Here is a 57,671-nt window from a genome sequence, read left to right as displayed (position 1 = left end):
GGCATCAGCTTCTCCACCGGGGCGAATAACGGCCTGATGGTGAACGCCAGCGGTTATACCCAGCGTCTGCCGCAGCTGTTCGACGCGCTGTTGCAAGGGTACTTCAGCTATCAGCCGACGGACGAGCAACTGGCGCAGGCGAAGTCCTGGTATACCCAGATGCTGGACTCCGCCGATAAAGGCAAAGCGTTCGATCAGGCGATCATGCCGGTACAGATGTTGTCGCAGGTGCCCTATTTTCAACGCGAGGAGCGCCGGGCGATTCTGCCGTCCATTACCCTCAATGATGTGCTTGCGTGGCGGGATACGCTGAAAGCGGGGGCGCGGCCGGAGTTTCTGGTGGTGGGGAATATGACCGCCGAACAGTCGACCTCGCTGGCGCGACAGGTGCAAAAACAGCTCGGCGCCAATGGTACGCAGTGGTGTCGCAATCAGAGCGTGGTGGTGGATAAAAAGCAGTCCGTCATCTTTGAGAAGGCAGGTAACACCAGCGATTCCGCGCTGGCCGCCGTATTCGCGCCGCCGAACGTGGACGAATACAGCAGTCTGGCCGCCAGCAGCCTGCTGGGGCAGATTGTTCAGCCGTGGTTCTATACTCAGTTACGTACGGAGGAGCAGCTTGGCTACGCGGTATTTGCCTTCCCGATGAGCGTGGGACGCCAGTGGGGAATGGGTTTCTTGCTGCAAAGCAGCAATAAGCAGCCGGGTTACCTTTGGGAGCGCTTTAAAGCCTTCTTCCCGACGGCCGAAGCAAAGCTGCGGGCGATGAAGCCGGAGGAGTTCGCGCAGATCCAGCAGGCGGTCATTACGCAAATGTTGCAGCCGCCGCAAACGCTCAGTGAAGAGGCCTCGCAGTTAAGCAAAGATTTCGATCGCGGTAATATGCGCTTTGATTCACGTGATAAAGTAGTGGCTCAGATTAAACTGCTGACGCCGCAAAAGCTTGCCGATTTCTTCCATCAGACGGTGGTGGAGCCGCAGGGCATGGCGATCCTCTCTCAGGTCTCCGGTAGCCAGAACGGGAAAACAGAGTATGTTCACCCGCAGGGCTGGAAGGTCTGGGAAAGCGTCAGCGCGTTGCAGCAATCCATGCCGCTGATGAGAGAGAACGAATGACCGAAACCGCCGAGACCTTAAATCCCCTGCGCTTGCCGCTAACCGGCGAGCGCCTGATTGAAGCCTCTGCGGGCACCGGAAAAACCTATACCATCGCCGCACTCTACCTGCGGCTGTTGCTGGGCCTGGGCGGCGATGCCGCCTTTCCCCGCCAGGTCAATGTCGAAGAGCTGCTGGTGGTGACCTTTACCGAAGCGGCGACCGAAGAGCTGCGCGGGCGTATTCGCAGCAATATTCATGAACTGCGGATAGCCTGCCTTCGCGACAGCACCGACAACCCGCTTTACGCCAGCCTGCTGGCGGAAATCCCCGATAAACAGCAGGCGGCGCAAACGTTGCTGCTGGCCGAACGGCTGATGGATGAAGCCGCCGTTTTTACCATCCATGGTTTTTGTCAGCGCATGCTGAGCCTTAACGCCTTTGAATCCGGTATGCTTTTTGAACAGCAACTGATTGAGGATGAATCCCGACTGCGCTTTCAGGCCTGCGCCGATTTCTGGCGTCGGCATTGCTATCCGCTGCCGCGCGATATTGCGCAGATTATTCACGCTAACTGGAAGGGACCGCAGGCGCTGCTCAGCGCTATCGATCGCTATTTGCAGGGCGAGGCTCCACAGCTTAAAACCCCTATGGCGCAGGAGACGCTGGCGTCTCGACATCAGCAGAATATGGCGCAGATTGCGGCGTTCAAACAGCAGTGGCAGGCGAGCGTCGATGACATTGTCGCCATCCTTGAAAATTCGGACATCGACCGGCGTAAGTTCAATCGCGGCAACCAGGGTAAATGGGTTGAAAAAATCAGCGAGTGGGCCGGTGATGAAAATACCGGTTATCAGTTGCCGGAGGCGCTGGAGAAGTTTTCGCAGTCGTTTTTGTATGAGCGAACCAAAGCGGGCGGCATAGCGCCCGTCCATCCACTGTTTGACGCCGTTGAGGCGCTGCTGGCGGCGCCGCCGTCGCTTAACGACCTGGTCATTTCTCAGGCGATGGTCGAAATTCGCGATGCGGTGGCGCGCGAGAAACAGCGTCGCGGCGAGCTTGGCTTTGACGATATGCTCAGCCGTCTGGATAAGGCGTTGCAGGGCGAAAATGGCGACGCGCTAGCCAGCGCCATCCGCAGCCGTTTTCCTGTGGCGATGATCGACGAATTCCAGGACACCGATCCGCAGCAGTATCGTATTTTCCACCGCATCTGGCGCCAGCAGTCGGAGACGGCGCTGCTGTTGATTGGCGATCCGAAGCAGGCCATTTACGCCTTTCGCGGCGCCGATATTTTCACCTACATGCGCGCCAGGGGCGACGTTGCCGCTCACTACACGCTGGACACCAACTGGCGTTCGGCGCCGGGCGTGGTACAGAGCGTCAATACGTTGTTCGGTCTGTCCGAAAACCCGTTTATGTTCCGTGAAATTCCGTTTTTGCCGGTCAACGCGGCCGCCAAAAACCATGATTTACGCTTTGAGTTACAGGGTGAAACCCAGCCCGCGATGAGCCTGTGGTTGATGCCGGGCAACAGCGTCGGCGTGGGCGATTATCAGCACTTTATGGCGCAGTTGTGCGCCGGGCAGATTCGCGACTGGCTCAGCGCCGGGCAGCGCAACGAGGCGCTGCTGTGGCGGGGGAACACCTCGCGGCCGGTGCAGGCGTCGGATATTACCGTGCTGGTACGAAACCGTCTTGAGGCTTCGCTGGTGCGCGATGCGCTCAACGCGCTGGCGATCCCGTCGGTCTACCTGTCTAACCGCGACAGCGTGTTTGAAACGCCGGAAGCGCAGGAGTTGCTGTGGGTGCTGCAGGCGGTGCTGGCGCCGGAGCGGGAGAGCCTGCTTCGCAGTGCGCTGGCGACCGCCATGTTCGGTCTCACCGCCCGGGATCTCGACGCGCTCAACAGTGACGAACCGGCCTGGGATGCCGTTGTTGAGGAGTTTGCCGGTTATCGCCAGCTTTGGCAGCAGCGAGGCGTAATGGCAATGCTACGCGCGCTGATGAGCGCCAGCCACATTGCTGAAAATCTGCTGGCGACCCAGGGCGGCGAGCGCCGCCTGACCGATATTCTGCACTTAAGCGAACTGCTACAGGAGGCGGCGGGGCAGCTTGAAAGTGAACATGCCCTCGTGCGCTGGCTGGTACAGCAAATCGCCGGACCGGATGATGGCGCTTCCAGCCAGCAGATGCGTCTGGAAAGCGATAAGCACCTGGTGCAAATTGTCACTATCCACAAATCCAAAGGCCTTGAGTATTCGCTGGTCTGGCTACCGTTTATTGCCCATTACCGCAAACAGGAACAGGCGTTCTACCACGACAGGGACTCTTTTGCCGCCGTGCTCGATCTGCACAACGGTAAGGAGAGCCTTGAACTCGCGGAAGCTGAGCGTCTGGCGGAGGATCTTCGCCTGCTCTATGTGGCGCTGACCCGCGCAATCTGGCACTGCAGCTTAGGGGTAGCGCCGCTCAGTTCCCGACGCAGCGATAAAGCCGCAGAGACCGATCTGCACCAGAGCGCGTTGGGCAGGCTGGTACAAAACGGCGAACCGAAAGACGCGGCCGGGCTGGAGCAGTGTCTGCGCGCGCTGTGCAACGAGCATATCGCCCTGCATATCCCGGAATTGCCGGAAGGTGAGCGCTGGCAGGCGCTGGCGGACGCGCTGCCGGAACTGCAGGCGCGCGATATGCAACGACGCATCGTCGACGATTGGCGGGTGACCAGCTATTCCGGCCTGCAGCAGCGAGGCCATAGCGTGGCGCAGGATCTGCTGCCGCGGCTGGATGTTGACGCCGCAGGCGTAGGGGAAGTCGCAGAGGAACCCGTGCTGACGCCGCATCAGTTCCCGCGCGGCGCTTCTCCGGGCACCTTTCTGCACAGCCTGTTTGAAACGCTGGACTTTACTCTGCCGATTGCCGCTGACAAGGTGCAGGAAGCGCTTGTGGGTAACGGCTTCGACGGACAGTGGACGCCGGTGCTGACGCAGTGGTTAAACGGTATCCTGCGCACGCCGCTTACTGACGCAGGCGTCTCGCTGAGCCAACTGACGAACAAAGACAAGCAGGTGGAGATGGAATTTTATCTGCCCATTGAATCGCGGCTGGAGCCGCAGCAGTTGGATGCGCTGATCCGCCGCCATGATTCGCTGTCCGCAGGCTGCCCACCGCTGGATTTCCGCCGGGTCAGCGGCATGCTGAAGGGCTTTATCGACCTGGTATTCCGCCATGACGGACGTTACTACCTGCTGGATTACAAATCCAACTGGCTGGGTGAGAGCCATGAGGCCTACACTCGCCAGGCGATGGAGCAGGCGATGCAGTCGCACCGCTACGATTTACAGTATCAGCTCTATAGCCTTGCGCTTCACCGCTATCTGCGACACCGCCTGGCGGACTATGACTATGAACGTCATTTCGGTGGCGTCATCTACCTGTTCCTGCGGGGGATGGACGGCAGTGATAGCGGGCAGGGCATTTTTACCACCCGTCCTTCGCAGGCGCTGGTCGACGGTCTCGACGCGCTGTTTGCCGGACAGACACAGGAGGAGGTGGCGTGATGGCGCTGGAAACTCTGCTGATGGAGGCGCAACAGCTTAAGCTACTGCGCCCGCTCGACGTCCAGTTTGCGTTGACAATCGCGCAAAACGACAGCCCGGCGGTGATGCTGGCCGCCGCGCTGCTCAGCCATGACGCCGGGGAAGGGCACGTGTGCCTGCCGTTGTCGCGCCTGCACCCCGAGGCCTGGGGTAACGCGAAATCGCAGGCGTTCTGGCCACAACTGTTTGCGCTGGCTGGAAATGAAGACGAGCGGCGACGCCAGCTACAGGCGTCGCCTGCGATAAGCAATGGCGACACGCCAGCCCCGATGGTGCTCAACGATGATCGCCTGTATCTCAACCGTATGTGGCATAACGAACAGGCGATCGCCCGCTTTTTCAATCAGTCCCAGCCGCTGCCGCTGGCGGATGAGGCGACAATTGCACAGGTGCTGGCGGAACTGTTTCCGGCAAGCCAGGACGTGGACTGGCAAAAAGTGGCGGCGGCGGTGGCGCTGACCCGGCGCATTTCGGTGATTTCCGGCGGCCCGGGAACGGGCAAGACCACCACCGTCGCCAGGCTGCTGGCGGCGCTGATTCGTCTTTCCGGCGATCGTCGATGCCGTATCCGCCTTGCCGCGCCAACCGGAAAAGCGGCGGCGCGTCTGACCGAGTCGCTCGGCGCGGCGCTACGCAAACTGCCGCTCAACGAACAGCAAAAAGCGCTGTTGCCGACGGAGGCAGGCACGCTGCACCGTCTGCTTGGTGCCCAGCCCGGCAGCCAGCGTATGCGCTATCACGCCGGTAACCCGCTGCACCTCGATGTGCTGGTGGTCGATGAAGCCTCGATGATTGACCTGCCGATGATGGCGCGGCTGATTGACGCGCTGCCGTCTCATGCTCGGGTTATTTTTCTCGGCGATCGCGATCAACTGGCCTCCGTCGAAGCCGGCGCGGTGCTGGGCGACGTCTGCGCCTGGGTGAGCGACGGCTATACCCGGGAACGCGCTCTGGAGCTCAGCCGTCTGACCGGAACGCCCGTGCCCGTCGGGGACGGCGAGCAGGCTGGCCTGCTTCGCGACAGCCTGTGCCTGTTGCAAAAAAGCTACCGCTTTGACGAAAGCTCCGGTATTGGCCAACTGGCGAAAGCGGTGAATAGCGGCAAGGTCGCGGCGATGCGCGCCGCGTTTCGTCACGGGTTTGCCGATATCTCCCTTAACGACCTGCACACAGCGCAGGCGTATGAGGCGATGCTTGAAGACGCGCTGGCAGGTTATGACGACTACCTGCAGCTGCTGAAAGCGAAGGCGGAGCCGGAGGCGATTCTGGCGGCGTTTGGTCGCTACCAGTTGCTGTGCGCCCTGCGTGAAGGGCCTTATGGCGTGAGCGGCCTCAATACCCAGTTTGAGCAACTGCTGGCGCGAAAACGGCATATCACCATGCTTCGGTACTCGCCGTGGTATGAGGGGCGGCCGGTGATGATCGCCCGCAACGACAGCGCGCTGGGATTATTCAATGGCGATATTGGCGTGGCGCTCGAGCGCGGTAACGGGCTGCGGGTATGGTTCCCGATGCCGGACGGCAGCATCAAGTCCGTTCAGCCGAGCCGCCTGCCGGAACATGACACCGCGTGGTCGATGACGGTGCATAAGTCCCAGGGCTCTGAATTTGAACATGCGGCGCTGATACTGCCTGCGCAGCCAACGCCGTTGGTGACGCGCGAGCTGGTATACACCGCCATCACCCGTGCAAAAGCGCGGTTGTCGATGTACGCCGATGAACAACTGCTGGCGCAGGCTATCACCGTACGTACCGAGCGCCGCAGCGGGCTGGCGGCGCTGTTTGGCCGCATGGGATGAGGATTCCCCTCGCAGCAGCCGAGGGGAACGGCGGGATATCAGGTTAAATCGGCCATCAGCACTTTGGACTTACGCTGATAGTTGTACATCTCTTTTTTACTTTCCGGCAGCAGGTCGACTTCAACTGGCGTAAAGCCCCGCTCCTGGAACCAGTGGATGCTGCGGGTGGTCAGGACAAACAGCTTGCTGAGTCCCATCTGTTTCGCCTGAACGGCGATGCGCTGTAACAGCACCTCACCGCGTGACGAACTGCGGTAGTCAGGATGTACCGCCACGCAGGCCATTTCACCGATGCTCTCTTCCGGGAAGGGATAGAGGGCGGCGCAGGCAATGGTCAGGTTATCGCGCTGGATAATGGTGAATTTGTCGATTTCCATTTCCAACTGCTCGCGGGAGCGGCGCACCAGAATGCCTTGTTGCTCCAGCGGGCGGATCAGCTCAAGAATGCCGCCGATATCGTTAATGTTGGCGCGGCGGATCTGCTCGGCGCTCTCCATGACGATTTGCGTACCGATGCCGTCACGTGAGAACAGTTCCTGCAGCAGCGCGCCGTTTTCCTGGTAGCTTATCAGGTGGCTACGGCGCACGCCGCTGCGACAGGCTTTTACCGCGCCGCGCAGGAAACGAACGGTGCCGGAATGGTAGTCGCCGCCAGCTTCAAGCGCATCCACCCGGGCCTGCGCCTCGTTGGGAAACAGTTCTGAAACGATGTCACCCTCCTCGTTGTACACCCCTTGCGACGAGCAAAAACCGATCATTTTTTCCGCTTTCAGCTTGATGGCAAGCTGCGTGGCAATTTCTTCGGAGGTCAGGTTAAAGCTCTCGCCAGTCACTGACACGGCGACGGGCCCCATCAGTACGATAGCGCCGCTGTCGAGTTGGCGGTGGATAGCCTCTTCATCGATACGGCGAATACGCCCGCTGTGGCAGTAGTCAATGCCGTCGTCAACGCCGAGCGGTTGGGCGATGATAAAGTTGCCGCTGACGACGTTAATATGCGCACCCTGCAGCGGCGTATTGTTCAGGCTCATCGACAGGCGAGCGGTGATATCGAGCTGCAGCATTCCGGCGGCCTGCTTGACCAGATCCAGCGTTTTCGCGTCGGTCACCCGGGTGTGCTTGTGGTAGACCGGTTCGTGGTGATGTTCCGCCAGATTGGCGTCAATCTGCGGACGCGCGCCGTACACCAGCACCAGACGTATGCCAAGGCTGTGCAGTAATCCGATGTCATGAACAATGCTGGAAAAGTTCTCATGCTCAATGGCCTCACCGCCCAGCATGATGACAAACGTTTTCCCGCGGTGGGCGTTGATGTAGGGAACTGAGTGACGAAATCCTTCAACCAGCTCTGTTTTACGTTCCTTCACCACGGTACGACCTCTCAGTGAATGGTTATTCGAAATTAGTGTATTTTTATTCTGTTTTTGCGGTGAGTGCAAGTCACAATTTTGCAAAGGAGGCTGCAGTTGGTTTTGCAAAAATCGTAGATCTAAGGAATGTTTACCCTTTTATAGATGACAGGTTATACGGCTTTGGTTAAAGTTTTCGGTCAAACAAGCCGTTTAAATAATCGATTAAAAATTTTTGCTCGGGAGAAGCATGTCCGGAAGTCAGTCAGGAATGAGCCGTCGGCGTTTTTTGCAGGGGGCGGGCGCAATGTGGTTATTGAGCGTCAGTCAGGTGGGGATTGCTGCCGTCAGCCAGGTAGTGGCCGTGCGCGTCTGGCCATCATCGACCTATACCCGCGTGACGGTGGAGTCCAATCAACTGCTGAAGTACCGACAGTTTGCGCTGAGCAACCCTGAACGGCTGGTGGTGGATCTCGAAGGGGTAAACCTTAACTCCGTGCTAAAAGGCATGGGGGCGCAGATCCGCAGCGACGATCCGTACATTAAATCCGCCCGCGTCGGGCAATTCGATCCGCAAACCGTGCGTATGGTGTTCGAGCTTAAACAAAATGTTAAGCCGCAGCTGTTCGCGCTGGCGCCGGTGGCCGGGTTTAAGGAACGCCTGGTGATGGATCTCTATCCATCCACTGCGACCGAGATGCAGGACCCGCTGTTGGCGCTGCTGGAAGATTACAACAAGGGCGATCTTGAGAAGCAGGTGCCGCCTGCGCAGAGCGGGCCGCAGCCGGGGAAAGCCGGGCGAGATCGTCCGATCGTCATCATGCTTGACCCAGGACACGGCGGCGAAGACCCGGGCGCTATCGGCAAATATAAGACCCGCGAGAAAGACGTGGTATTGCAGATAGCGCGCCGCCTGCGGACGTTAATCGAGAAAGAAGGCAACATGAAGGCCTATATGACGCGTAATGAAGATATTTTTATTCCGCTCAAGGTCCGGGTGGCGAAAGCGCAGAAGCAGCGCGCAGACCTGTTTGTCTCTATTCACGCCGATGCTTTTACCAGCCGCCAGCCGAGTGGTTCATCGGTATTCGCCTTATCGACCAAAGGCGCAACCAGTACGGCGGCAAAATATCTGGCGGAAACGCAGAACGCCTCCGACCTTATCGGCGGGGTCAGCAAGAGCGGAGATCGCTACGTCGACCACACGATGTTCGATATGGTGCAGTCGCTCACCATCAATGACAGCCTGAAGTTCGGCAAAGCGGTGCTGAATAAGTTGGGCCGGGTGAACAATCTGCATAAGAATAAAGTGGAGCAGGCGGGCTTTGCGGTGCTGAAAGCGCCGGATATTCCGTCTATCCTGGTTGAAACCGCGTTTATCAGTAACGTGGAAGAGGAGCGTAAGCTTAAGACCGCAACATTCCAGCAGGAGGTGGCGGAGTCGATTCTGGCGGGGATTAAAGCCTACTTCGCCGATGGGGCGACGCTGGCCCGGCGGGGATAACCCTTTATTTCCGCAAGTCAGTCAAGCTGCACCGCGGCGGCGGCTGAGTGAATCCCCGGGAGCGTACATCAGTACGTGACTGGGGTGAATGAAGGAAGCCAACAAAGGTACGGCGCAGAATGACGACGCGGAAAACAAAAAAACACCCGTAAGGGTGTCTATTGTTTTACTGAAGATTGGTTGCGGGGGCCGGATTTGAACCGACGACCTTCGGGTTATGAGCCCGACGAGCTACCAGGCTGCTCCACCCCGCGTCCGTCATTTACTCTTCCATCGAGTAATTCTTTCTTCATATTTTAATTGGTTGCGGGGGCCGGATTTGAACCGACGACCTTCGGGTTATGAGCCCGACGAGCTACCAGGCTGCTCCACCCCGCGTCCGTGGATGCGCACTATACTCTGCTAACTTTTTGATGCAACCTTTTTTTACCCCTAATCGTGAATTTTGCAAACGAGTGGATAAAAATCTACCATTCCGTCGTTTTTTTACGCAAAACTTGCTGCCTGTTGCGTTATCACATTTCAATAGCCCTGGGGGTTTGTTATCTTCATCACGCACTAATGGTCAGTAATAAGATGAGACACCATGAAAGGACGTTGGACAAAATATCTGGTAACAGGCGCTATGCTGACGATGTTGGCCGCCTGTTCCTCTAAACCGACCGATCGCGGTCAGCAGTATAAAGACGGAACGTTCAATTCGCCTTTTTCCCTTGTTAACAAGCCTGATGCCGTCGGCGCGCCGATCAACGCGGGCGATTTCGCACAGCAGGTGAGTGAGATTCGTAACGCGTCGCCGCGCCTTTATGGCAGCCAGAGCGATGTCTATAGCGCTATCCAACAATGGCTGAGCGCTGGCGGCGATACCAGCACGCTGAAACAGTACGGTCTGGATGCCTGGCAGATGCAGGGCGCGGATAACTACGGCAACGTCCAGTTTACCGGCTACTACACGCCGGTGATTGAAGCGCGCCATACACGTCAGGGCGAATTCCAGTACCCGATTTACCGCATGCCGCCAAAACGCGGCAAGCTGCCATCTCGCGCCGGTATCTATGGCGGCGCTCTGAGCGACAGCTACGTCCTGGCCTACAGCAACTCCCTGATGGATAATTTCATCATGGACGTACAGGGAAGCGGCTATATCGATTTCGGTGACGGTTCGCCGCTGAACTTCTTTAGCTATGCCGGGAAAAACGGCTGGCCTTACCGCAGTATCGGCAAAGTGCTCATCGATCGCGGCGAAGTGAAGAAAGAAGATATGTCGATGCAGGCGATTCGTCACTGGGGCGAAACCCACAGTGAATCCGAGGTGCGCGAGCTGCTGGAAGAGAATCCGTCCTTTGTCTTCTTCAAACCGCAGTCCTTTGCGCCAGTGAAAGGCGCGAGCGCGGTGCCGCTGATCGGCCGGGCCTCGGTGGCCTCCGATCGCAGCGTTATTCCGCCGGGCACCACGCTGCTTGCCGAAGTGCCGCTGCTGGATAACGACGGTAAATTCAACGGCCACTACGAGCTGCGCCTGATGGTGGCGCTGGATGTCGGCGGCGCGATTAAAGGACAGCACTTCGATATCTATCAGGGCATCGGCCCGGATGCCGGACACCGCGCGGGATGGTACAACCATTATGGTCGCGTATGGGTGTTACGCAGTGCTGCGGGCAACGGTAACGTATTTAGCGGTTAATCCAGTCGTTTGAGGTTTTATGTCAGTGGTTCTTAGCGATGCCTGGCGCCAGCGTTTTGGCGGTACGGCGCGTTTGTACGGTGAAAAAGCGCTACAGCTGTTTGCGCAGTCGCATGTGTGCGTCGTCGGTATCGGCGGCGTCGGTTCCTGGGCGGCGGAGGCGCTGGCGCGCACCGGTATCGGCGCCATTACGTTGATCGATATGGATGACGTCTGCGTGACCAACACCAACCGGCAGATCCATGCCCTGGGCGGCAACGTCGGGCTGGCGAAGGCGGAAGTGATGGCCGAACGTATCCGCCAGATTAATCCGGAGTGCCGGGTGACGGTGGTGGATGACTTCGTGACGCCAGACAACGTCGCGCAGCATCTAAACGCGGGGTTCAGCTACGTGATTGACGCTATCGACAGCGTGCGCCCGAAGGCGGCGTTGATCTCGTACTGCCGCCGCTACAAAATTCCGCTGGTTACCACTGGCGGCGCGGGCGGGCAAACCGATCCGACGCAGATCCAGGTCGCCGACCTGGCGAAAACCATTCAGGATCCGCTGGCGGCGAAGCTGCGCGAGCGGCTGAAAAGCGATTTTGGCGTCGTGAAAAACGGAAAAGGTAAGCTGGGCGTGGACTGCGTGTTCTCAACGGAAGCGCTGGTGTACCCACAGGCGGACGGCTCCGTGTGCGCGATGAAAAGCACCGCGGAAGGTCCGAAGCGGATGGACTGCGCCTCCGGTTTCGGCGCGGCAACGATGGTGACCGCCACCTTTGGGTTTGTGGCGGTGTCCCACGCGCTGAAGAAGATGATGGCAAAAGCCGGGCGTCAGCTCTCCGCCTGACGCGCTGCCTGAATGACGGCGTCGCGTAACGCCGTCAGCCCCTGGTTGCGTGAGGCGCTGAGTTGCGCGCGCAGACCCAGTTCATCAAAGAGCGCCAGCGGGTCTGCCGCCAGCAGTTCCTGAGGGCGCTTCCCTTCAACGGCGGTCAGCAGTACCGCCAGCAAACCTCGCACGATGCGTCCTTCGCTCTCGCCATAGAAATGCAGCCTGCCGTCCGGCATCAGCGTATGACCCAGCCAGACGCGGTTTTCACAGCCCGCGATTTCCTGCGCCTGCGCTTTCAGCGTGTCCTCAAGAGCGGGCAACTGCTTGCCCAGCAGAATGAGCTGGCGATACTTATCTTCCCACATACTCAGTGGACCAAAGCGCTCACGCAGCATCTCCTGCGTGACGGTTGCGCCGAACGGGTGTCCGGCAAAAGCAGGGCTTGTCATTTAATCCACCAAAAGTTCGAGCGCGCGATCGACGGCAGCGAGCAGCGCATGGACGTCGTCCTGAGTATTATAAGGCGCGAATGAGGCGCGCAGCGTTCCGCTGACGCCAAGCGCTGACAGCAGCGGCTGGGCGCAATGCTGACCTGCCCGTAACGCGATGCCGTATTCGGCCAACAGCGTGACCATATCGCTGTGGTGGACGCCAGCAAAATCAAACGCCAGCAGACTGGAGTCCTGACAGCGGAATGAGCGAAAGCCCGGACGCTTTGCCAGCGCCTCTTCGGCCAGGGTTGCCAGCCCCCGGCTCCAGGTCTCTGCCTGTACGATATCCGTTTCGGATAACCATTCCAGCGCGGCGCACAGGCCGATCACCCCCGCCACGTTTGGCGTACCTGCTTCAAGGCGATACGGCACCGGCTGCGTTTTAAAACCGTCAAACGTCACCTCGGTGATCATTTTGCCGCCGCCGAGCCATGGCAACATGGCATCCAGCAGTTCGGCTTTACCGTACAGCGCGCCGATTCCGGTCGGGCCATACAGTTTGTGGCCGGAAAACGCATAAAAGTCGATATCCAGCGCCTGCACATCGGCAGGGAAATGGACGACGCCCTGCGCGCCGTCGACCATCACGACCATCCCGGCCGCATGGGCGAGGGTGATAGCGCGCGCGAGATCCGGGCAGCCGCCGGTGACGTTCGACATCTGGCCGAGGGCGAGAATACGACTGCGGGAGGTAATTAACCCGGAAAGCAGCTCAACGTCCGGCAGACGGTCGGCGCCCAGTGGAAGCGGAACGACACGGGCGCCGGTTTGCTCGGCGACCATCAGCCAGGGCACCAGATTGGCGTGGTGCTCGGCCTGGCTTACGATGATTTCATCGCCAGGCTGCAGGCGAGGGCGGGCGTAGCACTGGGCGACCATGTTGATGGCCTCCGTTGTGCCGCGCGTCCAGACGATATTTTTGCCGTCAGGGGCATTGAGCAGCTCCGCGACCTTGTCGCGGGCGGCCTCGTAGCGCGCGGTGAGTTTTTGCGCCGCGGCGTACTGGCTACGGTGAACGTTACCGGCGCTCAGGCTGTAAAACTGCTGACTGGCGTCAATCACCGCCTGGGGCTTCAGGGCGGTGGCGGCGCTATCGAGGTAAATACCGGCATCGGCCAGCGCCGGAAACTGGGCGCGAAACTGCGCCGGATTGAAAGCGTTCATGGTTTTCCTCATCACAATATCAGGATCGTCGCGCAAATTTCCGGGCAGGGCAAGATCTCAACGTCTCCAGGGGGAAGGAGATAGCGCATCAGATGCTAAAAACGAGGGTAAAAAAAAGCACCGCAATCTGCGGTGCTACATTAATCACTATGGACAGACAGGGTAAATGTACAGGAAGTGAAAAGGGGGTAGTCTTGCTACCGAGGTCTGAAAGGCAGACCAATTGCAAACACAACAACACAACATCACAACCGTAAGCCAAAAGCCCATCAGAACACGCATTCCGAAAAAAGCTTTTCGTTCCGGCTCAGGAAGTGCCGCCACTATAGGTATTTGCTGGTAGAACCTCAACGGACAAATTATAATGTCTCAGATAAAAAAAACTAATAGGTTACACGGTGTTGCCTATATGTTAAATGGCGTTAACATCTGAGTCAGAATCACCATGTCAAAGCGTTTACCACCTCTGAATGCATTACGTGTATTTGATGCAGCCGCCCGTCATCTGAGCTTCACCCGCGCCGCGGAAGAGCTTTTTGTGACCCAGGCCGCAGTCAGCCACCAAATCAAGTCTCTCGAGGATTTCCTGGGGCTCAAGCTGTTTCGTCGCCGCAATCGTTCCTTGTTGCTGACGGAGGAAGGGCAGAGCTATTTTCAGGATATTAAGGAGATCTTTTCGCAATTAACGGAAGCAACGCGTAAACTGCAGGCGCGCAGCGCTAAAGGGGCGCTAACGGTCAGTTTATTGCCCAGTTTCGCCATTCACTGGCTGGTGCCGCGACTGGCAAGCTTTAACTCAGCTTATCCGGGAATCGATGTCAGGATCCAGGCCGTAGACCGTCAGGAGGATAAACTGGCGGACGACGTTGACGTGGCTATCTTCTATGGCCGCGGCAACTGGCCCGGCCTGCGGGTGGAGAAACTCTACGCTGAGTATTTATTGCCCGTGTGTTCACCGCTGCTGTTAACGGGCGAGAAGGCGTTGAAAACGCCGATGGATTTGGCGCAACATACGCTATTGCATGACGCTTCCCGCCGGGACTGGCAAACATATACGCGCCAGCTGGGTCTAAATCATATTAATGTTCAACAGGGACCGATTTTCAGCCACAGCGCGATGGTGCTGCAGGCGGCTATCCACGGACAAGGTATCGCACTGGCCAACAACGTGATGGCGCAGTCCGAAATTGAAGCAGGCCGTTTAGTCTGCCCGTTTAATGATGTTCTGGTCAGTAAAAATGCGTTTTACCTCGTTTGTCATGACAGTCAGGCAGAACTGGGTAAAATAGCCGCTTTTCGGCAGTGGATCTTGTCGAAAGCGGCCAGCGAACAAGAAAAATTCCGCTTTCGTTACGAACAATAAATGACTTCAGGACAATGACATGACTAGTCGTTTTATGCTGATTTTTGCCGCGATTAGCGGTTTTATCTTTGTTGCGCTGGGTGCTTTCGGCGCGCATGTTTTAAGTAAGTCATTGGGCGTTGTGGAAATGGGCTGGATCCAGACCGGTCTTGAGTATCAGGCGTTCCACACGCTGGCGATATTCGGCCTGGCGGTTGCGATGCAGCGCCGCATCAGTATCTGGTTTTACTGGAGCAGCGTGTTTCTTGCCCTGGGGACCGTGCTTTTCAGCGGCAGCCTGTACTGCCTGGCGCTGTCGCATTTACGCCTGTGGGCGTTTGTTACCCCTGTCGGCGGAGTAAGCTTCCTTGCGGGATGGGTGTTGATGTTAATTGGTGCAATTCGTTTAAAGCGTAAAGGTGTCGCGCATGAATAAGGTTGTCCTCTACAGCCGTCCAGGCTTCGAGAAAGAGTGCGCCGCAGAGATTTCTGACAAGGCCTCGCGCCTCGGCGTGTATGGCTTTGCCCGCGTAAAAGATAACTCGGGCTATGTCATTTTTGAGTGCTACCAGCCGGGTGAGGCAGAGAAGATAATTCGTGAACTGCCGTTCAGCACGCTGATTTTCGCCCGCCAGATGTTTGTTGCCAGCGAGCTGCTGCAGGATCTGCCGCCGGAAGACCGCATCACGCCGATTGTCGGCATGCTGCAAGGCGTGGTGGAGAAAGGGGGCGACCTGCGCGTTGAGGTGGCTGACACCAACGAAAGCAAAGAGCTGATGAAGTTCTGCCGCAAGTTCACTGTACCGCTGCGCGCCGCGCTGCGCGAGGCGAAAGTGCTGGCGGCGTATGAGACGCCGAAGCGCCCGGTCGTGCATGTGTTCTTTATCGCGCCGGGCTGTTGTTATACGGGCTATTCGCTGTCGCATAACAACTCGCCGTTCTATATGGGTATCCCGCGCCTTAAGTTCCCGTCGGATGCGCCAAGCCGTTCCACCCTGAAGCTTGAAGAGGCGTTCCACGTCTTTATTCCGGCCGATGAGTGGGACGAACGCCTGGCAAACGGCATGTACGCCGTTGACCTGGGCGCCTGCCCCGGAGGCTGGACCTATCAGCTGGTCAAACGCAACATGTGGGTCGCTTCGGTAGATAACGGCCCGATGGCGCAAAGCCTGATGGATACCGGACAAGTGACCTGGCTGCGTGAAGACGGTTTCCGCTACCGCCCAACCCGCAACAACATCTCGTGGATGGTGTGCGATATGGTGGAGAAACCGGCGAAAGTGGCGGCGCTGATGGCGCAGTGGCTGGTTAACGGCTGGTGCCGTGAGACCATCTTTAACCTCAAGCTGCCGATGAAAAAGCGCTATGAAGAGGTGTCTCAGAACCTGGCGTATATTCAGACGCAGCTTGATGAGCATGGTATCAACGCGCAGATTCAGGCGCGCCAGCTCTACCATGACCGCGAAGAGGTGACGGTGCACGTTCGCCGCCTGTGGGCCGCCGTGGGCGGTCGTCGCGACGAGCGGTAGCCGTTCCTCTCTCTACATGCCCCTCTCACGCCCGTGGGAGGGGATTATTGCCGCGCTAATCGCAATTGCTGCAGGTTTCCATTGAGCTGGAGATCCGTTTGCAGGCGCGCGACGTCGCGACAGATAAATGCCATTTCCCGGTGCGCCTCCAGTTTTTTACGCCATTTTTCCGGAACATCTTCCAGGTGCGCGTAGAGACCCTCAAGACTCTGAAATTCGTTCAGCAACTGCGCCGCGCTTTTTGGGCCGATACCGGCCACTCCGGGGACTTTGGAGCTGCTAATTCCCGCAAGGCCCCAGTAGTCCGGCAACTGCTGCGGCGCGACGCCGAACTCGCTGGCGATAAACGGTGCGTCCAGCCAGCGTTTCTGGAAATAATCGCGGATACGGATCGTCGGCGAGAGCAACTGGCAGTAGCCTTTGTCGGTCGAGACGATAGTCGCCTGGTGTCCGGCGCTGGCCACCTTCACCGCAAGCGTTGCGGCCAGATCGTCCGCTTCATTGCCCTGCGCGCCCCAGCAGGGAACGCCATGCTGCTCGAAGGCGGCGCGAATGGCGGGCATTTCGTTATGCAGGTCGTCGGGCATTGGCGCGCGTCCGGCTTTGTAATCGGGCAGACGCTGGTGCCGCCAGCCGCTGTTGCGCGCTTCGTCGTCGAAGACCGCGACGGCGTGCGTCGGCTGGCTATGGCGAATAAGCTGCTCCAGCGCGTGCAGACAGGTGTCCTTACAAGGCGTTCCCTGCACCGCATGAATGCGGCGAATCAGGTTTAACGCGTCGACAATCAACAAATGAACAGCCACAGATAATCTCCCTTCCGGCGTACAGGCAAAGGGTAACATTGTCGGCGCTGTGAAACGAATAATGGTGAGGCAAACAGGAAGAAGCCTCGCAAAACGAGGCTTCTTTTGGTGGCTTAATCGCAGGTGACTATCTTCATCGCCAGACCGCCGCGGGACGTTTCGCGGTATTTGGCGTTCATGTCTTTACCGGTTTCGTACATAGTCTCGATGACTTTATCGAGGCACACGCGCGGCTCGCTGGTGCGGCGCAGCGCCATACGCGCGGCGTTGACTGCTTTCACCGACGCTATCGCATTACGTTCGATGCACGGCACCTGAACCTGACCGGCGACCGGGTCGCAGGTTAAGCCCAGGTTATGCTCCATACCGATTTCCGCCGCGATGCAGACCTGTGTCGGGCTACCGCCGAGCAGTTCGGCAAGACCTGCCGCCGCCATCGAGCAGGCAACGCCTACTTCACCCTGGCAGCCCACTTCGGCGCCGGAAATGGAGGCGTTCATCTTGTACAGAGAGCCGATGGCGCTGGCAACCAGCATAAAGCGCGCCAGCGAGTTGGCGTTCACTTCGCGGATAAACTTATCGTAGTACGCCAGCACCGCCGGGACGATACCGCAGGCGCCGTTGGTCGGCGCGGTAACGACGCGGCCGCCCGCAGCGTTTTCTTCGTTCACGGCAAGGGCGAACATGTTGATCCAGTCCACGACCGCCATCGGGTCAGTGGTGGTTTTGTCGCTGCTGACCAGCATACGGCGCAGCGCAGCGGCGCGACGCGGTACGCGCAGTTTGCCCGGCAGCACGCCTTCGGTGGTGATGCCGCGTTCAATACCGCTGCGCATCACTTCCCAGACGTTGGCGAAGTGCTGCTCAAGCTCTTCTTTGCTGTGCAGCGCCAGCTCGTTTTTCATCATCAGGCCAGACAGCGACAGGCCAGTTTCCTGGCAGTGGCGCTGCAGGTCCGCCGCGTTTTTGTACGGATAAGGTACCGCCAGCGGGGCGCTGTTGGTCTGACCGAAGTGTGCTTCGTCGACGATAAAACCGCCGCCGATAGAGTAATAGGTTTGGCTGTAAACGGCCTTATCGCCGCTGAGCGCGGTGATGCGCATGCCGTTTTCATGCAAAGAGAGGTTGTCGGCATGAAAGTTCATGCACTGATCAACCGGAAACTCGACCTCATGCTGACCGTTTGCCAGCAGCAGGCGGCCATGGGTGTTGACGTCCTGGATAAAGCCTGGGATAGCATCGATATCGACAGTGTCCGGCAGGTTGCCCGCCAGGCCCATGATGATGGCGATATCAGTGTGGTGCCCTTTACCAGTAAGAGAGAGCGAGCCGTAAACATCGACGACGACGCGGGTCACGTCATGCAGGATCCCGCGTGCAATCAGGTCGTCCGTGAATTGCTTGCCCGCTTTCATTGGCCCAACAGTGTGGGAGCTGGAAGGACCAATGCCGATTTTGAAAATATCGAATACGCTGATCATGATGCATCCATTGCTGTCATTGCTGAAAAGAAAAACGCCGCCCGAAGGCGGCGCGGGAGATTATCAGAACATGGTGTACAGGGAGTAGAAAATCGCGGAGATAGCGATAAGCCCCATGATGGCCACGAAGACGTTACTGATGTGGCCGCTGTACTTGCGCATCGCAGGGATTTTCTGAATCGCGTACATCGGCATCAGGAACAGAATCATCGCGATAACCGGACCGCCCAGCGTCTCAATCATGCCGAGGATGCTTGGGTTCAGGGTCGCCACAATCCAGGTGGTGACCAGCATGAACAGCGCGGTCAGTTTGTTCAGACGGCTAATTTCGATGCTCTTACCGCGGCTACGCAGGGATTTAATCACCATGCCGTTGAAACCTTCACGGGCGCCCAGGTAGTGGCCGAGGAAGGACTTGGTGATCGCGATAATTGCGATAATCGGCGCCATCCAGGCGATAAGCGGTGCGTTAAAGTGGTTAGCCAGATAAGACAGGATGGAGATGTTCTGCTCTTTAGCAGACGCCAGGTCCGTCGGAGACAGGCTCAGAACGCAGCTGAACACGAAGAACATCACGGTCAGAACCATCATGATGTGCGCGAAAGCCAGGATCTTAGAGCACTTCTTCTCAGCGTCTACACCGTACTCTTCACGTTTCGCCACGGCGAAGGAGGAGATGATCGGCGAGTGGTTAAAGGAGAACACCATAACCGGGATTGCCAGCCACAGGGTCATCCACAGGCCGTTACCGGTAGCGCCTGCGCCGCTCAGGGACAGGGTTTCCAGCGCAGCGCCGTTCCACTGCGGGATCAGGTAGCAGGCCAGCAGCATCAGCGCGGCAACGAACGGGAATACCAGGATGCTCATCGCTTTTACGATCATCTGCTCGCCGAAACGAACGATGGTCATCATACCGATGATGAGGAGCAGCGACAGAATGGCGCGCGGCGGCGGCGTCATCTGCAGCTGGTGCGTCATGAAGCTTTCTACGGTGTTAGTGATAGCGACGCTGTACACCAGCAGAATCGGGTAGATAGCGAAGAAGTAGAGCAGAGTAATCAGCTTACCTGCGCCTGTGCCGAAGTGTTCTTCTACGACTTCAGTGATGTCTTCGCCCGGGTTTTTACCGGACAGCACAAAACGGGTAAGGCCGCGGTGTGCGAAAAAGGTCATTGGGAAAGCGAGGATCGCCATGATGATGAGCGGGATCATACCGCCTACACCGGCGTTGATGGGCAGGAACAGCACGCCCGCGCCAATTGCTGTGCCGTAAAGACCCAGCATCCACATGGTATCGGTTTTACGCCATGAACTTCGGGTTTCTACCGAAGCAATGGTGCTGGTTTGAGTGGTTTCCATCTGTGTTTCTCCTGGAGGAAGCAATTGTCAGTTTTTTAGTCAAATCCAACGATTAAATGGCTGACGGTAATATAAAATTCGTTAAATCGGGGTGTTTTATATGATTTTTCCCCGTATCTATTGGCGGCGGAAAGATACATTTAAGTTATCAATGTATCAGTGATCCCGATCCCAAATGCAATAAAACACTTTCAATCTGGGCATTTTTAGACCATCAGACTGGAATTTTACCATTAGCGGAAATTAATGGGCGTGAAGGCTATCATTGGCAGTGACTGTAGGGGAAGTTTGTGGTGTTCAAAGCGTGGTTTTTGCTAAAAAAAGTTATGGAAATGGCGGTTTCTGGCGTTCTAACATAACTTTAATGAATAAATAACGCTTTTACCGGGCAGGCAATCGTTTATTTCGTGGGAAAAGATAAGGGCGGCTTATCGTGCCGCCCTGAGGGTCAGGAGCAGATTTCGTAGCAGGGAATGTAGGCGGAGCCGGGAAGCTTCATGCGGTGCTGGGCGACAAAGCCCTGCAGCAGATCGTCCATCCGACGCATCATTTCGCGGTCGCCGTGAATTTTATACGGACCGTGTTCTTCGATGGCGCGAATACCCACTTCTTTCACGTTACCAGCGACAATGCCCGAAAACGCGCGGCGCAGGTCGGCGGCCAGCACTTCTACCGGTTGATCCGGATACAGCTTCAGGTTCGCCATGTTGTCATGGGTTGGCTCAAACGGCATCTGCAGATCCGGCGCAATCCGGATTGACCAGTTGAAGCTATAGGCATCTCCGGTATCACGACGGTTTTCTTTGACCAGCGGCATCGCTTTCTTCATCTGGCGGGCCACTTCGGCGGGATCGTCGATGATAATGCGATAGTGACGGCGCGCATTTTCTCCCAGCGTATGCACGATAAAATCGTCCAGTACGCGGAAGTAGTCGGCGCTCTCTTTCGGGCCGGTCAGAATAAGCGGCAGTACCTGGTTTTTGTTGACCGGATTCATCAGAATCCCCAACAGATACAGCAGTTCTTCCGCTGTCCCCACGCCGCCCGGGAAGATGATAATGCCGTGAGCGATACGGACAAACGCTTCCAGACGTTTTTCGATATCCGGCATGATGATGAGTTCGTTCACCAGCGGGTTAGGCGGTTCGGCGGCGATAATCGACGGCTCGGTCATCCCGATAAAGCGGCCTTCTTTGTAACGCTGCTGCGCATGGCCGACCGCGGCGCCTTTCATCGGCGCTTCCATTGCCCCCGGCCCGCAGCCGGTGCAGATGTTCAGTTCACGCAGGCCAAGCTGATTACCCACGCGGCGAGCATACAGGTACTCGTTTTCATTGATCGAGTGGCCGCCCCAGCAGACCACCATGCTCGGCGCTTCCCCGACGTGCAGGGCGCGGGCGTTACGTAGGATGGCGAAGACCAGGTTGGTAATATGGGTCGAACTTTCCAGATCGAGATTCGGAAAGCGGACGCTGTTATGGATTTGGCCGTAAACAAACAGAATATCGCGCAGGACGGCGAACAGGTTCGCCTGCAGGGAGCGGATGATACGTCCGTCGACAAAAGCCTCTTCCGGCGGGTTGATCAACTCCAGTTTGACGCCCCGTTCGCGGCGCAGGACATTGATGTCAAAACTTTCAAAGCGGGAAAGCAGCTCTTTACTGTTGTCGGTGAGACTCCCTGAGTTAAGCACTGCCAGTGAACAGTTGCGGAACAACTGATAAAGGTCGCTGCTGGCGTTGCTTTTCAGCATATCAACTTCCAGCTGCGACAGCATATCCATTGAGCCAAGCGGGCTAATATGTGTAATCAAGTGAACTCCTTACGGGACGAGTATCGTCTTCCCTGCTGATTACAATAGCCTTGCCTGATTGCTTTCCACAAGATAAAGCGCAGCAAGTTCTGCGCTTTATTGTGAAAAAATAATTAACTCACTGACGAACGAGACGCCCGGTCGCGGGCACAAAATCGGTATTGGTGCGCCACGGGTTGATATCAAGGCCGCCACGTCGGGTATAGCGTGCGTAAACGCTCAGCGTCTCCGGCTGACAAAAGCGCCGGATGTCGTTGAAAATGCGCTCCACGCACTGCTCGTGGAATTCGTTGTGATGGCGAAAAGAGACCAGATAGCGCAGCAGTTTCTCGCGGTCGATCTTCGGTCCGCGGTATTGAATCTGCACGGAGCCCCAGTCCGGCTGGTGGGTAATCAGGCAGTTGGATTTCAACAGGTGACTGACCAGCGTCTCCTCAACCACTTTACCGCTGGCGGCATCCTGCAGATAGTCGGCGCTGAACTGGTAGTTATCAATCTCGATATCCTGAGAGTCGATGCAGCTGCCGTGGAAGTGGGCGACAGGCTGGCCTTCCAGTTCGTCAAGACGATACAGCGCGACGGTGACCTCGCCCTGCGCGCAGGCGCTGAGGTCGCGCTGCAGCGTCGCGCGAACCGTTTCCCAGTCGGCGAAACGCGTCTGGTTGAAACTGTTGAGGTAGAGTTTGAAGCTTTTTGACTCTACCAGGTTGATGCTGGTGTCGCTCAGCTCAACGTGACCGACCGCCACCTGCGGCAGCCCGTTGGCGTTAAGCCAGGAAAGCTCGTAGAGCGTCCAGATATCACCACCGTGAAAGGGCAGATTATCCGCATGAAGCCCCAACGGGTCGCGGTTGAGGCTACGGGGAACGCCCTGCAGCAGGCTGGCGTCGTAGGTATCGCGGTAGTCTGTGGCTTTCCCCAGCGTCAGGCCGGAGAGCGCCTGATGGTTTTCATAAGAAGACATGTTTCACCGTCATGAAGTAAACTTTCCGGTTAGTGTATCCTGGCTAATGGGAAGAGAGAAACTGGTGAACCATCAAACTGCAGACGCCTTACAGGCATTTACCCAACGTTACTGCGAAGCCTGGCAACAACGTTATGGCAGCTGGCCGCGCAGCGAAGAGCTGAGCGGCATTCCGTCCCCGTGTATCGTTGCGAGCGAGGATGACGCGGTCACCTGGCGGCCGCAGCCGTTTACGCTGGCGCAAAATGTAAACGCGGTTGAACGGGCGATGGATATTGTGGTACAACAGCCGCTTCATTCTTATTATACCACTCAGTTTGCGGGTGATATGCATGCGCAGTTTGGCGAGCAACGGCTGACGCTGCTGCAGGCCTGGAGCCCGGATGATTTCCAGCGAGTGCAGGAAAATCTGATTGGTCATCTGGTGACGCAGAAACGCCTTAAGCTGTCGCCGACACTCTTTATCGCCACGCTGGACAGCGAACTTGACGTCATCTCCGTCTGCAATCTGACAGGGGAGGTGGTTCTCGAAACCCTTGGCACGCGCAAACGCACAACACTCTCTGACTCCCTTGCGAGTTTTCTTAATCAGCTTGAGCCCTTTCTGTAATCCATATGCCTGGTGTGTTTGTGAGAGATCTCTTACACGCGCTGTGAGAGATCGCCTGGTTGTTAGTGAGACACCGTTGACAGCACCTCCACTATAATCGTTATAAATCAGCGTGTTGCTCTGTCTTTTTGTGACTTTCATATGAAAATAACCCTTTGGGTTTTTCTGTAGGTAGCTTGTAAGACGAGGCGGAATAAGAGATTCTATGCACGTCGACAGGGAGTCGCACAACGAAGTGAACATCAGGATGATGACGCTTCACAAGGATTCACCAGGACGGTGCTTCAGGGAAAGGCTATCAGGATGATAGCGAAAGGATGACGCAGGATGCGTTAAAAGGACACCTCCAGGAAGGAGAACGAGAGCCGGTCAGGATGCTCGGTGGATCAGGAAGATCGGGACACGCTTACGGATAAGCGCAATCGCATCGGGGTGGTGTGAGCAGGATGCAACTGTTTACGGATGAACGGGTCAGGAGACCACAGGAAAAGTTGTCAAGGATGAGCAGGGAGCACTAAAAGTAGCTGGACTGCTGCGAAACGAACCGGGGAGCACTGTTAACTCAGTGCTCCCCTTTTTTGTTTCCTCGTTGCCCATGATATCCTGCGCCGCAGTTTTGTTTGCCTCGAGGTTTCCATGACCCTTCACGATAGCGTTCGCGCTCGCCTTATTGCCCTTGAAGCGCTGATGCGCGAACACCATCACTGGCAGGAGAGCATGCCGGACGACAGCGCCTTTGCCAGCACCCAGCCGTTTTGCATGGACACGCTGGAGCCGTTACAGTGGCTGCAATGGGTGTTGATCCCGCGTATGCGCCAGATGATTGATGCCGGGCTGCCGCTGCCGCAAACCTTCGCAGTGGCGCCGTATTACGAAATGGCGCTTGAGGCGACTCACCCGTTTCGCGATACCCTTTTGCCGGAGCTCCAGCAGCTCGATGCCCTGTTTACGGAAGATAACGTCTGATGCTGGAGATTGTTTATCAGGATCAATGGCTGGTTGCCGTCAACAAACCGTCCGGCTGGCTGGTGCACCGTAGTTGGCTCGACCGCGATGAAAAAGTGGTGGTGATGCAGACCGTGCGCGACCAGATTGGTCAGCACGTTTTTACCGCCCATCGCCTTGACCGGCCGACCTCCGGCGTGCTGTTGATGGGTCTTTCCAGTGAGGCCGGACGCTTGCTGGCGCAGCAGTTCGAGCAGCACCAGATTCACAAACGCTACCACGCTATCGTGCGCGGTTGGCTGAGCGAAGAGGGCGTGCTTGACTACCCGCTGGTGGAAGAACTGGATAAAATTGCCGATAAATTCTCTCGCGACGATAAAGGCCCGCAGCCTGCGGTGACGCACTATCGCGGGCTGGCGACCGTTGAAATGCCCGTCGCCACCGGGCGTTATCCAACGACCCGCTACGGGCTGGTTGAACTCGACCCGAAAACCGGGCGTAAGCACCAGTTGCGTCGTCACCTCAAACACCTGCGCCACCCGATCATCGGCGACAGTAAGCACGGCGATTTGCGCCAGAACCGTAGCGCGGCGGAACATTTCGGCTGCGACCGCCTGATGCTGCACGCCAGCGAGCTCCGCCTGACCCACCCTTTTACCGGTGAGCCGTTGACCCTTCGCGCCGGTCTTGACGAGGTCTGGATGCAGGCGCTGTCACATTTCGGCTGGCGCGGTCTTCTCCCTGATAATGAGAGGGTTGAGTTTACGCCGCACAACGGTCAGGATGACCAGATAAACGGTTAATTCAGGGAGATAACAGATGGCAGACGTAGGCATTTTTGTCGGTACCATGTACGGAAACGCGCTGCTGGTGGCGGAAGAGGCGCAAACCCTGCTTGAAGCGCAGGGCCACAAGGTGAAAGTCTTTGAGGACCCTGAAGTGGGCGACTGGGAATCTTACCAGGGCAAATACGCGCTGGTGATCACGTCCACCACCGGGCAGGGCGACTTGCCGGACAGCATTGTTCCGCTGTTTCAGGGCATTCAGGATATGTATCAGCCGCATCTGCGCTACGGCATTATTGCGCTCGGCGACAGCACCTATGCGAATTTCTGCGGCGGTGGCAAACGCTTTGACGCGCTGTTGCAGGAGCAGGGCGCGCAGCGCATCGGCGACATGCTGATGATTGACGCCAGCGAAGACCCGGAGCCGGAAACGGTCTCCAACCCCTGGGTCGAGCACTGGGCGACGCTGTTAAGCTAGTTTTCCCCCTCTCCTTCACCGGAGAGGGTGCTGTTAGCCGATAATCCTGCGCGCTTCCCGCACCACGTTATCCATCTCATCCAGCAGCTCAAGAAATTCCGGCTCCAGCGCTTCCGGCGCTGTGCCGCCGCGCAGCTGCCCTTCAATCAGCTTGCACAGATTTTTCAGCCGCGGCACACCGCTGTAGCCGCAACTGCCGTGCAGTTTGTGAATGGCGTCGACAAGGTTTTCCGGTTCTTCACCGACCAGCTGTTCTTCCACTTTGTTGCGCACTTCCGGCAGGAAGGCTATCAGCATTTGCAGCATTTCCCGCGCCAGATCGGGCTTATTGGCCGCCTGGCGCATCGCCAGCTGCCAGTCGAGGGTCGCATTGAGGTTGACTGACGGTACGGGGTCGATGCTTTCCGGCTGCAGTACGTTAAGCCCTGGCCTGTAGCGCAACAGCAGGCTGCGTAGCTTGTTCTCTTCGATAGGCTTGGCCAGATAGTCGTTCATCCCGGCGCTCAGCAGCTTCTCGCGCTGTCCGGCCATGGCATGGGCCGTTACGGCAATCACCGGCGTTTTCTGTTGGTGGGGCAGTTGATGAATCAGCTCACAGGCGCGAATGCCGTCCATTTCCGGCATCTGGATATCCATCAGGATCAGGTCAAATTGCATCTGCCTGGCGCGGTTCAGCGCCTGTTGACCGCTGTCGCACAGCTCAACATGCTGTACCTGGTCTTCCAGCAACACGCCGATAAGCTTCAGGTTCGCCGGGTTGTCATCCACCGCCATCACGGTCATCGGCAGTTTGTTATTCTCAACCCGCGTCGTCGGCTCCAGCTGGCGGAGGGTACAATAATCCGTCAGCGCCGGCAGCAGGCGGGTTGAGGTCAATGGTTTCAGCAGACAGGCCGCGGCGCCGTTTTGCTTGAGATCTTCGGCATCGACCTGGGCGTGGCACGGCAGCGCCAGCAGCAGGTAGTCGGTCATCGAACAGGCCTGCTCAAGCTTCTCTTTGTGCAGCTGCAGATCGCGCATCGACACCGGGATTGCAATCAGCAGGATGTCGTAATGATCGTCCGGCAGAGCGGAGAAGGTTGGGCTATAGACCACGTCCAGCGGGGTGGTCGCCAGCAGATCGAGCGTCGCCTGGGCGGCCGTCGCGTTGGCCTCGACGTAGGCAAGGCGTTTACCCGTCAGGCAATCGGTCGCTGGCCCTTCGCTGATGACATTAGGATTCAGGTCGAGATTAATGTGGAACCAGAATGTGGAGCCGCGGTTAGGCTGGCTGTGGAAAGAGATATCGCCCCCCATCTCCTTAACCAGTTTTTGGGTAATAACCAGCCCCAGACCGGTGCCGCCGTGGCGGCGGGAAATGCTGGCGTCGGCCTGGCGGAAGGCCTGGAACAGCCGCGACTGATCGCTTTCCGGAATACCGATGCCGGTATCGCGAATCTGTACCTCGACCTGCACCTTGTTATTACTGAGGGCGCGTTTCTCCACCAGAATATCGATGTTGCCGCTTTCGGTGAATTTAATCGCGTTGCCGACCAGATTCGTGATGACCTGCTGCAGACGCAGCGGGTCGCCAATCACGTTATCCGGGACGTCGTTTTTGATGTTCAGCGTCAGCTCAAGCCCTTTATCGTGCGCGGAATGCGCCAGCAGCGTGACCACTTCATCCAGCGAATTACGCAGCGGGAAGGGGATGCTTTCGAGAATAAGCTTACCGGCCTCCAGCTTAGAGAAGTCCAGCACGTCGTTAATGATAGCCAGCAGGTTGTTGGCGGAGCGCTCGATAGTGTTCAGGTGATCGCGCTGGGTCGGGTTCAGGTCGGTTTTCAGCGTCAGACGGGTAAAGCCGATCACGCCGTTGAGCGGCGTACGCAGCTCGTGGGACATATTGGCCAAAAACTCCGATTTAATGCGCGCCGCCTCCTGGGCGCGCTTTTTCGCCAGGTCCAGCTCCACGTTCTGGATCTCCATCTGCTCCAGCGTTTCGCGCAGATCCGAGGTGGCCTGATCGACGTTGTGCTGCATCTCTTCATGGTAGGCGGCAAGCGACATCGCCATCGAGTTGATGCCGTTTTTCAGCATGTCGAGCTCGCCGAGCATAAAACCTTCCACCCGGCTGTCCAGTTGGCCGCGACGAATGCGGTCAACGGTGTTCACCATGTTGCGTATCGGCCCGGTGACATCGCGCATCAGGCGCCAGCCGAAGACCAGCGCAATGCCGATACAGAACAGCATCATCACGCTTGAGATAAAAATCTCTTTGTACTGCTGCAGGCGAACCGATTTGAGATCAAGCTCCAGCGCCACATAGCCCAGCATATTGACCGGCGTTTTCGCTTCCGACATCGGCGATTCATCAGGTGAATAGCTTTCCGAGATGATCGGCGTGCGGAGGATCATGATGTCGCCGCTGCGGCTAACGCTCAGTCGGCGGGGCAGCGGCGCGCCTTTGGGCAGCTGTAACTCGCCGGGATCGAGCTGGTAGTTTGAGGTCACAAACAGGCGGTTGTGCTCATCGTAAACCGAAATGGCGCGAACGATGTCCGAATGACGGCGATGCAAAACGCTAATCAGCTGGCCGATTGACTCACGGTTTTGCAGATTCATGCCATATTCACTGGAGACCGCGAGTGGTTCAATAATGCTGGCGCCGGCGTCTTCCAGTTGACGCTGCAGGTCGTTGTAGCGATGCACGACGAAGAAGATGCTGAGCAGCAAACCGATAAGGACGGTCGGGGCCAGAATCAGGATCATCATACGCGCACGCAGGCTGTAGTTGGTCATGGAGGTCCGTTATGGGAGAATCAGGGTTAATATGTTTGTTTGAGAAAAATCTCTACGATGGCGCAATTCTACTCTGCAAAACGGCGCGTGACGACGCGTCAGATCATAACCGTGACGGTCAATGACCTCGATTCCTTCGGTCAGGGCGTTGCGCGTCATGAAGGAAAGGCACTGTTTATCAATGGATTACTCCCAGGCGAAAGCGCGGAAATCCAGATAACGGAAGATAAAAAACAGTACGCTCGCGGGCAAGTGAAGCGTCGTCTTAATGACAGCCCGGAGCGCGTTGCGCCGCGATGCCCGCACTTTGGGGTCTGCGGCGGTTGCCAGCAGCAGCATGCCAGCGTCGCGCTTCAGCAACGCAGCAAGCAGGCCGCGCTGGCGCGACTGATGAAGCATGATGTCGATGAGGTGATTGCCGCAGAACCCTGGGGCTACCGGCGTCGGGCGCGCCTGAGCTTGAGTTATCAGCCGAAGACCCAACAACTGCAGATGGGTTTTCGCAAGGCTAACGCCGCCGATATCATCGAAATCGTGCAATGCCCCGTTTTGGCGCCCGCTCTTGAGGCATTATTGCCCGCCGTTCGCGCGTGCCTGTCGGGGCTTAAATCGCAACAGCATCTGGGCCATGTTGAACTGGTGCTGGCGGATAACGGCCCGCTGATGGTGCTGCGGCATACGGCGGCTCTACCGGCGGAAGATCGGGAAAAACTGGAACAGTTTTCGCATTCTCACCAGCTTGCGTTGTATCTGGCGCCGCAAAGTGAAATCGTCGAGTGTGTGAGCGCGGACGCGCCCTGGTATAGCGCAGACGGGCTACGCTTAACGTTCAGTCCACGGGATTTTATTCAGGTGAACGACGGCGTAAACCAGAAGATGGTCGCGACGGCGCTTGACTGGCTTGATGTAAAACCTGATGACCGCGTGCTTGACCTGTTCTGCGGAATGGGCAACTTTACGCTACCACTCGCCAGGCGCGCCGCAAGCGTCGTCGGTGTGGAGGGCGTACCCTCGCTGGTGGAGAAGGCACAGCAAAACGCAGTGAGTAATGGGTTGCACAATGTGACATTTTTTCATGAAAACCTGGAAGAAGATGTCACGCGTCAGGCCTGGGCGAAAAACGGCTTTGACAAGATTTTACTCGACCCTGCGCGGGCGGGGGCGCCAGGCGTCATGCAGCATGTTGTAAAATTAGCGCCCCGGCGGGTGGTCTATGTATCCTGTAACCCGGCGACGCTTGCGCGTGATAGCGAGGTGCTGCTGGCGGCGGGGTACCAAATTCAGCGTCTGGCAATGCTCGATATGTTCCCCCACACTGGGCATCTGGAATCAATAGTGCTGTTTGAGCACAAATAATGAATCAAGGCTTGTCGAGTCCGACAGGCCCGGTCCCAAAAGGAGAGGACAATGGTTGCGGTAAGAAGTGCACATCTAAATAAAGCTGGAGAATTTGATCCGCAAAAGTGGATCGCAAGCCTGGGTATTGCCAGCCAGCAGTCATGTGAACGCTTAGCCGAGACCTGGACCTATTGTCGGGAACAGACGCTGGACCATCCCGACGCCGACCTGCTGCTGTGGCGTGGTGTGGAAATGGTCGAAATCCTCTCCATGCTGAACATGGATATCGACACGCTGCGGGCGGCGATGCTGTTCCCGCTGGTCGACAGCGGCGTGGTCAGTGAAGAGGCGCTGACGGAGTTTATCGGTAAGTCAGTGGTCACTCTCATTCACGGCGTGCGGGATATGGCGGCGATTCGCCAGCTGAAAGCGACGCATATCGACTCCGTGTCCGCCGAGCAGGTGGACAACGTTCGGCGCATGCTGCTGGCGATGGTGGATGATTTCCGCTGCGTGGTGATTAAGCTTGCCGAGCGTGTCGCCCACCTGCGCGAGGTGAAAGATGCGCCGGAAGACGAGCGCGTGCTGGCGGCGAAAGAGTGCACCAACATCTATGCGCCGTTGGCGAACCGTCTTGGCATCGGCCAACTGAAGTGGGAGCAGGAGGATTATTGCTTCCGCTACCTGCACCCAGCGGAATATAAGCGCATTGCGAAGCTGCTGCATGAACGCCGTATCGATCGCGAGCACTATATCGACGAGTTTGTCGGGCATCTGCGCGGCGCGATGAAAGAAGAGGGTGTGAAGGCGGAGGTGTATGGTCGCCCGAAACATATCTACAGCATCTGGCGCAAGATGCAGAAAAAACACCTCGCCTTTGACGAGCTGTTCGACGTGCGCGCGGTGCGCATCGTGGCTGAACGATTGCAGGACTGCTACGCCGCGCTGGGGATAGTGCACACTCACTATCGCCACCTGCCGGATGAGTTTGACGATTATGTCGCGAACCCGAAGCCGAACGGCTATCAGTCGATTCACACCGTCGTGCTGGGCCCGGGTGGTAAAACCGTCGAAATCCAGATTCGCACCAAACAGATGCACGAAGACGCCGAGCTGGGCGTCGCTGCGCACTGGAAATACAAAGAGGGCGCAGGTTCCGGCGGTGGCCGCGGCCATGAAGACCGTATCGCCTGGTTGCGTAAGCTCATCGCCTGGCAGGAAGAGATGGCGGATTCCGGCGAAATGCTCGACGAAGTGCGCAGCCAGGTGTTTGATGACCGGGTCTACGTCTTTACCCCGAAAGGCGACGTTGTGGACTTGCCTGCCGGTTCTACGCCGCTTGATTTTGCCTACCACATCCACAGCGACGTGGGGCACCGCTGCATCGGGGCGAAAATCGGCGGACGCATCGTGCCGTTCACCTACCAGCTGCAAATGGGCGATCAGATTGAAATCATCACCCAGAAACAGCCTAACCCGAGCCGTGACTGGCTGAATCCTAACCTGGGTTATGTGACAACCAGCCGGGGACGTTCGAAAATTCACGCCTGGTTCCGCAAGCAGGATCGGGATAAAAACATTCTCGCCGGACGGCAGATCCTCGACGATGAGCTGGCGCAATTAGGCATCAACCTGAAGGAAGCGGAGAAGATTCTGCTACCGCGCTACAACTTCAACGAGCTGGATGAACTGCTGGCGGCCATCGGCGGCGGTGATATTCGTCTGCACCAGATGGTGAATTTCCTGCAGGCGCAGTTCAACAAGCCGAGCGCGGCGGAGCAGGATGCCGCGGCGCTCAAACAGCTGCAACAGAAAACCTACAGCCCGCCAAGCCGGAAGAAGGATGATGGCCGGGTGGTGGTCGAAGGCGTCGGTAATCTGATGCACCACATTGCGCGTTGCTGCCAGCCGATCCCGGGCGATGAGATCGTGGGTTTCATCACTCAGGGGCGCGGGATTTCCGTGCATCGCGCCGACTGCGACCAACTGGCGGAGTTACGCACGCATGCGCCGGAACGTCTTGTAGAAGCGGTGTGGGGCGAAAGCTATTCGGCCGGGTATTCGCTGGTGGTGCGCGTGGTTGCGAATGACCGCAGCGGCCTGCTGCGCGACATCACCACCATTCTCGCCAATGAGAAGGTGAACGTGCTGGGCGTCGCCAGCCGCAGCGACACCAAACAGCAGCTCGCCACGATCGATATGACCATTGAAATCTACAACCTGCAGGTGCTGGGCCGTGTGCTCGGCAAGCTGAATCAGGTGCCGGATGTGATTGACGCCCGCCGTCTGCACGGCAGTTAAGGTCGCCATCCTTTGAAGCCGGGTAAGGCGCAGCCGCCCGGCGCTTTCTTTTTTTTCAGGACATAACTATGAACCAAATCGACCGCCTGCTCGGCATTATGAAACGCCTGCGCGACCCGGAAAACGGCTGTCCGTGGGACAAAGAGCAGACGTTCTCCACCATCGCGCCCTATACGCTGGAAGAGACATATGAAGTGCTCGACGCCATTGCGCGTGAGGATTTTGACGACCTGCGCGGCGAACTGGGCGATCTGCTGTTTCAGGTGGTGTTTTACGCCCAAATGGCCCAGGAAACGGGGCGCTTTGATTTTAACGATATCTGTAGCGCCATCAGCGATAAGCTGGAGCGCCGTCATCCGCATATTTTTGGCGATGCGACAGCGGAAAACAGCCGCGAAGTGCTGGCGCGCTGGGAAGCTATCAAAAGCGCCGAGCGGGCGGAAAAAGCGCAGCATTCGGCGCTGGACGATATCCCCCACAGCCTGCCTTCGCTGATGCGCGCGCATAAAATTCAGCGCCGCTGCTCGGCGGTAGGTTTTGACTGGACATCGCTCGGTCCGGTGTTGGATAAAGTGCATGAAGAAATCGATGAGGTGATGCACGAGGCGCAGCAGGCGGTGATTGATGAGGCTAAACTCGAAGAGGAAGTCGGCGATCTGCTGTTTGCGACCGTGAATTTATCCCGCCATCTGGGGGTTAAAGCGGAAACGGCGCTGCAAAAAGCCAACCTGAAATTTGAGCGACGCTTTCGCGAAGTCGAGCGGATTGTGGCTGAACGCGGTCTGGAAATGACCGGCGTCGACCTCGAAACGATGGAAAGCGTATGGCAACAGGTAAAACGCCAGGAAACTGATCTCTAACGAGTTTTCGTGATCAAGCGCTATTTGTGTGATTTTTAAAATGACAAGCGCTTGATTTACGTCAAAAACATTTACCCAAAAGGGGCTATTTTCTCACTCCCTGCGTTTGCATGAACCGGATGAAGAGGAGGAATAATGAAAGTTTGTGGCGTCTGTCATGATCGGGTATACTGCTTTCCCGTCCTGGTTATTCCATCGTCTTTTAAACCTAACTTCTCAGGTTCAGCATGACAACGAACTATATTTTTGTGACCGGCGGGGTAGTTTCCTCTCTGGGTAAAGGCATTGCCGCCGCCTCCCTCGCAGCCATTCTTGAAGCCCGTGGCCTCAACGTGACCATCATGAAACTGGATCCGTACATTAACGTCGATCCGGGGACCATGAGCCCGATCCAACACGGGGAAGTGTTCGTTACTGAAGACGGCGCTGAAACCGACCTGGACCTGGGTCACTACGAGCGTTTCATCCGTACCAAGATGACGCGCCGCAACAACTTCACCACGGGTCGTATCTACTCAGACGTCCTGCGCAAAGAGCGCCGTGGCGACTATCTGGGCGCGACCGTTCAGGTTATCCCGCACATCACTAATGCGATTAAAGAGCGCGTGATTGCCGGTGGCGAAGGCCACGACGTGGTGCTGGTGGAAATCGGCGGTACCGTCGGTGATATCGAATCCCTGCCGTTCCTTGAAGCGATTCGTCAGATGGCGGTTGAAGTTGGCCGCGAGCATACGCTGTTTATGCACCTGACGCTGGTGCCATACATGGCCGCAGCCGGTGAAGTGAAAACCAAACCGACTCAGCACTCCGTGAAAGAGCTGCTCTCTATCGGTATCCAGCCGGATATCCTGATTTGCCGCTCCGATCGCGCCGTACCGGCGAACGAACGCGCCAAAATTGCTTTGTTCTGTAACGTTCCAGAAAAAGCTGTTATTTCTCTGAAAGACGTCGATTCCATTTATAAAATCCCGGGCCTGTTGAAATCCCAGGGCCTGGACGATTATATTTGTAAACGATTCAGCTTGAACTGTCCGGAAGCAAACCTGTCAGAATGGGAGCAGGTGATTTACGAAGAAGCCAATCCGGCAGGCGAAGTGACTATCGGCATGGTCGGCAAGTACATTGAGCTGCCGGACGCCTATAAGTCAGTGATTGAAGCGCTGAAACACGGTGGCCTGAAAAATCGCGTGACCGTCAACATCAAACTGATCGATTCGCAAGATGTTGAAACACGTGGCGTCGAGATCCTCAAAGGCCTGGATGCTATTCTTATCCCTGGCGGCTTCGGCTACCGCGGTGTAGAAGGTAAGATTGCCACCGCACGCTATGCGCGTGAAAACAATATTCCGTATCTGGGTATTTGCCTGGGTATGCAGGTTGCGCTGATTGAGTTCGCGCGTAACGTCGTAGGAATGGAAAACGCCAACTCGACGGAATTTGTGCCAGACTGTAAGTACCCGGTTGTGGCGCTCATCACCGAATGGCGTGACGAGAACGGCAATGTCGAAGTTCGCACTGAGAAGAGCGACCTCGGCGGCACGATGCGTCTGGGTGCGCAGGCTTGCCAGCTCAGCGATGACAGCCTGGTTCGCAAGATGTACGGCGCGCCAACCATCACCGAGCGTCACCGTCACCGCTACGAAGTGAACAACCTGCTGTTGAAACAAATTGAAGCTGCGGGCCTGCGCATTGCAGGCCGTTCCGGGGATGATCAGTTGGTCGAGATCATCGAGGCGCCGAACCACCCGTGGTTCGTCGCCTGTCAGTTCCATCCGGAGTTTACTTCTACGCCGCGTGATGGGCACCCGCTGTTTGCTGGCTTTGTAAAAGCCGCCAGCGAGTACCAGAAGCGCCAGGCGAAGTAAAAAAAGTTAGAACGGCAACGCGTACCTTTGGTACGCGTTGTTTGTCTGGAGTTTTAGTTTAACTTGTACTGAGGAAAATCTAATGTCCAAAATCGTTAAAGTCATCGGTCGTGAAATCATCGACTCCCGTGGTAACCCGACTGTTGAAGCCGAAGTACACCTGGAAGGTGGTTTCGTCGGTATGGCAGCTGCTCCGTCAGGTGCTTCTACTGGTTCCCGCGAAGCGCTGGAACTGCGCGATGGCGACAAATCCCGTTTCCTGGGTAAAGGCGTAACCAAAGCTGTTGGCGCGGTTAACGGCCCGATCGCTCAGGCTATCCTTGGCAAAGACGCTAAAGACCAGGCTGGCATCGATAAGGTAATGATCGACCTGGACGGTACTGAAAACAAATCTAACTTCGGTGCGAACGCAATCCTGGCTGTGTCTCTGGCAAACGCCAAAGCAGCAGCAGCGTCCAAAGGCCTGCCGCTGTACGCGCACATCGCTGAACTGAACGGTACTGCGGGTAAATACTCCATGCCGGTTCCGATGATGAACATCATCAACGGCGGTGAGCACGCAGACAACAACGTCGACATCCAGGAGTTCATGATTCAGCCGGTTGGCGCTTCAAGCGTTAAAGAAGCCATCCGTATGGGTTCTGAAGTTTTCCATCACCTGGCTAAAGTGCTGAAGGGCAAAGGCATGAACACCGCTGTTGGCGACGAAGGCGGCTACGCGCCGAACCTGGGTTCCAACGCAGAAGCGCTGGCTGTTATCGCTGAAGCGGTTAAAGCTGCAGGCTATGAACTGGGCAAAGACATCACTCTGGCGATGGACTGCGCAGCGTCTGAATTCTACAAAGACGGTAAATACGTTCTGGCTGGCGAAGGCAACAAAGCGTTCACCTCTGAAGAGTTCACCCACTTCCTGGAAGACCTGACCAAACAGTACCCGATCGTTTCTATCGAAGACGGTCTGGACGAGTCTGACTGGGCCGGTTTTGCTTACCAGACCAAAGTACTGGGCGACAAAATCCAGCTGGTTGGCGACGATCTGTTCGTAACCAACACCAAGATCCTGAAAGAAGGCATCGAGAAAGGCATCGCTAACTCCATCCTGATCAAATTCAACCAGATCGGTTCTCTGACCGAAACTCTGGCTGCAATCAAGATGGCGAAAGACGCTGGCTACACTGCCGTTATCTCTCACCGTTCTGGCGAAACTGAAGACGCTACCATCGCAGATCTCGCTGTTGGTACCGCTGCAGGCCAGATCAAAACCGGTTCTATGAGCCGTTCTGACCGCGTTGCTAAATACAACCAGCTGATTCGTATCGAAGAAGCGCTGGGTGAAAAAGCGCCGTACAACGGTCGTAAAGAGATCAAAGGCCAGTAATCCACTGCCTGAGACAAAAATGCCAGCCTCGCGGCTGGCATTTTTTTTGGTTATTTGAAATCAACCGCCATCTGTTCAGGGATGGTTAGCCCCCGGGTGGTCTGGACGCAGCGGGCGATATAGTCGGTGAAGCGCGGCGGTTTACGCATTCCCATGCTCAGCAGTTTATCGTTGCTGAAGCGGACGTTAAGGGTGGCGAACGCGCCATACAAGCGCATGGCTTTCAGCATCAGGCGCTCGTTGCAGGGGCCGAAAATGTCCTTCAGCTCGCGGCGCATTTTAACCAGCGTTTCGTAGCTCACCTGGGCGTACTTATCGCCAACCGGCGCTTTTTCCAGCGCCAGCGCCATACCGCGATCGATATCGGCAAACTTCACGCTGTTCTCTTCACCTGCGGAAATATGCACCACTTCGCCGTTCCCGGCCTGGCTGTCCAGCAGCATCAGCAGCGCATCGGCGCAGTAATCCACCGGGATAACGTCAATACGGTCTTCCATTGAACACATGAACTTTTGCAGCATAAGCCCCATGCTGAACACCCAGAAGATGCTGCTGGAAGGCTGGCAGCCATGGCGCGTGTGGCCGACGACGATGGATGGGCGGGCAATCAGCAGCGGCAACTGCGGGCACTGCTCGCGCATCAGTCGCTCAATGGTGGATTTAGAGTGGGTATATTCGACGAGGTGCTCGGCGTTTTCCCGGAACTCCGCGCTCTCCGCAACCAGAGAGTCCGGTTCAGGCGCGCAGGACATCGCGGTACCGACGTGCAGAAAACGCTGTAATCCCGTTACCTGAGCCATACGGCGCGCGAACGCCAGCGTACCTTCCACGTTCACTTTCCAGATTAGCGGGTTGTTGCCAAAAGAGGCGACGGCGGCGCAGTTGAGCACATGGGTCACCTCGTTCAGGCGCGCATCATCAAGAAAATCGTCTGGATTGCCGAGATCGCCGAGAAGAATGTCATCTTCGGTCAGGGTATTCAGCTTCTCATCACGGATATTAAACTTGCGCATGTTGTCTTTGACACGCTCAAGCCCCTTTGCGCGATCGCTTGCCCGCACTAACAACAGTAAATTGACCGGTTGGTTGTCGTTAAGAATTTTTTCCAGCGCTGCTCCGCCGAGAAACCCGGTAACGCCTGTAATTAATAATGTATTCATGAATGCTATCTCATCATGGTAGGTCAGGCGGATTTTAGGCAGGCGAAATTAAACGGCGTATCAATAAAACGATGTGCTTAATATGCGGGTCTTAAGCTTATTTTAAGGTTTGATAAAACGGAGGGTGTATTTGACTCTCTGAAGAATGAAAAAATTCCTTTTCTTTTTATTAAGTGATTATCATATTGATTTTAAAGGATTTATTTTTGTTTCTATAAAGCCATTAACTAATTCAAATTGTAAAATAAATAATAATTTGTAACATCATTTGCCCGTGTCGCAGTTGAGTGGTAAATAATTAAAAAATGACTTATTGATGCATTGTTTAATTATTTTAGTGTTGTTTTATGATAAAGGCCTCGCCGTCACGAGGCCGTTAAAAATAACGAGGGGTTATAACAACAGCGGTAATGTGGCACTGGCGGTTTGCTGGCTGACTTCACTGTAGTGGCCATCGAGCGAGATAAGCGAGGTGGTCAACAGTTCCACTAACAACATCACCCCGACCTTGGCGGTTAAGGCGCCAGCGCTCAGCGGCCCTTCAGGTTTTGCGGCCACCAGCAGCATATCGCTCAGGGTCGCCAGCGGACTGCGCGGGGTATTGCTCAGGGCGAGCACTTTCGCGCCGCGTTTACGCGCCAGCTTTACCACGTGCAGAAGATCGCGGGTTGAACCGGAACTGGAAATGGCGACCACCAGATCGTCTTTGGTCAGTGTCGTCGCATTCATTGCCGCGCGGTGCATATCGCTGAACAGCTGCGCTGGTTTTCCGAGACGCAGCAGCTTGTAGTGCAGGTATTCGCCTAAAATCGCGCTGGCCGCGACGCCGTATATTTGCACCGAGCGCGACTGGTGGAGCACCCCGGCGGCGGTGTCCAGCAGCGCTCTGTCCAGCAGCGTGGCGGTATCCTGCAACGCCTGGACGGACTCGCTGACGACATCGTCTATCTTATCGCCTGTCGGTTGCGGCGCCTGATTCTGCTGGATATCCAACGCCAGCGCCATTTTGAACTCGTTATAGCCTTTGCAGCCCAGGGTGCGGCACAGGCGCGTCACGCTGGCTTCGCTGGTTTCGGTTTCACGCGCCAGTTCGGTGATGGTCAGGTAGAGCACCTTTGCCGGTGCGCCCAGCACAAATTCCCCCAGCTTTTGCTGTGTCGGGCTGTACCCGGAGACTTCCTGGCGCAGCCTCAGCAACAGATTTTCATTTTCTGACATGCACACATCCTTTAATGCTTTTTCTGCCGTTAGTGTGGGGAAAGCCTGCTGAAGATGCCAGTCATTTTAAAAAAGTATGATCCGTCTCGCGATATTTGGCGGTAATTTTCGCTTTTTATTATTTATGTGGTAAAAATTTTCATCATAATCTGGGGTCGTGGAGATTTTTTTATGTCACTCTTTAGCGGTGCGTCATCTGGGGCGCTGTTCGAAAAAGCACAACGGTTCGGCAAATCCTTCATGCTGCCGATCGCCGTTTTACCGGCGGCGGGCCTGCTGTTGGGGATTGGCGGCGCGTTGTCGAACCCGAATACGCTGACGGCGTATCCGTTTCTGAACGTCGGCTGGCTGCAGGCTATTTTTACCATCATGAGTAGCGCCGGTTCGATAGTCTTCGCCAACCTGTCGGTGCTGTTCGCCGTCGGTGTGGCGGTTGGGCTGGCGAAGTCCGATAAAGGTACTGCGGGGCTTGCCGCGCTGCTGGCGTTTTTGGTGATGAACGCCACCATCAATGCGCTGTTGATCCTGACCGGTACGCTGGCGCATGAAAACCCCGGCGCCGTCGGTCAGGGGATGACGCTTGGCATTCAGACGCTGGAGACCGGGGTCTTTGGCGGCGTGGTGATTGGTTTAGTGACCTGCCTGCTGCACAACCGGTATAACAAAATCGCGCTGCCGCAGTTCCTCGGGTTCTTTGGCGGTTCGCGCTTCGTACCGATAGTCAGCTCCTTCGCGGCGATTTTTATCGGCGCGCTGATGACCGTTATTTGGCCACATTTCCAGAAGCTGATTTTTGGCCTGGGCGGGCTGGTGGAAGCGACAGGTTATGTCGGCACGCTGCTGTACGGTTTTATCCTGCGTATGCTGGGCCCGTTCGGCCTGCACCACATTTTTTACCTGCCGTTCTGGACGACGGCGCTGGGCGGCAGCGAGATGATTAACGGTCATCTGATCGAAGGTACGCAGCGTATTTTCTTCGCCCAGCTTGCTGATCCGAATACGCAGCATTTCTACATCGGCACCTCGCGCTTTATGTCCGGGCGCTTCATTACCATGATGTTTGGTCTGCTGGGCGCCTGTCTGGCGATGTACCACACGGCGAAACCGCAGAACAAAAAACGCGTGGCGGGCCTGCTGCTCTCGGCGGCACTGACCTCGTTCCTGACGGGGATCACCGAGCCGATTGAGTTCTCGTTCCTGTTTATCGCGCCGGTGCTCTACGTGATTCACGCGCTGTTTGACGGTCTGGCCTTCATGCTCGCGCACATGCTGCATATCACCATTGGGCAGACCTTCTCCGGCGGCTTCATTGATTTCGTCCTGTTCGGCATTTTGCAGGGCGAGGCGAAAACCCACTGGATGTATGTCCCGCTGGTGGGGATCCCATGGTTCTTCCTCTACTACTTTACCTTCCGTTTCCTGATTAACCGCTTTGATTTCGCCACCCCGGGTCGTGAAAAAGAGCCAGTCGCTGAAGAGACCGTCGCGCAAAGCGAGCGCGCGCAGGCCATCATTACCGCACTGGGCGGTAAAGCGAATCTGGAAGAGGTGGACTGCTGCGCGACCCGTCTGCGCATCACGGTAAAAGAGGGAAGCAAAGTCGATGAACAGGCCCTGAAAGCGACGGGGGCGCGTGGAGTGATTGTTCGCGGCAACGGTGTGCAGGTGATTTACGGACCGCACGTCACCATCATCAAAAACGAAGTTGAAGAGATTTTAGCCTAATGAAAACAATGTTAGAGACGGTAAAAGGGAAACTGATTGTCTCCTGCCAGGCGCTGGAAAATGAACCTTTGCACAGCGCGTTTATCATGTCACGGATGGCGGTAGCGGCGGCAGAAGGTGGTGCAACAGGCATTCGTGCGAACAGCGCGGTGGATATCAAGGCTATCAAAGAGCAGGTGAGTCTGCCGGTCATCGGCATCCTTAAGCGCGACTACCCGGACAGCGAGGTGTTTATCACCGCCACGATGCGCGAAGTGGACGAGCTGATGGCGGTTGAGCCGGAGATGGTCGCCCTGGACGCCACTGACCGACCGCGTCCGGATGGGCAGCGGCTTGCGGAGATGGTGGCGCAGATCCGCGCGCGTTATCCGTCGCTGCTGCTGATGGCGGATGTCTCAAGCGTCGAGGAAGCGAGAACGGCGCAGATGCTGGGTTTTGACTGCGTTGGCACCACGCTGTACGGCTACACTCGCGCCACGAAAGGCCGTTCATTGCCGGAAGACGACTGCCGTTTCCTGAATGATGTGCTGGCTGCGGTATCCATTCCGGTTATCGCTGAAGGTAATGTGGAAACACCGGCTATCGCCGCACGCTGTCTGGCGATGGGGGCGCACGCGGTGGTGGTCGGCGGTGCGATTACCCGCCCGCAGCAAATTACCGGGCGCTTTGTGGCCGCGATCGCCGGGGAAAGCACCAATCAGGCATGACCGTTGATGCGGGATCTGCGATAATTACTGTTTACCCCTTTAACAGAGACGATTATGCAGTACCCGATTAACGAAATGTTCCAGACCCTGCAAGGCGAGGGTTACTTCACCGGCGTTCCTGCCATTTTTATTCGGTTGCAGGGATGTCCGGTGGGCTGTGCATGGTGCGATACCAAACATACCTGGGACATGCTTGAAGATCGGGAAGTGTCGCTGTTCAGTATTCTCGCGAAAACCAAAGAGAGCGACAAATGGGGGGCGGCAACGGCTGAAGACCTGCTGGCTGCCATCGTGCGTCAGGGCTGGACCGCGCGCCATGTTGTGATCACCGGCGGCGAACCCTGCATTCATGATTTAACGCCGCTGACCACACTGCTCGAGCAAAATGGCTACAGCTGCCAGATTGAAACCAGCGGCACCCATGAAGTGCGCTGCTCCCATAGCACCTGGGTCACCGTGTCGCCGAAAGTGAATATGCGCGGCGGGTATGAGGTGCTGTCGCAGGCGCTGCATCGGGCGGATGAGATTAAACATCCGGTCGGTCGCGTGCGTGATATCGAAGCGCTGGATGAACTGCTGGAAACGCTGAGCGATGATAAGCAACGGGTGATCGCGTTACAGCCTATCAGCCAGAAAGATGACGCGACGCGACTGTGCATCGAGACCTGCATTGCGCGCAACTGGCGCCTGTCGATGCAGACGCACAAGTACCTGCATATCGCCTGAGAAAAAGCGCCGGGTGACACAACATGTCACCCGGCGTGTTCCCGTCGGTCAACTAGGCGTTCGACCAGCTCTGAATGGCATCGACCTCGTTCAGATCGCCATGAAACACGGCATACGATTTTTTCAAAATCACATCGGTATGTGTCGTCAGATCCCTGAAAATGCCTTTATTCATGGCCTCGTAGCGCTTCGCGTGCGCGTCGGTCGGCATGAAGACATCTTTTACCCTGACCATCTTGCTGACCGCGGCGTCGTAGGAGGGGTATAAACCGAGACCAACGGCGGTATTGATGGCCGCTCCCAGACTTGCGCAGCCGTTAATTTCGTTGCGTCTGGCAGGAAGATTAAACACATCGGCAAAGATTTGCATAAACAGATCGCTGTTTGAACCACCGCCGGTAATAATGATTTCTTTGGCGAAATGGCGCATTTCATTGCACATGTTGTCGTAGTTGTTTTTCAACGTCAGGGCGATGCTTTCGAGGATAGAGCGGTAGATCCAGGCATAATCCATATTGGCGTTAAAACCTATCATAATTCCCCGCTTGAAGGGTTCCCACGGATTGGTCAGCCAGTCGAGCACGGTCATCAGACCGTCACAGCCAGGCGGTACCTGCGCGGCTTTTTGATTGAGCAAATCTTCCGGCGACAGACCCAGCGCTTTTGCGTCCTTAATCAGCGAATCCCCCAACATATCCCGCAGCCAGCTCACGGTCCACATCCCTTTACGAATGCCGTATCCCTCATACAGCAGCGTTTCTGGAACCGACGACATGATGGGCCAGTAGGCGACAGGATCTTTCGGCAGCGCTTTACCGTTCATCATCAGGGCGATATAGGTGCCAAGCGAAATCACCGCTGTTTCGTCGTTCAGAAGCCCAGCGCCCAGCGCTTCTACAGGTTTATCGCTGGTCGTACAGACGACGGGAATTCCCTGCGGAAATCCGGTCTTCTGTGCGGCGTCCGGGGTGATATGGCCTAAGACAGTCCCCGGCATCTGCACATCAAACAGCATACGGCGCGGGATATTGAACTTCGCGATGACCGCATCGTCATCGCTCCAGCGCCAGGTTTTGTAATCTACCGGCCACTGGCCGAAATAGTTGGCGATATTATCTTTGAATTCACCGGTTAAGCGGTGCGACAGGTAGCCTGAAAACGAGGTAACCCACGCGACGTCGCGGTGAGTGTGTTCGTAAGGCCGGGTGACGCGGGCGTCCTGCCAGCTAATCAGCGGCGCGGCGGGCGTGCCGTCCGCTTTGAGCAGCGCGCGACAGCAGCGGATGGAACCCAGACCGATCCCGACAATATCCCCAGGTTCGCCGGTAAACTGGCGCATCAGGTCTTTACCTGCCAGGCACAACGAGGTCCAGATATCGTCGTCAGGGTGCTCCGCCGTATCCGCATCCGGGGTGTGCATCGGTTGTAACAATCCTTTCCCTTCACACACCACATTCCCTGCAAGGTCGTACATCACGACCTTGGTACTTTGACTCCCACCATCAATTCCTATGATGTATTTCTTCGACATGGTCATTCTCCAGTTATTTTCTGACGTCACTTCCCTGACGCTTCAGAGGCCAGTGACGCCGCATTTTCGGGTTCGGCGTTGGCTGCGCGAATATTTCGAAACAGCAAAAAGGTAAAGATCACCACCATACAAACGGCGGCGAGTCCCATTAGCCACATATTGCGGTAGGCTTCCGCTGCGGGAAGCGTGTCCTGCCAGTGGCCGACGATGGGGTAAACGAACACGTCAGGCAAAAAGCCGATGACCGAGCAAATACCCACCGTGGTGCCCATAATGTAAGTGGGCGTTTTAGCTTCCCCCGGACAGGCAAAATAGAGACCCCGGGAGGCGTAGCAGGTGAAGGCCAGCAGCAGGATCAGGCCGATCCCCATCGCCACGGATTGCGGGTTGCTGTTGGTTACCAGAAGCGCCAGCAGGGTAAGAGCGCTAATGACACAGAGGATCTGAATCACCCGCGTCGGCGATTTGATGCGGCTGTAGGTGGTCATCAGTCCCCCCAGCGGGCCGCATATCGCGCGGAAGATCTTGTTTATCACGATGCCCATGTAGCTGGCGGCAACTAACCCCATCCCGTACATTTCGGTGAGGTAGTTGGTGGAATAGCTCAGGATGGCGTAAATGGTGTACACGCCGAAGATAACCAGGCTGCAGTACCAGGTGGTGCTGATGCGCAGTACGGAAAGAATGTCGCTGAGTTGAAAGGTTTTTTTCTCTTCACGACGGCTTTGTTCATGGCTGCTTTTCCCGTCGCTCACGAAAAACCAGCACAGAATGCCGAGCAGAATATACACCACGCTGTAAATCAGGATCACCGTCTTCAGGCTGTGGGCGTCATCCGGCGCGAAACGCGAGAATGCCCACATGGTAAAGACCGCCAGCGACATCACTCCCACGCCGCGCAGACCCTCCATCCAGCCCATGATCTTTCCTTGTTCGCTGTGATCGCCGAGCAGCGATGCGGCTTTGATGGAGACTGACCACAGCATCAGGATGGTGGTCACGGCGAAGGCCACCTGAATCGCCAGCATCACCCACAGCGGTGGATAGGTCGCCATGATAAACCCGAGCAGACCGGTGATAACCATCGCTGCGGTAATCATTTTGCGATGTGAGAATTTATCCGCAATTATTCCACTGGGCGCATACAGGATAATTGCGGTAATTCCGAAAGTACTCATGATTAACCCAATTTCGGTATTGCTAAATCCCATAAACTTGGCCATGGGAATTTGATAGATATAACGTAAATAGGCCAGATCAAAACTGACGCCACCGCTAAAACTGATAATGGCGAGGGTTATCCAACGGCGATATGATGATTGTTGCATATCGGGCTCTCATTTTGTGCGGACAAAAAAAAGAGAAAAGTAAGCCGCCTTTTTCAGGTGGATTACTTTTCTCATGGTCTCTAGTAATTGTTTTAACAAATAACATGCGGATGCTTTCCTGAGTGTGAGAGTAGTCACGCTTCTTAATGTTGATGGAAAAATTAATCTCTGTGATTTTCATCACATTCGTTCCTGTCAGGCTCATGCTAAAAATTAAACCAGTTACCAGAGAACATGAGAAAGGTGACTTCCCTCTCGCAGGGGAAGTTGCCTTTCTTTTTTTTTGCTTAAAGGATTTTGGAGACACATTATGTCAATCGAGTCACTCAACGCATTCTCAATGGATTTCTTCTCCCTGAAAGGTAAAACCGCGATTGTCACCGGCGGCAACAGCGGCCTGGGTCAGGCTTTCGCAATGGCGCTGGCGAAAGCAGGCGCCAACCTGTTTATCCCAAGCTTCATTAAAGATAACGGTGAAACCCGTGAGCTGATTGAGCAGCAGGGCGTTCAGGTCGAGTTTATGCAGGTGGATATCACCGCCAAAGGCGCGCCGCGTGAGATTATCGCCGCCTGCTGCAAACGCTTCGGCAGCGTCGATATTCTGGTGAACAACGCCGGGATCTGTAAGCTTAACAAGGTGTTGGATTTTGGTCGTGCCGACTGGGATCCGATGATTGACGTCAACCTGACGGCGGCATTTGAGCTGAGTCACGAAGCGGCGAAAATAATGATTCCGCAAAATTTTGGGAAAATCATTAATATCTGTTCACTGTTCTCTTATTTAGGTGGGCAGTGGTCTCCGGCCTATTCTGCGACAAAACATGCGCTGGCCGGTTTCACCAAAGCCTATTGCGATGAGCTTGGTCAATATAATATTCAGGTTAACGGTATTGCCCCCGGCTATTATGCGACAGATATTACATTGGCCACCCGCAGCAATCCTGAAACTAATCAACGGGTACTCGATCATATACCAGCGAATCGTTGGGGTGACACTCAGGATTTAATGGGGGCAATGGTCTTTCTTGCCAGCCGCGCATCTGATTATGTCAATGGCCATTTACTGGTTGTCGATGGCGGTTATCTGGTTCGTTAATTATTAATCCTTAATCGGGTGGTTTCTGTTTCTTATTTAATTTTCGTAATGGAAAGGAATTATTATGTCTTTGTCCCGTCAGGCTATTGTTGAGCAGATAAAAGAAATTGTTGGTCCTGAGCGCGTTATCACCGATGAGAACGTGCTCAAGAAAAACAGTATTGACCGTTTCAGAAAATATGCGGATATCCATGGCGTCTATACGTTGCCGATTCCGGCGGCGGTCGTCCGACTGGGCTCGACCGGGGAAGTCTCCCGCGTGCTGTCTTTTATGAACCGGCACAAGATAAACGGCGTGCCGCGGACCGGCGCGTCGGCCACCGAGGGAGGGCTGGAAACGGCCGTCAAAGACTCTCTGGTGCTCGACGGTTCCGCGATGAACAAGATTATCCGCATCGATATCGAAAACATGCAGGCAACCGCCCAGTGCGGCGTGCCGCTGGAAGTGCTGGAAAACTCGCTGCGTGAAAAAGGTTACACCACGGGGCATTCGCCGCAGTCGAAACCGCTGGCGCAAATGGGCGGGCTGGTCGCTACCCGCAGTATTGGCCAGTTTTCCACGCTGTATGGCGCCATCGAGGATATGGTGGTGGGCCTGGAGGCGGTGCTGCCTGACGGCACCGTCACCCGCATTAAAAATGTGCCACGCCGCGCCGCCGGGCCGGATATCCGCCACATCATCATCGGCAACGAAGGCGCGCTGTGCTACATCACCGAAGTGACCGTGAAGATCTTCAAATTCATGCCGGAAAATAACCTGTTCTATGGCTATATCCTTGATGACATGAAAACGGGCTTCAACATCCTGCGTGAAGTGATGGTGGAAGGCTATCGCCCTTCGATAGCCCGTCTGTATGACGCCGAAGACGGTACCCAGCACTTTACGCATTTCGCCGACGGCAGGTGCGTGCTGATCTTTATGGCGGAAGGTAACCCGCGGATCGCGAAAGCCACCGGTGAAGGGATCGCCGACATCGTATCCCGCTATCCGCAGTGTCAGCGCGTGGACAGCAAGCTGATCGAAAACTGGTTCAACAATCTGAACTGGGGGCCGGATAAAGTCGCAGCAGAGCGGGTGCAGATCCTCAAAACCGGCAATATGGGCTTTACCACCGAGGTGTCAGGGGACTGGAGCTGCATCCATCAGATCTACGAGCGCGTGATCCAGCGGATCCGCAATGAGTTTCCGCACGCCGATGATATCACCATGCTGGGCGGTCACTCCTCTCACAGCTATATCAACGGCACCAACATGTACTTTGTCTACGACTACAACGTGGTGGGCTGCAAACCGGAGGAGGAAATCGATAAGTACCACAATCCGCTTAACAAAATCATTTGCGAAGAGACGATTCGCCTTGGCGGCTCAATGGTTCACCACCACGGCATAGGCAAACACCGCGTGCACTGGAGCAAGCTGGAGCACGGGAGCGCCTGGGCGCTGATGGAAGGACTCAAACGTCAGTTCGATCCAAACGGCATCATGAACGCAGGTACTCTCTATCCGTTGGAAAAATAACGCGCGTAACGGCTTCCCGTGCGGGAAGCCGTTTTTTGCAAAAGGGAAAGCTATGAACGCGTCACCGGTACGTATGGACGATTTACCGCTTACCCGATTTCACTGGCGCATCGCCGGACTTACCTTTGGCGCGCATCTGACGGACGGCTACGTGCTGGGGGTCGTCGGTTACGCCATGATTCAGCTACAGCCGCAGATGCAGCTGACGGCCTTGCAGGAGGGGTTGATCGGCGCTTCAGCGCTGTTCGGCCTGTTTCTGGGCAGCCTGTTCCTGGGCTGGCTATCGGACTACATCGGACGCCAGCGTATCTTCACCTTCAGCTTCCTGCTGATCACCCTGGCGTCCTTTTTACAGTTTTTCGTGACCTCGCCGGAGCCGCTCATTTTACTCCGGGTTCTCATCGGCTTTGGTCTTGGCGGCGACTATTCAGTCGGCCATACGCTACTGGCGGAGTTCTCGCCTAAACGCTATCGCGGCATGCTGCTTGGCGCGTTCAGTGTGGTCTGGACTATCGGTTACGTGCTGGCGAGCGTGGCCGGACATGTGTGGATAGACAGTTTTCCCGACGCCTGGCGCTGGCTGCTGGCGTCAGCTTCCGCTCCGGCGCTGCTGATAACGCTGCTGCGGGTGGGTACGCCGGAATCCCCGCGTTGGCTGATGCGCCAGGGAAGGATCGGTGAAGCGCATGCGGTGGTTCGTCGCTTCCTGGGCGCCAACGTTCTGCCGGGCGATGAAATCGCCAGCGTCACCACGCGCCACATCAGCACGTTGTTCTCTACTCGCTACTGGCGGCGAACGGCGTTTAACAGCATCTTTTTTATCTGTCTGGTGGTGCCGTGGTTTGTGATTTACACCTGGTTGCCGACCATCGCGCAGCACATTGGGCTGGAGGATGCCCTGACCGCAAGCCTTATCCTCAATGCGCTACTCATCGTCGGTGCGCTGCTGGGGCTGGTGCTGACCTGGTCGCTGTCCCGCCGCCGGTTTCTGATAAGCAGTTTTGTGCTGCTGGCGGTCACGTTGACGGCGCTGGCCTTAACGCCAGCCAGCAACAGCACCGCCATCCTGCTGCTGTTTGTCCTGTTCAGTACGGCAATTTCGGCCGCCAGCAATCTGGTGGGGATCCTCCCGGCGGAAAGTTTCCCGACCGATATCCGATCGCTTGGCGTCGGTTTCGCCACGGCGATGAGCCGACTGGGCGCGGCAATCAGCACCGGCCTGTTGCCGGTGGCGCTGGTGTCGTGGGGGATGCGTAATACGCTGCTGGTACTGGTCGCAGTGCTGCTGGTGGGGTTGCTGGTGTCGCTGTTGTGGGCGCCGGAAACCCGGAATTTATCGCTGGTGGAGGCGGCCGGGGGCGCGTCGACGCCGCAGGGGAAGGGAAATGAACATTCTGTTGGCGTTTAAAGCGGAGCCGGACCTGTCGATGCTGGTCGACTCGGACTGGCAGCAGGCGGCCTGCGCGAACCAGGCGCCAGATCCCTCGCTGATGCGGGTGGTGATGGGCAACGACGAACAGGGCGCCGCGGAACTGATGCTACAGGCGAGGGATATCGACCCTACGCTGGCGCTGGCGGCCATTACGCTTGGCGACGATCGCGCCGTCGGGCTGCTGCGTCACCTGGCTGCGCTGGGCATTGGTCAACGTACGTTACTGCACAGTGCGGCGGATAGCCGGTTTTCTCCCGCATGGGTGGCGGAGCAACTGGCGCAGCAGGTACGGCGGTTAAGCAGCGAGATGGTGCTGGTTGGCACCCAGAGCAGCGAGGGGCAAAACGGGCAAACCGGCTGGTTGTTGGCGGAGATGCTCGGCTGGCCGTGCCTGACGCAGGTGAGCCGCTTGCTTCCGGCGTCCGACGCAATGGCGGTTGAGTGCCGTAGCGCCACGCACATCAGTCGCTGGCAACTGCGACAGCCTGCGGTTCTGATGGTGCAAAACCGCGGCCAGCTGGCGCTGCGGGTCCCCGGAATGCGGGCGCGGCTGGCGGCGGCGCGGGCGGAGGTTGAGGTTGTTGAGGCTACACCGCCTGGCGAACCGCGGCTTCAGTGCCGGGCGCTGGCGCGTAACGCGCAGTTGCGGGCGGGGCGGGTGATTGCGGGCGGCAGCGCGCAGGAGAATGTGCAGCAGCTGTGGCGGGACGGACTGGCAGAAAGGATGAGGCGATGAAGATTGCGCTGGTCATACGAAATCTGGATGAGGGCCATGCCCTGACGGCGTTTCTCGAAAATTGCGGGCTGGCGGAGACCGACCGGGTTTGCTGGCAACTGACGGGAGAGTGCGCGCTGCCGGAACAGTGGCTGGCGCCGCTGGAAGACGCGTTTCGCCATACTCCTGCGGACCTCGTTCTCTTTGCTGGCGGAATGGTCGGCGATGAGCTGGCCACGCGGCTGGCATGGCGTTTACGGGGCTGCGGAGTCTGTCAGGTTCGGGCATTTGACGCCGTAAAAGGGACCGTCTCCCGGGCGGTATACGGCAACGCCTTGAACGCAGAGCTGGCGCCGGGCCGCGCGCCGTTGTGCCTGTCTTTGGCGACGGGATATGCGGGAAATACACGGCAGGCGACGGGGCTGCCGGTCGATACGCTGCTGCATCCCGCACCGCTACGTGCTGGCCTTTTACCGCCGGCGCACCAGGATATTGCGCAAAACCCGTTGCTGTGCGCCTTGCGGGTGCTGGCGTGCGGGCAGGGAGCATTCGGCGTGGAGAGCGAAAGGCTGGCGCAGGCGTTAGGCGCTGAGGCGGGTTTTTCCCGCCAGCGGGTGATGTCCGGCGGCTGCGACGAGCAGCGGATGCTCGGGATTTCCGGGCATCAGGTTGCGCCCGCGCTGTGTTTTGTCGTCGGCGCGTCCGGCGCGTCGGCATTTATGGCCGGGGTTGAGGCAAGCCGCTACATCGTGGCTATCAATCATGACCCTAACGCGTCGGTGTTTGCGGCGGCGGATATCGGCGTCGTGGGGGACGCCGCGGAGGTGCTTGAAGCGCTCGCTACCTGTTACCAGCAAGCGTCAGTTCAGTAATTTCGCCAGTTTCCAGACGTCGGTATTGGTGGTGGAGAGCGCGGCGACGCCTGCGGCCATCGCGTTGCGCGCATCTTCTTCATCGCACACCAGCCCGCCCGCAATCAGCGGCTGACGGACCTTTTCCGTTACCCATCCCAGCACTTTCGGCATACACCCTGGCAGGATCTCAATGCAGTCGGCGTTGGATTGCGCCACCTGTTTATCAATGTTGTGAAAAGAGATGGAGTCGACGATGAACAGACGGTGAATACAGAAATAGCCTTCCGCGCGAGCGGCTTTCAGCATTGCGGCTTTGGTGCTGATAATGCCGTCGACCTGGGTGACCAGCTTCAGAAACTGAATGACAACCTCTTTATTGGAGGCGCCCTCAAGCAAATCGACATGCACAAACGCGAATTTCCCCGCCTGTTTGATTTTCTGCACGATGCTGCTGATGGTGCAGATATTGCCGTACAGCACGGAGATAAACTGGCACTCGGAGGCGATGGCAAGCTGCAGGCTGGCGTTATCTTTAACCGCGGCGATAACCGGGTTTTGTCGTAACTGGTGGAGTAAAGGCACGCGGTGATCCTTAGTAAAGTTAACCAAAACGTAAGACGATGCCGGAACCTGACGGCGGATAGCGCCAGGCGCTGAGCGCCGCATCGCCCACCATTAACCGACAACAGCCGCACTCAAGGCAGCCCTGATGATGAAATATCAGCCTGCCATCGGCATCGCGCTGAAACAAGCCTGCGGGACAGATCTTTTCCAGTAATGCCGCCTGCTGTTCATCCACGTCATCCTGTAGGTCGATGTGAGAACGGCGGTCAGGGTGATAGCAGTTTTGCGCCAGGCTTTCGCTTACAGACATTGCAGGCTCCTTATTATATCGGCGGTCAGGCGGCGTAGCCCCCTGCGGCGGCCGTGGCGCAGCAGGATGCGCCATAGCGCAGGATTCACGTCGGCATCGGCGCGGCTCAGGTCGGCCATCACCCCACTGCACAACGTGGGCCATGCCTGATACCAGCCGCTGCGCTGTAGCAGGGCGGGCAGCCGCTGATAGCGTTTGAGCTGCCGCCAGAGCAGGCTTTTTTGCAACTGGCGATCGTACAGCGCATGCAGCGGAATGTCCGGTGTGCGGCGGGCGGCGATCAGCGTATCCGCCGCTGCCCTGGCGCTCAGTACCGCCATATCCATACCGCGAATGGTAAACCCGGCGTTGATGCAGGTGCGTAGCGTATCCCCGACCAGCAGCCACCCGTTGCCTGCCCGTTGTCCCGGCAGGCTGTTAAGCCCGCCCTCAGGCACCAGATGGGCACCATACTCCAGCGTTTGCGCGCCGCGCAGCAGCGGGCGTAGCGTGGGGTGCTCCTTGAGTTGAGAAAGCAGGGCGGATGCCGCCGCAGGGCCATCGCGCAGCGACGCCAGCGGGGCAACAATGCCGAGCGACAGCGACTGGCGGTTGGTATACAAAAATGCGCCCGCCGGTTTGCTGCCACACAAGTTGCCGCTAAACAGCCATGCCGCGCCCTGATGCGCCTCAAGATGAAAACGCTCTTCGAGGCGGGCAGGCTCCAGCGCCAGGGTTTCTTTAATGCCGAGCGCCATACTGGTCGGTGACGGTGAGGCTATCAGGCCGCTCTGTTCCGCCAGCAGGCTATTCGCCCCTTCCGCCAGCACCACGACGCCCGCGCGCAGCAGTTCACCATCACACAGCACGCCCGTCACGCGGCCGTGCTCCCGGTGCAGCGCGTCCACGGTTACGCCGTACAGGCACTGCGCGCCAGCCGCTTGCGCCTGTGCGGCATACCAGGGGTCAAAATGCGCGCGCAGAATACTCCAGGACGGGCTGGCCGGTTGCTGGTGGTTAAGCGTGGTCGCGCCGCTGTCGGTCAGCAGAGAAAAATGTTCGTGGGTGATGGCGCGCTCCAGCGGCGCGTGGTCGGTAAAGCCGGGGATGATGTCGTTGAGAGCGTAGCCGTAGAGTCGACCGCCGGAGAGGTTTTTTTGGCCTGGCTGTTCGCCACGCTCAAGCAGTAGCACTGACAGCCCGGCACGGGCGCAGAGGAGTGCGCAGGTCGTGCCCGCTATCCCTGCGCCAATAATGATAATGTCAAAATCGTCCGCCATCCTGCGCTCCTGCATTCAAGAACGCTTCACCCTACCATGGCGGTATCCGGGGCGAATTGACCCTTATCACTCCCCGCGATAAATGCAGCCTGCGGTGCAGGTTTCTTTGATCATGACTGCGCTCAGCAGGGGGACCTGCGGTTTCATTTGATCCCAGATCCATTTCGCCAGCACTTCGCTGGTGGGATTGGACAGGCCGGGAATATCGTTCAGGCAGTAATGATCGAGACGATCGTAAGTCGGCTTAAACGCCGCCTTCAGCTCAGCAAAATCCATGATCCAACCCGTATGCGGATCCACCTCGCCGGTGATTTCCAGACGAACCATAAAGGAGTGCCCGTGCAGGCGACCGCACTTGTGGCCTTCCGGTACGTGCGGCAGGCGGTGGGCGGCTTCAAAGGTGAAATCTTTAAACAGGGTGGTGGACATCATGAACTCTCAAAAATGCGGAAAAAACCGGCGCATGATACCGGAAAGCGTTTTTTTTCGCATTGATTAAAACCGCCATTTACCATTGTCGCCTATTTATAACGACGGAATATGAAGGATTTCTATATTTTTCAATTAATTGAGTTATCTGTTTTGCAGGTAAGGACGATAACTAAAACAGGTTAGTCCATTTGGTTATTTATTATTTCTATCCTTTCTTTAATTGTTACTATCCCCGCCGTTAACCTTATCCCCAGTTTGGGTTTTCTCGCTTAAATTCGGCTTTGCTACTGGAACATAACGACGCATGACAACACAGGCCCCTTCTTCCGCATTGCTTCCGCTAAACCCGGAGCAGCTGGCACGCCTGCAGGCAGCCACAACCGATTTTTCTCCCACCCAGCTTGCCTGGGCGTCCGGCTATTTCTGGGGCATGCTGAACCAGCATCCGGGCGCGGTGGCGTCTGCCCCCGCGCAGGCGGCGGAGGTGCCGGCGATAACAGTGATTTGTGCCTCTCAGACCGGCAATGCTCGCCGCGTGGCGGAGGTGCTTCGCGATGATCTGCTGGCGGCAAAGCTGAATGTGAATCTGGTTAACGCCGGAGATTACAAATTTAAGCAAATCGCATCAGAAAAACTGCTGCTGGTGGTGGCGTCTACCCAGGGTGAAGGCGAACCAGCGGAAGAAGCGGTCGCTCTGCACAAATTCCTGTTCTCGAAAAAAGCGCCGAAGCTCGACAATACCGCGTTTGCGGTGTTCGGCCTTGGCGATACCTCCTATGAATTCTTCTGCCAGTCCGGCAAAGATTTCGACAGCCGTCTGGCGGAACTCGGCGGCGAACGCCTTCTGGACAGGGTCGATGCCGACGTTGAATATCAGGCCGCGGCGGCGCAGTGGCGCGAGCGGGTGGTTGAAGTGCTGAAAGCGCGCGCGCCAGCGGCGACGGGCGCTCTCCCGGCGAGCGCGACCGGCGCCTTCAACGAGGTTCATACCAGCCCGTATACCAAAGACTCGCCACTGACGGCGACGCTCTGCGTTAACCAGAAGATTACCGGCCGCGATTCACAAAAAGACGTGCGTCATATCGAAATCGATTTAGGCGATTCCGGCCTGCGCTATCAGCCCGGCGACGCGCTGGGCGTCTGGTACCAGAACGACCCGGCATTAGTGAAAGAGCTGGTAGAGCTGCTGTGGCTGAAAGGCGACGAGCCGGTCACCGTTGAAGGTAAAACGCAGCCGCTCTCTGAAGCGTTGCAGTGGCAGTTCGAGCTGACGGTGAACACGGCAAATATCGTTGAGCATTACGCCACGCTGACCCGCAGCAAAGCGCTGCTGCCGCTGGTGGGCGACAGGGCGAAACTTCAGCACTATGCCGCCGTGACGCCGATTGTCGATATGGTGCGGTTCGCGCCGGCGCAATTGGATGCAGAGGCGCTGACTGGCCTGCTGCGCCCGCTGACGCCGCGCCTGTACTCTATTGCCTCTTCGCAGGCGGAGGTGGAGAGCGAAGTGCATGTCACTGTAGGCGTAGTGCGTTATGACATCGAAGGACGCGCGCGCGCCGGTGGCGCTTCAAGTTTCCTGGCCGATCGCGTGGAAGAAGAGGGCGAAGTGCGCGTCTTTATCGAACATAACGATAACTTCCGTCTGCCGACCAACCCGCAAACGCCGGTGATTATGATTGGCCCCGGTACCGGTATTGCGCCGTTCCGCGCCTTTATGCAACAGCGTGCGGCTGACGGGTCTGGCGGAAAAAACTGGCTGTTCTTCGGCAACCCGCACTTCACTGACGACTTCCTCTACCAGCTGGAGTGGCAGCGTTACGTGAAAGAAGGTGTGCTCTCGCGCATCGATCTGGCCTGGTCCCGCGACCAAAAAGAAAAAGTCTATGTACAAGACAAACTGCGCGCACAGGGCGCAGAGCTGTGGCGCTGGATCAATGACGGCGCCCACATTTATGTCTGCGGCGACGCCAATCGCATGGCGAAAGACGTTGAACAGGCGTTACTGGACGTGATTGCCGAATTCGGCGGTATGGATGCCGAAACGGCGGATGAATTTTTAAGTGAGCTGCGCGTAGAGCGCCGTTATCAGCGAGATGTCTACTAATGAGCGAAAAACATCCTGGCCCACGGGTGGTCGAAGGCAAACTGACGGATGCCGAGCGCATGAAGGTTGAGAGCAACTACCTGCGCGGCACCATTGCCGAAGATTTGAATGACGGTCTGACCGGCGGTTTCAACGGCGACAACTTCCTGCTGATCCGCTTCCACGGTATGTATCAGCAGGACGATCGCGATATCCGCGCCGAACGTGCGGCGCAAAAGCTGGAGCCGCGCCACGCGATGCTGCTGCGCTGCCGCCTGCCGGGTGGGGTGATCACCACTAAACAGTGGCAGGCGATCGATAAGTTCGCCCATGACAACACGATCTATGGCAGCATCCGTCTGACTAACCGTCAGACCTTCCAGTTCCACGGTATTCTGAAAAAGAACGTGAAACCGGTACACCAGATGCTGCACTCCGTCGGGCTGGACGCGCTGGCGACCGCCAACGACATGAACCGTAACGTGCTGTGCACTTCGAATCCGTATGAGTCCGAGCTGCACGCGCAGGCCTATGAGTGGGCGAAGAAGATCTCCGAGCACCTGCTGCCGCGCACCCGCGCCTATGCGGAGATCTGGCTCGATCAGGAAAAAGTCGCCACCACCGACGAAGAACCGATCCTCGGCCAGACCTATCTGCCGCGTAAGTTCAAAACCACGGTGGTGATCCCGCCGCAGAACGATATCGATCTGCACGCCAACGACATGAACTTTGTGGCGATTGCGGAAAACGGCAAGCTGGTCGGCTTTAACCTGCTGGTGGGCGGCGGTTTGTCCATTGAGCACGGCAACAAGAAAACCTATGCCCGCACCGCCAGCGAGTTCGGCTTCCTGCCGCTGGAGCACACGCTGGCGGTAGCCGAAGCGGTGGTGACGACCCAGCGAGACTGGGGCAACCGTACCGACCGTAAAAACGCGAAAACCAAATACACCCTGGAACGCGTCGGTGTTGAGACGTTTAAAGCCGAGGTTGAGCGTCGCGCCGGTATCAAATTTGAACCTGTCCGCCCGTACGAATTCACCGGTCGCGGCGACCGTATCGGCTGGGTGAAAGGTATCGACAATCACTGGCACCTGACGCTGTTTATCGAAAACGGTCGTATTCTGGATTATCCGGGTCGTCCGCTGAAGACGGGTTTGCTGGAGATCGCGAAGATCCACAAAGGCGAGTTCCGCCTGACGGCGAACCAGAACCTGATCGTCGCCAGCGTCCCGGAAAGCGAAAAAGCGAAGATCGAAAAACTGGCGCGCGACCATGGGCTGATGGCGGCAGTGAAACCGCAGCGTGAAAACTCAATGGCCTGCGTGTCGTTTCCGACCTGTCCGCTGGCGATGGCGGAGGCCGAGCGCTTCCTGCCGTCGTTCACTGACAAAGTGGAAGCGATTCTGGGGAAACACGGTATTGCGGATGAACATATTGTGATGCGGGTGACCGGCTGCCCGAACGGCTGTGGCCGCGCGATGCTGGCGGAGATGGGGCTGGTCGGTAAAGCGCCGGGCCGTTACAACCTGCATCTGGGCGGCAACCGCATCGGTACGCGTATCCCTCGGATGTATCGCGAAAACATTACCGAATCGGAGATCCTCGATTCGGTCGACGAACTGGTTGGACGCTGGGCGAAAGAGCGTGAAGCGTGTGAAGGCTTCGGCGACTTTACGGTGCGTGCGGGCATCATACGCCCGGTGCTCGATCCGGCCCGGGATTTCTGGGAGTAACAACGAGAGGTCATTATGTCGGTACTCTTTCTTAACGCCCTTAACGAACTGCCAAACGTCGAACGCGTCCTGGCGCTCGCCGAAACCAACGCCCATCTGGAAACGCTGGACGCCGAAGGACGCGTGGCGTGGGCGCTGGAAAACCTGCCGGGCGATTATGTGCTCTCGTCGAGCTTTGGGATTCAGGCGGCGGTCAGTCTGCATCTGGTGAATTCGGTTCGTCCGGACATTCCGGTGATCCTCACCGATACCGGCTACCTGTTCCCGGAAACCTATCAGTTTATCGATGAACTAACGGACAGACTCGGGCTGAACCTCAAGGTCTACCGCGCGGAGCAGAGCGCGGCCTGGCAGGAGGCGCGCCACGGCAAACTGTGGGAGCAGGGTGTTGACGGCATTGAGAAATATAATGCAATCAACAAGGTTGAGCCGATGAACCGGGCACTGAAAGAGCTGAACGCGCAGACCTGGTTTGCCGGTCTGCGGCGCGAACAGTCCGGTAGCCGGGCGAATCTGCCGGTACTGGCTATCCAGCGCGGGGTGTTCAAAGTGCTGCCGATCATCGACTGGGACAACCGTACGGTGTACCAGTATCTGCAAAAGCACGGCCTGAAGTACCATCCGCTGTGGGACCAGGGCTACCTCTCTGTGGGCGACACCCACACAACCCGTAAATGGGAACCCGGTATGGCGGAAGAAGAGACGCGCTTTTTTGGGCTGAAGCGGGAGTGCGGGTTGCACGAAGGGTGATAAAGTCGACACTACTCACTCTATTTCAATTTCTTATCCCGGTTATTCCGGGATGTTTTTCTAGAATAGAGCAAGCTTTTTTTAGTACGAAATAATACCCAGAATTCAATGGTGAAATATGGTTTGTTGATATAAGTCACAAATATAATCTGCTGGATACGTGACCATCGATATTTCTTTCTCTGCCAGATGGAATATCTGTGGTGATGTTTAATTATTGGGGGAAAACCCGCCAGAATGAAAAGGGCGGTGGCGATGATTACCACTTACTGTGCTGGCATTCACTGGACGTAGCGGCAATGGGCTACTGGATGGTGAAGCATAATATCTATGGCCTTACTGATTATTTTCAGAAATTAGGAATAGCAGATACTGAACGGGCCGCACAATTT

General features: G+C 56.9%; 47 protein-coding genes and 2 tRNA genes (1 of these 49 running past the window's edge). 30 read left to right on the top strand and 19 right to left on the bottom strand.

Annotated elements, in window-relative coordinates; all coding sequences use genetic code 11:
- The 3 genes in view from ptrA to recD are tightly spaced (each overlapping or abutting the next) and all read left to right on the top strand, a layout consistent with a single transcriptional unit that may run on beyond the window.
- Positions 1-1,116, top strand: the 3' portion of a protein-coding gene (gene ptrA / locus JO226_RS00945; RefSeq protein WP_293478255.1) for a pitrilysin. 1,773 nt of this gene lie to the left of the window's left edge; the window shows 1,116 of its 2,889 coding nt (coding positions 1,774-2,889); its start codon lies off the left edge, out of view; the stop codon is at positions 1,114-1,116.
- The gene (gene recB, locus JO226_RS00940; protein WP_293478253.1) at positions 1,113-4,655 is read left to right on the top strand and encodes an exodeoxyribonuclease V subunit beta; all 3,543 of its coding nucleotides are present in this window, start codon (positions 1,113-1,115) and stop codon (positions 4,653-4,655) included. Before ptrA ends, recB begins: the two co-directional genes overlap by 4 nt.
- Entirely contained in the window at positions 4,655-6,493 is a 1,839-nt protein-coding gene (gene recD / locus JO226_RS00935) for an exodeoxyribonuclease V subunit alpha (protein WP_293478251.1), read from the top strand. Before recB ends, recD begins: the two co-directional genes overlap by 1 nt.
- A 38-nt stretch (positions 6,494-6,531) precedes the next feature.
- On the opposite strand, the gene argA is transcribed toward recD, so the two are convergent.
- Positions 6,532-7,863: an amino-acid N-acetyltransferase gene (argA, locus tag JO226_RS00930; protein ID WP_293478249.1), complete on the bottom strand. Its 1,332-nt coding sequence runs from the start codon at positions 7,861-7,863 to the stop codon at positions 6,532-6,534.
- 229 nt (positions 7,864-8,092) lie between these two features.
- Here argA and amiC point away from each other — a divergent pair, with 229 nt between their 5' ends.
- Positions 8,093-9,346, top strand: a complete 1,254-nt coding sequence (gene amiC / locus JO226_RS00925; protein WP_293478247.1) for an N-acetylmuramoyl-L-alanine amidase AmiC — start codon at positions 8,093-8,095, stop codon at positions 9,344-9,346.
- Between the two features lie 177 nt (positions 9,347-9,523).
- On the opposite strand, the gene JO226_RS00920 is transcribed toward amiC, so the two are convergent.
- Positions 9,524-9,600 (bottom strand) — tRNA-Met (locus tag JO226_RS00920).
- 47 nt (positions 9,601-9,647) lie between these two features.
- Positions 9,648-9,724: transfer RNA gene (locus JO226_RS00915), tRNA-Met, on the bottom strand.
- A 208-nt stretch (positions 9,725-9,932) separates the two neighbouring features.
- On the opposite strand from JO226_RS00915, the gene mltA reads away from it, so the two are divergent.
- Together mltA and tcdA are read left to right on the top strand one after the other, a co-directional pair.
- Complete coding sequence (mltA, locus tag JO226_RS00910) at positions 9,933-11,030, top strand: murein transglycosylase A (protein WP_293478245.1); 1,098 nt, start codon at positions 9,933-9,935, stop codon at positions 11,028-11,030.
- A 19-nt stretch (positions 11,031-11,049) separates the two neighbouring features.
- Positions 11,050-11,862, top strand: a complete 813-nt coding sequence (gene tcdA / locus JO226_RS00905) for a tRNA cyclic N6-threonylcarbamoyladenosine(37) synthase TcdA (protein WP_293478243.1) — start codon at positions 11,050-11,052, stop codon at positions 11,860-11,862.
- Here the strand turns inward: tcdA and csdE are convergent.
- Both csdE and csdA read right to left on the bottom strand, forming a co-directional pair.
- A complete protein-coding gene (csdE, locus tag JO226_RS00900) occupies positions 11,847-12,296 on the bottom strand; it encodes a cysteine desulfurase sulfur acceptor subunit CsdE (protein WP_293478241.1) in 450 nt (149 codons plus the stop codon). The two genes, tcdA and csdE, sit on opposite strands and share 16 nt — an antisense overlap.
- Positions 12,297-13,502: a cysteine desulfurase CsdA gene (csdA, locus tag JO226_RS00895; RefSeq protein ID WP_293478239.1), complete on the bottom strand. Its 1,206-nt coding sequence runs from the start codon at positions 13,500-13,502 to the stop codon at positions 12,297-12,299.
- Positions 13,503-13,947: 445 nt separating this feature from the next.
- Here csdA and gcvA point away from each other — a divergent pair, with 445 nt between their 5' ends.
- From gcvA to rlmM, 3 genes are read left to right on the top strand one after another with little or no spacing between them, the layout of a single operon-like run.
- Positions 13,948-14,865 carry a glycine cleavage system transcriptional regulator GcvA gene (gene gcvA / locus JO226_RS00890; protein WP_293478237.1) on the top strand — a complete coding sequence of 306 codons (918 nt, stop codon included), beginning with the start codon at positions 13,948-13,950 and terminating at the stop codon, positions 14,863-14,865.
- Between the two features lie 19 nt (positions 14,866-14,884).
- Complete coding sequence (locus JO226_RS00885; RefSeq protein ID WP_013364943.1) at positions 14,885-15,280, top strand: DUF423 domain-containing protein; 396 nt, start codon at positions 14,885-14,887, stop codon at positions 15,278-15,280.
- Complete coding sequence (rlmM, locus tag JO226_RS00880) at positions 15,273-16,373, top strand: 23S rRNA (cytidine(2498)-2'-O)-methyltransferase RlmM (RefSeq protein WP_293478235.1); 1,101 nt, start codon at positions 15,273-15,275, stop codon at positions 16,371-16,373. The genes JO226_RS00885 and rlmM overlap by 8 nt, the downstream gene beginning before the upstream one ends.
- A 44-nt stretch (positions 16,374-16,417) precedes the next feature.
- Here rlmM and xni read toward each other — a convergent pair whose 3' ends face one another.
- From xni to queF, 5 genes are all read right to left on the bottom strand, one after another.
- On the bottom strand, positions 16,418-17,176 hold the full coding sequence (gene xni, locus JO226_RS00875; protein ID WP_293478233.1) for a flap endonuclease Xni: 759 nt from the start codon (positions 17,174-17,176) through the stop codon (positions 16,418-16,420).
- A 113-nt stretch (positions 17,177-17,289) separates the two neighbouring features.
- On the bottom strand, positions 17,290-18,657 hold the full coding sequence (locus tag JO226_RS00870; RefSeq protein ID WP_293478231.1) for an L-serine ammonia-lyase: 1,368 nt from the start codon (positions 18,655-18,657) through the stop codon (positions 17,290-17,292).
- Positions 18,658-18,720: 63 nt separating this feature from the next.
- On the bottom strand, positions 18,721-20,016 hold the full coding sequence (locus JO226_RS00865; RefSeq protein ID WP_293478229.1) for an HAAAP family serine/threonine permease: 1,296 nt from the start codon (positions 20,014-20,016) through the stop codon (positions 18,721-18,723).
- Between the two features lie 448 nt (positions 20,017-20,464).
- On the bottom strand, positions 20,465-21,829 hold the full coding sequence (gene ppnN / locus JO226_RS00860; protein WP_293478227.1) for a nucleotide 5'-monophosphate nucleosidase PpnN: 1,365 nt from the start codon (positions 21,827-21,829) through the stop codon (positions 20,465-20,467).
- Between the two features lie 118 nt (positions 21,830-21,947).
- On the bottom strand, positions 21,948-22,793 hold the full coding sequence (gene queF / locus JO226_RS00855) for an NADPH-dependent 7-cyano-7-deazaguanine reductase QueF (protein WP_293478225.1): 846 nt from the start codon (positions 22,791-22,793) through the stop codon (positions 21,948-21,950).
- Between the two features lie 64 nt (positions 22,794-22,857).
- Here queF and syd point away from each other — a divergent pair, with 64 nt between their 5' ends.
- The 4 genes from syd (at position 22,858) to JO226_RS00835 (ending at position 25,611) form a co-directional block, all read left to right on the top strand.
- Positions 22,858-23,403, top strand: a complete 546-nt coding sequence (gene syd, locus JO226_RS00850; protein WP_293478223.1) for a SecY-interacting protein — start codon at positions 22,858-22,860, stop codon at positions 23,401-23,403.
- Positions 23,404-24,039: 636 nt separating this feature from the next.
- The gene (locus tag JO226_RS00845) at positions 24,040-24,369 is read left to right on the top strand and encodes a YqcC family protein (protein WP_293478221.1); all 330 of its coding nucleotides are present in this window, start codon (positions 24,040-24,042) and stop codon (positions 24,367-24,369) included.
- Positions 24,369-25,151: a tRNA pseudouridine(65) synthase TruC gene (gene truC, locus JO226_RS00840; protein WP_293478219.1), complete on the top strand. Its 783-nt coding sequence runs from the start codon at positions 24,369-24,371 to the stop codon at positions 25,149-25,151. The genes JO226_RS00845 and truC overlap by 1 nt, the downstream gene beginning before the upstream one ends.
- A gap of 16 nt (positions 25,152-25,167) precedes the next feature.
- Positions 25,168-25,611 carry a flavodoxin gene (locus JO226_RS00835; RefSeq protein WP_293478217.1) on the top strand — a complete coding sequence of 148 codons (444 nt, stop codon included), beginning with the start codon at positions 25,168-25,170 and terminating at the stop codon, positions 25,609-25,611.
- Between the two features lie 33 nt (positions 25,612-25,644).
- Here JO226_RS00835 and barA read toward each other — a convergent pair whose 3' ends face one another.
- Positions 25,645-28,392: a two-component sensor histidine kinase BarA gene (gene barA / locus JO226_RS00830; protein WP_293478215.1), complete on the bottom strand. Its 2,748-nt coding sequence runs from the start codon at positions 28,390-28,392 to the stop codon at positions 25,645-25,647.
- Positions 28,393-28,449: 57 nt separating this feature from the next.
- Between barA and rlmD the strand changes: the two genes are divergently transcribed.
- From rlmD to eno, 5 genes are all read left to right on the top strand, one after another.
- Positions 28,450-29,748: a 23S rRNA (uracil(1939)-C(5))-methyltransferase RlmD gene (gene rlmD, locus JO226_RS00825; protein ID WP_293478213.1), complete on the top strand. Its 1,299-nt coding sequence runs from the start codon at positions 28,450-28,452 to the stop codon at positions 29,746-29,748.
- Positions 29,749-29,799: 51 nt separating this feature from the next.
- Entirely contained in the window at positions 29,800-32,031 is a 2,232-nt protein-coding gene (relA, locus tag JO226_RS00820; protein WP_293478211.1) for a GTP diphosphokinase, read from the top strand.
- Positions 32,032-32,099: 68 nt separating this feature from the next.
- On the top strand, positions 32,100-32,891 hold the full coding sequence (gene mazG, locus JO226_RS00815; protein WP_293478209.1) for a nucleoside triphosphate pyrophosphohydrolase: 792 nt from the start codon (positions 32,100-32,102) through the stop codon (positions 32,889-32,891).
- Positions 32,892-33,118: 227 nt separating this feature from the next.
- Complete coding sequence (gene pyrG / locus JO226_RS00810) at positions 33,119-34,756, top strand: glutamine hydrolyzing CTP synthase (protein WP_293478207.1); 1,638 nt, start codon at positions 33,119-33,121, stop codon at positions 34,754-34,756.
- 82 nt (positions 34,757-34,838) lie between these two features.
- Positions 34,839-36,134: a phosphopyruvate hydratase gene (gene eno, locus JO226_RS00805; RefSeq protein ID WP_293478205.1), complete on the top strand. Its 1,296-nt coding sequence runs from the start codon at positions 34,839-34,841 to the stop codon at positions 36,132-36,134.
- A 50-nt stretch (positions 36,135-36,184) separates the two neighbouring features.
- On the opposite strand, the gene JO226_RS00800 is transcribed toward eno, so the two are convergent.
- Together JO226_RS00800 and JO226_RS00795 are read right to left on the bottom strand one after the other, a co-directional pair.
- Positions 36,185-37,294, bottom strand: coding sequence for an SDR family oxidoreductase (locus tag JO226_RS00800; protein ID WP_293478203.1), 1,110 nt, complete (start codon positions 37,292-37,294; stop codon positions 36,185-36,187).
- Positions 37,295-37,687: 393 nt separating this feature from the next.
- A complete protein-coding gene (locus JO226_RS00795) occupies positions 37,688-38,512 on the bottom strand; it encodes a MurR/RpiR family transcriptional regulator (protein WP_293478201.1) in 825 nt (274 codons plus the stop codon).
- 171 nt (positions 38,513-38,683) lie between these two features.
- On the opposite strand from JO226_RS00795, the gene JO226_RS00790 reads away from it, so the two are divergent.
- From JO226_RS00790 to queE, 3 genes are read left to right on the top strand one after another with little or no spacing between them, the layout of a single operon-like run.
- Positions 38,684-40,237 carry a PTS transporter subunit EIIC gene (locus JO226_RS00790; protein ID WP_293478199.1) on the top strand — a complete coding sequence of 518 codons (1,554 nt, stop codon included), beginning with the start codon at positions 38,684-38,686 and terminating at the stop codon, positions 40,235-40,237.
- Entirely contained in the window at positions 40,237-40,944 is a 708-nt protein-coding gene (locus tag JO226_RS00785; protein ID WP_293478197.1) for an N-acetylmannosamine-6-phosphate 2-epimerase, read from the top strand. The genes JO226_RS00790 and JO226_RS00785 overlap by 1 nt, the downstream gene beginning before the upstream one ends.
- 54 nt (positions 40,945-40,998) lie before the next feature.
- Positions 40,999-41,670 carry a 7-carboxy-7-deazaguanine synthase QueE gene (gene queE / locus JO226_RS00780; RefSeq protein ID WP_293478195.1) on the top strand — a complete coding sequence of 224 codons (672 nt, stop codon included), beginning with the start codon at positions 40,999-41,001 and terminating at the stop codon, positions 41,668-41,670.
- Between the two features lie 52 nt (positions 41,671-41,722).
- Here queE and JO226_RS00775 read toward each other — a convergent pair whose 3' ends face one another.
- Both JO226_RS00775 and JO226_RS00770 read right to left on the bottom strand, forming a co-directional pair.
- Positions 41,723-43,201: an FGGY-family carbohydrate kinase gene (locus tag JO226_RS00775; protein ID WP_293478193.1), complete on the bottom strand. Its 1,479-nt coding sequence runs from the start codon at positions 43,199-43,201 to the stop codon at positions 41,723-41,725.
- Positions 43,202-43,227: 26 nt separating this feature from the next.
- Positions 43,228-44,529 carry a nitrate/nitrite transporter gene (locus JO226_RS00770; protein WP_293478191.1) on the bottom strand — a complete coding sequence of 434 codons (1,302 nt, stop codon included), beginning with the start codon at positions 44,527-44,529 and terminating at the stop codon, positions 43,228-43,230.
- Positions 44,530-44,839: 310 nt separating this feature from the next.
- Here JO226_RS00770 and JO226_RS00765 point away from each other — a divergent pair, with 310 nt between their 5' ends.
- The 5 genes from JO226_RS00765 to JO226_RS00745 all read left to right on the top strand — a co-directional run bounded on the left by JO226_RS00765 (position 44,840) and on the right by JO226_RS00745 (position 50,163).
- Positions 44,840-45,625 carry an SDR family oxidoreductase gene (locus tag JO226_RS00765; RefSeq protein ID WP_293478189.1) on the top strand — a complete coding sequence of 262 codons (786 nt, stop codon included), beginning with the start codon at positions 44,840-44,842 and terminating at the stop codon, positions 45,623-45,625.
- Between the two features lie 64 nt (positions 45,626-45,689).
- Complete coding sequence (locus tag JO226_RS00760) at positions 45,690-47,144, top strand: FAD-binding oxidoreductase (RefSeq protein ID WP_293478187.1); 1,455 nt, start codon at positions 45,690-45,692, stop codon at positions 47,142-47,144.
- On the top strand, positions 47,128-48,552 hold the full coding sequence (locus JO226_RS00755) for an MFS transporter (RefSeq protein ID WP_293478287.1): 1,425 nt from the start codon (positions 47,128-47,130) through the stop codon (positions 48,550-48,552). Before JO226_RS00760 ends, JO226_RS00755 begins: the two co-directional genes overlap by 17 nt.
- On the top strand, positions 48,530-49,312 hold the full coding sequence (locus JO226_RS00750) for an electron transfer flavoprotein subunit beta/FixA family protein (RefSeq protein ID WP_293478185.1): 783 nt from the start codon (positions 48,530-48,532) through the stop codon (positions 49,310-49,312). Before JO226_RS00755 ends, JO226_RS00750 begins: the two co-directional genes overlap by 23 nt.
- On the top strand, positions 49,309-50,163 hold the full coding sequence (locus JO226_RS00745) for an electron transfer flavoprotein subunit alpha/FixB family protein (RefSeq protein WP_293478183.1): 855 nt from the start codon (positions 49,309-49,311) through the stop codon (positions 50,161-50,163). The genes JO226_RS00750 and JO226_RS00745 overlap by 4 nt, the downstream gene beginning before the upstream one ends.
- Here JO226_RS00745 and JO226_RS00740 read toward each other — a convergent pair.
- From JO226_RS00740 to queD, 4 genes are all read right to left on the bottom strand, one after another.
- A complete protein-coding gene (locus tag JO226_RS00740; RefSeq protein ID WP_293478181.1) occupies positions 50,152-50,727 on the bottom strand; it encodes a glycerol-3-phosphate responsive antiterminator in 576 nt (191 codons plus the stop codon). The genes JO226_RS00745 and JO226_RS00740 overlap by 12 nt on opposite strands.
- A gap of 19 nt (positions 50,728-50,746) precedes the next feature.
- Positions 50,747-51,019: a ferredoxin family protein gene (locus tag JO226_RS00735; RefSeq protein WP_293478179.1), complete on the bottom strand. Its 273-nt coding sequence runs from the start codon at positions 51,017-51,019 to the stop codon at positions 50,747-50,749.
- The gene (locus JO226_RS00730; protein WP_293478177.1) at positions 51,010-52,278 is read right to left on the bottom strand and encodes an FAD-dependent oxidoreductase; all 1,269 of its coding nucleotides are present in this window, start codon (positions 52,276-52,278) and stop codon (positions 51,010-51,012) included. The genes JO226_RS00735 and JO226_RS00730 overlap by 10 nt, the downstream gene beginning before the upstream one ends.
- Positions 52,279-52,344: 66 nt before the next feature.
- Positions 52,345-52,710, bottom strand: coding sequence for a 6-carboxytetrahydropterin synthase QueD (queD, locus tag JO226_RS00725; protein WP_293478175.1), 366 nt, complete (start codon positions 52,708-52,710; stop codon positions 52,345-52,347).
- 304 nt (positions 52,711-53,014) lie between these two features.
- On the opposite strand from queD, the gene cysJ reads away from it, so the two are divergent.
- The 4 genes from cysJ to JO226_RS00705 form a co-directional block, all read left to right on the top strand.
- Positions 53,015-54,817, top strand: a complete 1,803-nt coding sequence (gene cysJ / locus JO226_RS00720) for an NADPH-dependent assimilatory sulfite reductase flavoprotein subunit (RefSeq protein WP_293478173.1) — start codon at positions 53,015-53,017, stop codon at positions 54,815-54,817.
- Positions 54,817-56,529 carry an assimilatory sulfite reductase (NADPH) hemoprotein subunit gene (cysI, locus tag JO226_RS00715; RefSeq protein ID WP_293478171.1) on the top strand — a complete coding sequence of 571 codons (1,713 nt, stop codon included), beginning with the start codon at positions 54,817-54,819 and terminating at the stop codon, positions 56,527-56,529. Before cysJ ends, cysI begins: the two co-directional genes overlap by 1 nt.
- A 15-nt stretch (positions 56,530-56,544) precedes the next feature.
- Positions 56,545-57,279: a phosphoadenosine phosphosulfate reductase gene (cysH, locus tag JO226_RS00710; RefSeq protein WP_293478169.1), complete on the top strand. Its 735-nt coding sequence runs from the start codon at positions 56,545-56,547 to the stop codon at positions 57,277-57,279.
- A gap of 200 nt (positions 57,280-57,479) precedes the next feature.
- Positions 57,480-57,671, top strand: a 192-nt coding sequence (locus JO226_RS00705; protein WP_293478167.1) for an HD domain-containing protein, incomplete at its 3' end; no start/stop codon positions are given.

This window comes from Pluralibacter sp. (genome assembly GCF_019237635.1).
Lineage (GTDB): Bacteria > Pseudomonadota > Gammaproteobacteria > Enterobacterales > Enterobacteriaceae > Enterobacter_B.
The sequence above is the reverse complement of the archived record's forward strand: the minus strand, read 5'-3'. Positions and strand labels throughout refer to the sequence as shown.

Bases quoted from the DNA above. Each gene is read 5' to 3' on its own strand.
- csdA (WP_293478239.1), bottom strand. From the start codon at position 13,502: ATGAACGCTTTCAATCCGGCGCAGTTTCGCGCCCAGTTTCCGGCGCTG.
- JO226_RS00770 (WP_293478191.1), bottom strand. From the start codon at position 44,529: ATGCAACAATCATCATATCGCCGTTGGATAACCCTCGCCATTATCAGT.
- amiC (WP_293478247.1), top strand. From the start codon at position 8,093: ATGTCCGGAAGTCAGTCAGGAATGAGCCGTCGGCGTTTTTTGCAGGGG.
- JO226_RS00795 (WP_293478201.1), bottom strand. From the start codon at position 38,512: ATGTCAGAAAATGAAAATCTGTTGCTGAGGCTGCGCCAGGAAGTCTCC.
- csdE (WP_293478241.1), bottom strand. From the start codon at position 12,296: ATGACAAGCCCTGCTTTTGCCGGACACCCGTTCGGCGCAACCGTCACG.
- JO226_RS00785 (WP_293478197.1), top strand. From the start codon at position 40,237: ATGAAAACAATGTTAGAGACGGTAAAAGGGAAACTGATTGTCTCCTGC.
- barA (WP_293478215.1), bottom strand. From the start codon at position 28,392: ATGACCAACTACAGCCTGCGTGCGCGTATGATGATCCTGATTCTGGCC.
- JO226_RS00865 (WP_293478229.1), bottom strand. From the start codon at position 20,016: ATGGAAACCACTCAAACCAGCACCATTGCTTCGGTAGAAACCCGAAGT.
- JO226_RS00885 (WP_013364943.1), top strand. From the start codon at position 14,885: ATGACTAGTCGTTTTATGCTGATTTTTGCCGCGATTAGCGGTTTTATC.
- JO226_RS00775 (WP_293478193.1), bottom strand. From the start codon at position 43,201: ATGTCGAAGAAATACATCATAGGAATTGATGGTGGGAGTCAAAGTACC.
- queD (WP_293478175.1), bottom strand. From the start codon at position 52,710: ATGATGTCCACCACCCTGTTTAAAGATTTCACCTTTGAAGCCGCCCAC.
- pyrG (WP_293478207.1), top strand. From the start codon at position 33,119: ATGACAACGAACTATATTTTTGTGACCGGCGGGGTAGTTTCCTCTCTG.
- JO226_RS00870 (WP_293478231.1), bottom strand. From the start codon at position 18,657: ATGATCAGCGTATTCGATATTTTCAAAATCGGCATTGGTCCTTCCAGC.
- JO226_RS00760 (WP_293478187.1), top strand. From the start codon at position 45,690: ATGTCTTTGTCCCGTCAGGCTATTGTTGAGCAGATAAAAGAAATTGTT.
- eno (WP_293478205.1), top strand. From the start codon at position 34,839: ATGTCCAAAATCGTTAAAGTCATCGGTCGTGAAATCATCGACTCCCGT.
- mltA (WP_293478245.1), top strand. From the start codon at position 9,933: ATGAAAGGACGTTGGACAAAATATCTGGTAACAGGCGCTATGCTGACG.
- recB (WP_293478253.1), top strand. From the start codon at position 1,113: ATGACCGAAACCGCCGAGACCTTAAATCCCCTGCGCTTGCCGCTAACC.
- mazG (WP_293478209.1), top strand. From the start codon at position 32,100: ATGAACCAAATCGACCGCCTGCTCGGCATTATGAAACGCCTGCGCGAC.
- cysJ (WP_293478173.1), top strand. From the start codon at position 53,015: ATGACAACACAGGCCCCTTCTTCCGCATTGCTTCCGCTAAACCCGGAG.
- rlmM (WP_293478235.1), top strand. From the start codon at position 15,273: ATGAATAAGGTTGTCCTCTACAGCCGTCCAGGCTTCGAGAAAGAGTGC.
- recD (WP_293478251.1), top strand. From the start codon at position 4,655: ATGGCGCTGGAAACTCTGCTGATGGAGGCGCAACAGCTTAAGCTACTG.
- cysH (WP_293478169.1), top strand. From the start codon at position 56,545: ATGTCGGTACTCTTTCTTAACGCCCTTAACGAACTGCCAAACGTCGAA.
- tcdA (WP_293478243.1), top strand. From the start codon at position 11,050: ATGTCAGTGGTTCTTAGCGATGCCTGGCGCCAGCGTTTTGGCGGTACG.
- JO226_RS00835 (WP_293478217.1), top strand. From the start codon at position 25,168: ATGGCAGACGTAGGCATTTTTGTCGGTACCATGTACGGAAACGCGCTG.
- JO226_RS00790 (WP_293478199.1), top strand. From the start codon at position 38,684: ATGTCACTCTTTAGCGGTGCGTCATCTGGGGCGCTGTTCGAAAAAGCA.
- JO226_RS00765 (WP_293478189.1), top strand. From the start codon at position 44,840: ATGTCAATCGAGTCACTCAACGCATTCTCAATGGATTTCTTCTCCCTG.
- JO226_RS00735 (WP_293478179.1), bottom strand. From the start codon at position 51,019: ATGTCTGTAAGCGAAAGCCTGGCGCAAAACTGCTATCACCCTGACCGC.
- JO226_RS00845 (WP_293478221.1), top strand. From the start codon at position 24,040: ATGACCCTTCACGATAGCGTTCGCGCTCGCCTTATTGCCCTTGAAGCG.
- cysI (WP_293478171.1), top strand. From the start codon at position 54,817: ATGAGCGAAAAACATCCTGGCCCACGGGTGGTCGAAGGCAAACTGACG.
- rlmD (WP_293478213.1), top strand. From the start codon at position 28,450: ATGGCGCAATTCTACTCTGCAAAACGGCGCGTGACGACGCGTCAGATC.
- JO226_RS00730 (WP_293478177.1), bottom strand. From the start codon at position 52,278: ATGGCGGACGATTTTGACATTATCATTATTGGCGCAGGGATAGCGGGC.
- queE (WP_293478195.1), top strand. From the start codon at position 40,999: ATGCAGTACCCGATTAACGAAATGTTCCAGACCCTGCAAGGCGAGGGT.
- queF (WP_293478225.1), bottom strand. From the start codon at position 22,793: ATGTCTTCTTATGAAAACCATCAGGCGCTCTCCGGCCTGACGCTGGGG.
- JO226_RS00800 (WP_293478203.1), bottom strand. From the start codon at position 37,294: ATGAATACATTATTAATTACAGGCGTTACCGGGTTTCTCGGCGGAGCA.
- gcvA (WP_293478237.1), top strand. From the start codon at position 13,948: ATGTCAAAGCGTTTACCACCTCTGAATGCATTACGTGTATTTGATGCA.
- JO226_RS00745 (WP_293478183.1), top strand. From the start codon at position 49,309: ATGAAGATTGCGCTGGTCATACGAAATCTGGATGAGGGCCATGCCCTG.
- truC (WP_293478219.1), top strand. From the start codon at position 24,369: ATGCTGGAGATTGTTTATCAGGATCAATGGCTGGTTGCCGTCAACAAA.
- JO226_RS00750 (WP_293478185.1), top strand. From the start codon at position 48,530: ATGAACATTCTGTTGGCGTTTAAAGCGGAGCCGGACCTGTCGATGCTG.
- relA (WP_293478211.1), top strand. From the start codon at position 29,800: ATGGTTGCGGTAAGAAGTGCACATCTAAATAAAGCTGGAGAATTTGAT.